Source organism: Pseudomonas sp. WS 5051 (assembly GCF_012985715.1).
Taxonomy (GTDB): Bacteria; Pseudomonadota; Gammaproteobacteria; order Pseudomonadales; family Pseudomonadaceae; genus Aquipseudomonas; species Aquipseudomonas bubulae.
The window spans coordinates 286,635-342,724 of the sequence record NZ_JAAQWV010000005.1 but is presented as its reverse complement, the minus strand read 5'-3'; the positions used below and the strand labels follow the sequence as shown (position 1 = coordinate 342,724).

Genomic DNA, 56,090 nt, shown 5'->3' with positions numbered 1-56,090 from the left:
CAAGGCGCCGCAATGGTTTCGGGCGCTCATAGCGCAGGTGTCTAAACTGACTGCCGGGTCGTTTTGTCATCATTGTTTTGGACAATTGACAATCGATCGCTTTTCCGTGAAGGTGTCGACACCCAAATCAAACGGGCGTATGAATTGAGTGTTTGTCGTGTCGGACGATGCTTGTTCAATCCCGATTATCGCGTTGGCGGGTGTGCCTGGCGGATTGGCAACAGCATTGACGCAAAGGTCAGTGACAGCCAGGCGCTAGCTTCTGACGTGTACTGTTCAGCTTCCATATCCTGGAGATCAGTTGATGATTTACGAAGGTAAAGCCATCACGGTTACGGCTCTTGAAAGTGGCATCGTCGAACTCAAGTTCGACCTCAAGGGTGAGTCCGTCAACAAGTTCAACCGTCTAACCCTGAACGAATTGCGTCAGGCAGTAGATGCGATCAAGGCAGATGCTTCGGTCAAGGGTGTCATCGTTTCCAGCGGTAAAGACGTGTTTATCGTCGGCGCCGACATCACCGAATTCGTTGAAAACTTCAAATTGCCGGATGCCGAGCTGATTGCCGGCAACCTGGAAGCCAACAGAATCTTCAGCGATTTCGAAGACCTCAACGTACCTACCGTCGCTGCCATCAATGGCATCGCGTTGGGCGGCGGTCTGGAAATGTGCCTGGCAGCCGACTTCCGGGTCATGGCTGACAGCGCCAAGATCGGCCTGCCGGAAGTCAAGCTGGGTATCTACCCGGGCTTTGGCGGCACCGTGCGTCTGCCACGCCTGATCGGCGTTGATAACGCGGTTGAATGGATTGCCTCCGGCAAGGAAAACCGCGCAGAAGACGCTCTGAAAGTAGGTGCCGTTGATGCTGCGGTCACCGCTGACAAGCTGGGCGCAGCTGCCCTGGACCTGATCAAGCGCGCCATCAGTGGTGAGCTGGACTACAAGGCCAAGCGTCAGCCGAAGCTGGAAAAGCTCAAGCTCAACGCAATCGAACAAATGATGGCGTTCGAAACCGCCAAAGGTTTCGTGGCTGGCCAGGCCGGCCCGAACTACCCGGCCCCGGTTGAAGCGATCAAGACCATCCAGAAAGCCGCGAACTTCGGTCGTGACAAGGCGCTGGAAGTGGAAGCTGCAGGTTTTGCCAAACTGGCCAAGACCTCCGCTTCAAACTGTCTGATCGGCCTGTTCCTGAACGATCAGGAACTGAAGAAAAAAGCCAAGATCTACGACAAAATCGCCAAAGACGTGAAGCAGGCCGCCGTTCTGGGTGCAGGCATCATGGGTGGCGGTATTGCCTATCAGTCGGCCTCCAAAGGCACGCCGATCCTGATGAAGGACATCAACGAACACGGCATCGAGCAAGGGCTGGCTGAAGCCGCCAAGTTGCTGGTGGGTCGCGTTGATAAAGGTCGCATGACTCCGGCGAAAATGGCCGAAGTACTGAACGGTATTCGTCCTACTTTGTCCTACGGCGATTTCGGCAACGTCGACCTGGTGGTCGAAGCGGTAGTCGAGAACCCGAAGGTCAAGCAAGCGGTACTGGCGGAAGTGGAAAACCACGTTCGCGAAGACGCCATCCTGGCTTCTAACACTTCGACCATTTCCATCAGCCTGCTGGCCAAGGCCCTCAAGCGTCCGGAAAATTTCGTCGGCATGCACTTCTTCAACCCGGTGCACATGATGCCGCTGGTTGAAGTGATTCGTGGCGAGAAGTCCAGCGACCTGGCTGTTGCCACCACCGTTGCCTACGCCAAGAAAATGGGCAAGAACCCGATCGTGGTCAACGACTGCCCGGGCTTTTTGGTCAACCGCGTATTGTTCCCGTACTTCGGCGGTTTTGCCCGTCTGGTCAGTGCCGGTGTCGACTTTGTGCGCATCGACAAAGTAATGGAAAAATTCGGCTGGCCAATGGGCCCGGCGTACCTGATGGACGTGGTCGGCATCGACACCGGCCACCACGGTCGCGACGTGATGGCTGAAGGCTTCCCGGACCGCATGAAAGACGACCGCCGCTCAGCGATCGACGCCCTGTACGAGGCCAAGCGCCTGGGTCAGAAAAACGGCAAGGGCTTCTATGCCTACGAGGCTGACAAAAAGGGCAAGCAGAAGAAAGTCGTTGATTCCAGCGTACTTGAAGTGCTCAAGCCAATTGTTTACGAGCAGCGCGACGTGACCGACGAGGACATCATCAACTGGATGATGATTCCGTTGTGTCTGGAAACCGTACGCTGCCTGGAAGACGGCATCGTTGAAACCGCAGCCGAGGCCGATATGGGTCTGGTCTACGGTATTGGCTTCCCGCTGTTCCGTGGCGGCGCACTGCGCTACATCGATTCGATCGGTGTTGCAGAGTTCGTGGCCCTGGCCGATCAGTACGCTGAACTGGGCGCGCTGTACCACCCGACTGCGAAGCTGCGTGAGATGGCCAAGAACGGCCAGAGCTTCTTCGGTTAAGCGCCCCATTAGAGTGAGAGTGAAATTATGAGCTTGAATCCTAGAGACGTGGTGATTGTAGACTTCGGTCGCACCCCGATGGGCCGCTCCAAGGGTGGCATGCACCGCAACACCCGTGCTGAAGACATGTCTGCGCACCTGATCAGCAAAGTGCTGGAGCGCAACAACAAGGTTGACCCGAGCGAAGTGGAAGACGTGATCTGGGGCTGTGTGAACCAGACCCTGGAGCAGGGCTGGAACATCGCGCGCATGGCGTCGCTGATGACCCAGATCCCGCACACCAGCGCTGCACAGACCGTAAGCCGCCTGTGCGGCTCGTCCATGAGCGCTCTGCACACGGCTGCGCAAGCGATCATGACCGGCAACGGTGACGTTTTCGTGGTTGGCGGCGTCGAGCATATGGGCCACGTGAGCATGATGCACGGCGTTGACCCTAACCCGCACATGTCGCTGTACGCAGCGAAAGCCTCGGGCATGATGGGTTTGACCGCTGAAATGCTGGGCAAGATGCACGGCATCACCCGCGAACAGCAGGACGCATTTGCAGTGCGCTCGCACCAGTTGGCGCACAAGGCGACGATTGAAGGCAAGTTCAAAGACGAAATCATCCCGATGCAGGGATATGACGAAAACGGCTTCCTGAAGATTTTCGACTACGATGAAACTATTCGTCCAGATACCACCCTGGAAAGCCTGGCGGCGTTGAAACCTGCTTTCAACCCTAAAGGCGGTACAGTGACTGCGGGCACGTCGTCGCAGATCACCGATGGTGCTTCGTGCATGATCGTGATGTCGGCTCAGCGTGCAAAAGACCTGGGCCTGGAGCCTTTGGCCGTTATCCGCTCCATGGCCGTTGCCGGTGTGGATCCTGCGATCATGGGCTATGGTCCAGTACCGGCTACGCAAAAAGCGTTGAAGCGTGCGGGCTTGAATATGGCTGATATCGACTTCATCGAGCTTAACGAAGCTTTCGCTGCACAGGCCCTGCCAGTGCTGAAAGATTTGAAAGTGCTCGACAAGATGAATGAGAAGGTTAACCTGCACGGCGGTGCCATCGCTCTGGGTCACCCGTTTGGATGTTCGGGCGCTCGTATCTCTGGCACTTTGCTCAATGTAATGAAGCAAAATGGCGGCACCTTCGGGTTGTCCACCATGTGCATTGGTCTTGGCCAGGGCATTTCCACCGTCTTCGAACGCGTCTAAGCGTTGCGATGATGGAAGCCGGGGCCTTGTGCCCCGGTTTTTGTTTTTAAGCGTTTTTATTTTTTTATTTTGCAGAGGGGCCGCAACATGCCGCTACAACCCGGGCTCTATCAACATTACAAAGGCCCTCAATATCGGGTATTCAGTGTGGCTCGCCACTCCGAAACCGAAGAGGATGTAGTGTTCTACCAAGCCCTGTATGGCGATTACGGCTTTTGGGTGCGCCCGCTGAGCATGTTCCTGGAGTCAGTCATTGTCGAGGGCGAACAGGTCCCGCGCTTTGCCCTGATTCAGGCCGAACCCAGCGTTTTTTCCCGGCCATAAGGCATGGTCGCGCAGAACCCTGTGCTTGACCTCACCTTGTAGCCACTATATATAGCGGTGCCGCGTCAGGCGCGAACCGCCTTTCACTTCTAGAATTCAGGAATTTTCTGATCCATGGGCAAATCGCTGGTCATTGTGGAATCCCCGGCTAAGGCCAAGACCATCAACAAGTACTTGGGTAACGAGTACGTGGTGAAGTCGAGTATCGGCCATATCCGAGACCTGCCCACCAGCGGTTCGGCTAGCGCCAGCAAAGAACCTGCTGCCAAGCGTGGTAAGGCTGCGGCCGGCGAGGCGCCGGCCCTGTCGCCAAAAGAGAAAGCTCAAAAGCAGCTGATCTCGCGCATGGGCGTCGATCCGGAACATGGCTGGAAAGCCAAGTACGAGATCCTCCCGGGCAAGGAAAAGGTCATCGAAGAGCTGCGCCGGCTCGCCAAGGATGCTGACACCATCTATCTCGCAACCGACTTGGATCGCGAGGGGGAAGCCATTGCCTGGCACCTGCGCGAAGCCATCGGGGGTGATGACAGCCGCTACAAGCGCGTGGTGTTCAACGAAATCACCAAAAAGGCGATTCAGGAAGCTTTTTCCAAGCCGGGTGAACTGGATATCAACCGGGTCAACGCCCAGCAGGCACGCCGTTTTCTCGACCGTGTAGTGGGTTACATGGTTTCGCCGCTGCTGTGGGCCAAGGTTGCCCGTGGCCTGTCGGCAGGCCGTGTGCAATCGGTGGCGGTGAAGCTGGTGGTGGAGCGTGAGCGCGAAATTCGTGCGTTCAACCCCGAAGAATACTGGGAAATTCACGCTGACCTTGGCACCGCCAAGGGTGCCAAGGTGCGCTTCGACGTTGCCCGCGAAAAAGGCGAGGCGTTCAAGCCGCTGAACGAAACCCAGGCCATGGCTGCCCTGGAGAAGCTCAAGGCTTCCAGCTACAGCATCGTCAAGCGTGAAGACAAACCGACCAGCAGCAAGCCGTCGGCGCCGTTTATCACGTCCACCCTGCAGCAGGCAGCGAGCAATCGCCTGGGCTACGGGGTGAAGAAAACCATGATGATGGCCCAGCGCTTGTATGAAGCGGGCTACATCACGTACATGCGTACCGACTCCACCAACCTGTCGGCCGATGCGGTCGAAATGGCACGCACCTACATTGAAGGCGAGTTCGGCGCGGACTACCTGCCGCCGGCAGCCAACGTGTACAGCAGCAAGGAAGGCGCACAGGAGGCTCACGAAGCGATTCGTCCTTCCGACGTCAACATGCACCCGAGCAAGCTGACGGGCATGGAGCGCGACGCTGAGCGCCTTTACGAGCTGATCTGGCGCCAATTCGTGGCATGCCAGATGCTGCCGGCCAAATACCTGTCGACCACCGTCACTGTGGCGGCCGGTGATTTTGAGCTGCGTGCTAAAGGTCGCATCCTCAAATTCGACGGTTACACCCGTGTGATGCCGCAAATTGCCAAGCCGGGCGACGACGATGTGCTGCCGGACATGGCCCAGGGCGATAAGCTCAAGTTGATCGAGCTTGATCCGAGCCAGCACTTCACCAAGCCACCTGCGCGTTACTCCGAGGCCAGCCTGGTAAAAGAGATGGAAAAGCGTGGCATCGGTCGTCCTTCGACCTATGCAGCGATCATCTCGACCATTCAGGATCGGGGGTACGTGGCGTTGCACAACCGCCGTTTCTACTCCGAAAAAATGGGCGATATCGTTACCGAGCGCCTGTCTGAAAGCTTCTCCGACCTGATGGACTACGGTTTTACCGCCGGCATGGAAGAGAACCTCGATGACGTTGCGCAAGGTGAGCGCGACTGGAAAAACGTCCTGGACGAGTTCTACGGCGACTTCAAGAAGAAGCTTGAAGTTGCTGCTGCGCCGGAAGGTGGTATGCGCGCCAACCAGCCAGTCATGACAGATATTCCGTGCAAGGAATGTGGTCGTCCGATGCAGATTCGTACGGCATCGACCGGCGTATTCCTGGGTTGCTCGGGCTACAGTCTGCCGCCGAAAGAACGCTGCAAGGCCACGGTCAACCTGGTGCCGGGCGATGAAATTGCCGCCGACGACGAAGGTGAATCCGAGTCGCTGGTACTGTTGGGCAAGCACCGTTGCCCGATTTGCAGCACGGCCATGGACGCTTACCTGCTGGACGAGAAGCACAAACTGCATATCTGCGGTAACAACCCGGATTGCGTTGGCTACGAGATCGAGGAAGGCAACTACCGGATCAAGGGCTACGAAGGGCCGAGCCTTGAATGCGACAAGTGCGGCAGCGAGATGCAGCTCAAAACCGGTCGTTTCGGCAAGTTCTTTGGCTGTACCAATGCCGAATGCAAAAACACCCGCAAACTGCTGAAAAGCGGTGAAGCGGCGCCGCCGAAAATGGATCCGGTGAAGATGCCGGAGCTCAAGTGCGAGAAGGTCAACGACACGTATATCCTGCGTGACGGCGCTTCGGGGTTGTTCCTGGCGGCCAGCCAGTTCCCCAAGAACCGCGAGACCCGAGCGCCGCTGGTGATTGAAATCATTCCACACAAGGACGAGATCGATCCCAAGTACCATTTCCTGTGTGAAGCACCGAAGAAAGACCCGGATGGTCGCCCGGCGGTGATTCGCTACAGTCGCAAAACCAAAGAGCAGTACGTACAGACCGAAGTGGATGGCAAGCCGACTGGCTGGCGTGCGTTCTACGATGGCAAGAGCTGGAAGGTTGAAGACAAGCGTAAAGACAAAGACGCCTGACCCGAGCTGATAGCTGAATAAAAAACCGCGCAAGGGCTGCATGCCTTGCGCGGTTTTTTTTGCCGGTTCCGGGCGTGGTTGTCGCCGCTGGAGCACTTTTTGTGGGAGCGGGCTTGCTCGCGATGGCATCGACACGGTATGACTGGAACACCTCAGCGCCTGCATCGCGAGCAAGCCCGCTCCCACACGTGACGCTAGGGAACGTGGGCCTTGCGCCAGCACGCCCTGATCCCTGAGACTGCACGACCTGCCTTTACCCATCCGCTGTGGAGCGCCCGCATGGCTCACGAACTCTATACCCGCACCAATCAGAAGATCTATTTCGCCGGTCTGGCCCTGGAGGCCATGAACAAGGCGAGCGAAGGTCGGGCCATGAATGCCCAGGCGCTGGTTCAGGCCGAGCGCGAGGCGGCGGTATTCCATTTATATGGTGCCTTGCTAGGCCTGTGTCATGAAATTGCAGGCTTTTATCGCCTGTCACAAGCCAGCGCACCACGGGTTGAGTTGTTGCTCACCCGGCAGGTGCTGGACGAGAAAGCCATCCCTGAACTGGCAGAGCTGGTCGAGCTGGCTTGCGCGCCGCAAACCTGGCTGGCGCAGCTGATGGCCACCCATGCAGCGCTGTATCAGCCGCTGCAGGCGCCGAAAAAGGTCAAGGCAGATGTATTCCAGCCTTTGATCGATACGGTCAGCCTGGAGGACGAGGCGCCACATGAGCTAAGCCGCGAAACCATGGAAGAGTGGCGCCAAAATCTCAAGGCGCTGGCCATTCGGTTCCGTGATGGACTCAATGAGTGCTGAGGGTCATAAGTGAAACGGTACAGTCATTCATCAGTCTGTAGTACAAAGCGCACAGATCCTGGGAATTTCCCATAGGATGGCTGATATACTCCCACGCTTTCGTGGAGAACAAATTTATATGCCAACGTCCTTTCTAGAAATTGTCGAGTTGCCAGACGGCCGCATCGAGTTGCGCCGTGCTGAGGACGAAGGGTCTTTGGTCACGCTGAATTTTTCTGAAGATGCCAAGGCTTTTCTTCAGGGTCAGCACGTAGAGGTGGCCAAGGCCATGCTCAGCGTCGGCGTGCAAATGGCGGGTCGGCTGGCAGAAGGCGAGCTGGAAAAAGACGACGGGCCGCGCATTCTTCATTAATCGCCCCGCAACCCTGTGCCGCAGCCAGGCAAGTGCATTCTGCACTGGCCCTGTGGCAGCGTTGCTTGTTTAGCCCAGGCGAATATTCAGGCTTTGCCCGTGACCGGTGCGGGCTGCGCTGATCAACTGTTGGCGTGCAGCGCTGTTCAGCGGGTTGATCCAGCTGACAACGGTGTGGCTGCGGCCCAGGCGTAGCGCTTCGCAGGTGAGCTGCAACGCGCTTTTATTGCCGTTGGGCTGCAGCAGCAAAATTCGCTCGCGGTTCAGCCCTGCATCGCGCAGCCAGCTTTGGGTCAGGCTGGCCGGTGGTGCGATAAGGGTCAACCAGCGGGCGTTTTGCTGCTCGCTCAGTTCGCGCAGCATGGGGGCAAGCAGGTTCAGGCAGTTTCCGGCAGCACCGCGTAGCGACAGCTCACTGAAGACTTCAGGTTCGGCGCTCCAGGGTGATTCGAGCACGTCCTTGATCGCAGGGGCCATGGGCTGTGCCATGAACGCCTCGAACAGGGTCAGTTGTGCGGGCAGCGGTGTGTGGGGGAACTGCATGACGCCTCCTATTAGCGGCGAATAACGCCGACGCTCAGGCCTTCAATAACCAGTTCCTGCTCCTTGAGATTGACTTCAATAGGGGCAAAATCCGGATTTTCAGCGATAAGCCAGACTTTGCTGCCTTCACGCTTGAAGCGTTTTACGGTCACTTCGTCGTCGATGCGGGCTACCACGATCTGGCCGTTACGCGCTTCGCGGCAGGTATGCACAGCCAGCAGGTCGCCATCGAAGATGCCGACGTCCTTCATGCTCATGCCCTGTACGCGCAGCAAGTAATCAGCTCGCGGATGGAAGAAGGTCGGGTTGATGTTGCAGGACTCTTCAACGTGTTCCTGCGCCAGGATCGGCGCACCGGCAGCAACCCGGCCGATGATGGGCAGGGTGGATTCGTCAGCCTTGGCTTCGAAGCCGGGAATGCGAATGCCTCGTGAAGCGCCAGGGGTCATCTCGATGGCCCCCTTGCGGGCCAGGGCCTTGAGGTGCTCTTCGGCAGCGTTGGGTGACTTGAAGCCCAATTCCTGTGCGATCTCGGCACGGGTGGGCGGGTATCCGTTGTCATCCAGGCATCGCTTGATGAAAGCCAGGATCTCAGCTTGGCGTGGCGTCAGTTTTAACATGATGATCGCTCTGTCTTTTTATACAGTGACTGGGATTATATACAGTGAAGGCGTATTGGCAATCATCCATTTCCGGCAGTCCGCTGGACGGTCGTCGATAAGCGCTGTGGCCCGTACCTTATCAGTTGGGGCCGGGCTGGCCGAGGCTGTGGTTAAATGCGAAACCGACCGGTCGCAAAACGAATAGGTCATCTTGACTTTTGACTGGCTGAAACGTATGTTTCAAACAAGTGTTTAAATGTTTGTCAGGCGGAGTAGTCATGGCCCAGTCGGAAACCGTTGAACGTATCCTTGATGCTGCCGAGCAGCTGTTCGCGGAAAAAGGGTTTGCTGAAACTTCATTGCGGCTGATTACCAGCAAGGCCGGGGTCAATCTGGCGGCGGTCAATTACCATTTTGGTTCAAAGAAAGCGCTGATCCAGGCGGTGTTCTCACGCTTCCTGGGGCCTTTCTGCGCCAACCTGGACCGTGAGCTGGAGCGCCGTCAGGGCAAGCCGGAGAATCGCCCGACTCTTGAGGAGTTGCTGGAGATGCTGGTCGAGCAGGCGCTGGTGATTCAGCCACGCAGTGGCAACGACCTGTCGATCTTCATGCGTTTGCTGGGTCTGGCCTTCAGCCAGAGCCAGGGCCACTTGCGCCGCTATCTTGAAGACATGTACGGCAAGGTGTTCCGCCGCTATATGCTGCTGGTCAATGAAGCGGCTCCGCAGATCCCGCCCATCGAGCTGTTCTGGCGCGTGCATTTCATGCTCGGCGCGGCGGCCTTCAGCATGTCGGGGATCAAGGCGCTGCGTGCCATTGCCGAGACCGATTTTGGCGTTAACACCTCGATCGAGCAGGTGATGCGCCTGATGGTGCCGTTTCTCGCCGCCGGCATGCGTGCCCAGAGCGGCGTCAGCGATCCGGCCATGGCCAGTGCGCAGATGCGTCCTCGCAGTAAAACTGCACCGGTCAGCGTCAAGGTTTGACCCGCTGCGGGTGGGCGCGGCAGCTTTGATCCGCTAAGCTAGCTGTCATGCCCAGCCCTGTCTTGTTCCCGTCTGCCAATTCGCCGCCGCCTCTCTGGAGTGCGGTGCGCAGGCCCGTGCCTGCGTATCCGGACCGGTTAACAAGCGCTCTCTCTTTCTAAAGGATTTCCCATGAGTTCTGCCTTGCAAGGCTCCTTGATGGTGGACGTCGCCGGTACCTGGCTGACGGCTGAAGACCGGCAATTGCTGCGCCAGCCTGAAGTGGGCGGATTGATCATATTTGCACGCAATATCGAGCACCCGCGCCAGGTGCGTGAGTTGAGTGCTTCTATTCGGGCCATACGACCGGACCTGCTGCTGGCGGTCGATCAGGAAGGCGGCCGCGTGCAGCGCCTGCGTCAGGGCTTTGTGCGCCTGCCTGCCATGCGCGCCATTGCCGACAACCCCAATGCCGAGTACCTGGCCGAGCAATGTGGCTGGATCATGGCCACTGAAGTGCTGGCGGTGGGGCTGGACTTGAGCTTTGCCCCGGTTCTGGACCTGGACTATCAGCGCAGTGCTGTGGTCGGCAGCCGCTCGTTCGAGGGTGACCCCGAGCGCGCCGCTGTATTGGCCGGGGCATTCATTCGCGGGATGAACGACGCGGGCATGGCTGCCACCGGTAAGCACTTTCCGGGGCACGGGTGGGCTGAAGCTGACTCTCATGTAGCCATCCCTACGGATGAGCGCAGCCTGGAGCAGATCCGTGCCCATGACCTGGTGCCGTTTGCCCGTTTGAGCAAGCAACTGGCGGCGGTCATGCCGGCCCATGTGATCTATCCGCAAGTCGACAGCCAACCCGCAGGTTTTTCCCGGCGCTGGCTGCAGGACATCCTGCGCGGTGAACTGCAATTTGATGGTGTTATTTTCAGTGACGACCTGTCGATGGCTGGTGCTCATGTGGTGGGTGATGCCGCCAGTCGTATCGAGGCCGCCTTGTCGGCCGGTTGCGACATGGGCCTGGTATGCAACGACCGCGCCGCGGCAGAGCTGGCACTCAGTGCTGCGCAGCGCTTGAAAGTTACGCCATCGCCACGGATTGCGCGCATGCGTGGCCAGGCCTGGGCCAGTACCGATTATCGCCAGAGCCCGCGCTGGCTGGTGGCGATGGGCGCACTCAAAGATGCTCAATTAATTGATTAAGGGATCTGCCTCAATGACGGTTTACGCAATTATCGGCGGTACGGGCCTTACCCAGCTGGAAGGGCTGACCATCAGCCGCGCGCTGGCGCTGGACACGCCCTACGGGCCGACCTCGGCAGATATCCAGATCGGTGAGTTTGGCGGCCGCGAAGTGTTGTTCCTGGCCCGTCACGGCCATCCGCACCGGGTGCCTCCGCATCAGGTCAACTACCGCGCCAACCTGTGGGCGCTGAAGCAGGCCGGGGCCGAAGCGATTCTCGCGGTAAATGCCGTGGGCGGGATTCATATGGCGATGGGCACCGGGCATTTTTGTGTGCCTCATCAGTTGATCGACTACACCAGTGGCCGCGAGCATACTTTTTTTGCCGGTGATCTGGAGCAGGTGACCCATATCGACTTCAGCTATCCCTACACCGAATCGTTGCGCGAGCAATTGATTGGCGCATTGGCGGCCGAGGGCTGCTCCTACAGCAGTCATGGTGTTTATGCCGCTACTCAGGGCCCGCGTCTTGAGACAGTGGCAGAAATCGCCCGTCTTGAACGTGACGGTTGCGACATCGTGGGCATGACCGGCATGCCGGAAGCGGCACTGGCCCGCGAGCTGGAACTGGATTACGCGTGCCTGGCGCTGGTGGTCAACCCGGCAGCGGGCAAGTCGACAGCGATTATCACCATGGCCGAAATCGAGCAGGCGCTGCATGAGGGTATGGGCAAGGTAAAAGCGACGTTGGCGCGGGTGCTGGCGGGCTAATCAAGTCCGTAGCAGCCGCCGAACGCAGCCTCGCGGAGCTCGGCAGCTGCTACAGAATCAAGCCGCAAGTTGCGTCAATTTTCAGCGCTTTTCAGTTTTAGGCGGCAACGGCGCAAACAATGCGTCGATGTCGTCATCCTGCAGTTTCCAGTCCCCAGCGACGCGTCCGTCCAGTACGCCTGCCGCCAAATCTGACTTTTCCTGCTGCAAATGCTGGATTTTTTCTTCCACAGTGCCGCGGGCAATCATTTTGTACACAAACACCGGTTTTTCCTGGCCTATACGATAGGCGCGGTCAGTGGCCTGGTTTTCTGCCGCCGGGTTCCACCAAGGGTCGTAGTGAATCACCGTGTCGGCCTCGGTAAGGTTCAGGCCTACACCACCCGCCTTGAGGCTAATCAGAAAAATCTGCAGCTTGCCGCTCTGGAAGTCCTTGACCGGTGTACGTCGGTCCCGGGTTTGCCCGGTGAGGATGGCGTAGGGCACCTTGCGCTTTTTCAGCTCGGCCTCGATCAGCCCCAGCATCGAAGTGAACTGGGAAAACAGCAGGATGCGTCGGCCTTCGGCAAACAGCTCTTCGAGCATCAGCATCAGGCTGTCGAGCTTGCCCGAGGTGCTGCCTTTTTTCGGCGGGGTGTCGCTGACCAAGCGCAGGTCGCAACATACCTGGCGCAGTTTGAGCAGCGCTTCGAGGATAATTATCTGGCTGCGTCCCACGCCCTTGCGGGTGATTTCGTCGCGGACTTTTTTGTCCATCGCCAGGCGCATGGCTTCGTATACGTCGCGTTGGGCTTCGTTGAGGTCCACCCAGTGGATGATTTCGGTCTTGGGCGGCAGTTCGGTAGCGACCTGCTCCTTGGTGCGGCGCAGCAAGAACGGTTTGATCCGCGCATTGAGATGCTGCAGGCGCTCGTTGCTGCCCTGGCGTTCAATGGGCACCCGGTAGTCGCGATTGAAAGTCTTGACGTCGCCCAGCCAGCCGGGCAGCAGGAAGTGGAACAGTGACCACAGCTCACCCAGGTGGTTCTCCAGCGGGGTACCACTCAGGCACAGGCGCTGGCGGGCAACCAGCTCGCAGGCGGCCTGGGTGGCCTTGCTGCCGGGGTTCTTGATGTACTGTGCTTCGTCCAGCACCAGCAGGTGCAGCGGCAGTTTTGCCAGATGCTCGATGTCCTTGGGCAGCAAGGCGTAGGTGGTCAGGATCACGTCGTAGTCGTTGAGGTGCGCGAAATATTTTTTGCGCGTGGCACCATACAGCGCCAGCACCTTGAGCTGCGGCGTAAAGTGCGCCGCTTCGTCGAGCCAGTTGGGGATCAGGCTGGTGGGCATCACAATCATGGCTGGGCGATCAAGGCGGCCGGCATTTTTTTCGCACAAGATATGCGCCAGGGTCTGCAGGGTTTTGCCCAGGCCCATGTCATCGGCCAGCACGCCGCCCACTTCCAGCTGACGCAATGACTGCATCCAGCTCAGGCCTTCGAGCTGATAGGGGCGCAGGTTGGCATTGAGCCCTTCGGGGGCTTCGACGCTGAAGTTCTTGATATCTCGCAGGCGCTGGGCGAAGCCGCGAATCTGCTCGCCACCTTCCCAGCGCAGGGGGAGTGCATCCAGGGCGTTGAGCCGCGGTGCGTCAGCACTTTTGATCCGCAGAGAAGTGGCGTCCGGCTCGCCCAGATAAAACTCGTCCAGAGTGGCCAGTACCGGTTTCAGCCGCCCGTACGGCAGCGCAACCTGCAGCGGACCATGGCCGCTGGCAGGGTTGGCCGGAATATTCACCAGGATCAGTTCGTCGTCCCTGCGCCGGGCGAGTTTTTCCGGGTTGAGGATGTCGCTGTGGGAGCGCATCAGGTTGAGCAGTATCGGCAGCAGGCTCAGGTGCTGGCCGTTGACGATAATCCCCAGCTCCAGGTCAAACCAGTCGCGCTCCGGGGCTTCGTCGACAGTGGCATACCAGTCTTCTACCGGGGTCAGGTCAAAGCCGAAACCTTCATCGATCTGCAACTCCCAGCCCTTTTCGGCCAGGCCTTGCAACTGGTTGAGGGTGAAATTCAGCCAGGCACTGTCATTGACCAGCTCAAACAGCTCGCCGGCGCTTTCCGGTAGTGCCTTGCTCTGGCGCGTGGCAATTTTAAAGCCCAGGCTGCGCAGTTGCTCGCGGTAAAGGTTTTCGACCTCGGGCTTGCGCTTGATGCGCAGGGTTTGCTGTTCCTGGCGCAGCAGAATGTCAGCGTTTTTTTGCCCGCTCACGTACTGGTCCAGGTAGTTGAACGACAGGGCGGCGCGGTGCTGGATATAGCGCTGCATTTTGCCGTTGCGCGGCTCGAAAGCGCTGAATTCGGCACTGGCCAGCCATAGTCGCGGTACTGGCTGGACGTCCTCGACCAGCTGTTCTGGCAGATTGTTGGGGCGACGTGAGTCGAGTACGGCCTGGAGTTTTTCCAGAAGCTCGGCATCCTGAGCAGCGGCGGGGTAGTTCAAGGTTTCTTCAATCTTCAGTAAGACGGCTGCGGTGTGCTTGCAATTAACCCGCACCGGGCAGGTACAGTGGGCGCTGACCAGCAGCAAGGTGCTTTTGGCCGACTCACGCAACTGAATGGTCTGTCGGTAGATGTTTTCGCCAGAGCCCTGACAGCTGGCAGTAATCAGCTTGTCGCCGATCTGGTCGATCCTGACCCGATTTTCCTTGGCGTAGCGGCGGCCACGCTCAAGGCTTTGTTCCTTGAAGCGACTGACCCAGCTTGGTGCCAGCGGCTGGGTCAGTCGGTCGGTGGGGTTCAGGGGCATGGGTTTTTCATTCAGGAAGACTTCGGCGTCAGGCGCTCGAACAGCGCTTCAATGGTATTGAAGCGTTCTTCCGGGCGCTCCATGGGTACCATGAATTTGAACAGGGTCGCGCCTTCGAATTTGTAGCGGTTGGGTTGGCCCTGGATCAATTTGATCAGCACCATCGGGTCAACCGGGGTGTCGGCGGCAAACTCGATGCGTCCGCCCTGCGGGCCGGCGTCGACTTTTTTGATGCCTAGTTGCTCGGCCTGCAATTTGAGCAGGGTGATGCGTACCAGGTTCTTGGTCGGCTCGGGGGGCAGGCCGAAGCGGTCGATCATCTCGACCTGCAAGTCCTTGAGGCCCTCTTCATCGGTTGCCGAGGCAATACGCTTGTAGAGGATCAGTCGCGCATGCACATCCGGCAGATACGACTCGGGAATCAGCGCAGGTACCCGCAGGTTGATTTCCGGGCCGCCACCCAGCGGCTGGTCGAGGTTGGGTTGCTCGCCCTTGCGGATCGACTTGACCGCACGTTCGAGCATTTCCATGTACAGGGTAAAACCAACCGCCTGAATCTGGCCGCTTTGACCATCCCCCAGTAACTCGCCCGCGCCACGGATTTCAAGGTCGTTGGTGGCCAGGACAAAGCCGGCACCCAGGTCCTGGGTGTTGGCGATGGCTTCCAGGCGTTTTTGCGCGTCCCCGGTAATCTGCTGGCGCGGTGGCGTCAGCAGGTAGGCATAGGCCTGGTGGTGACTGCGTCCGACGCGGCCGCGCAACTGGTGCAACTGTGCCAGGCCGAACTTGTCGGCGCGCTCGATGATGATGGTGTTGGCGCTCGGCACGTCGATCCCGGTCTCGATGATGGTCGAGGCGATCAGCACGTTGAAGCGCTTGTGATAGAAGTCACTCATCACCTGTTCGAGTTCGCGTTCGCGCATTTGCCCGTGACCAATGCCGATCCGTGCTTCAGGCACCAGCTCGGCCAGTTCGGCCGCACATTTCTCGATGGTTTTAACGTCGTTGTGCAGGTAGTAGACCTGCCCGCCGCGCAGCAACTCACGCAGCAACGCCTCTTTGACGGTGCTTTTGTTCTGTTCCATGACGAAGGTGCGCACCGACAGCCGGCGCGCCGGCGGCGTGGCGATGATCGACAGGTCGCGCATGCCTGACACGGCCATGTTCAGCGTACGCGGGATCGGCGTGGCGGTGAGGGTCAGGATGTCGACTTCACTGCGCAAGGCCTTGAGCTGTTCTTTCTGGCGCACGCCGAAGCGGTGTTCTTCGTCGATGATCACCAGGCCCAGGTTTTTGATTTTGACATCGTCCTGCAGCAGCTTGTGGGTGCCGATGACGATATCGATCTTGCCTTCGGCCAGGTCGGCGACTGCCTGGTTGATCTCTTTGGCCGACTTGAAGCGGCTCATCACCTCGACCGTTACCGGCCAGTCGGCAAAACGGTCGCGGAAGCTGTTGTAGTGCTGCTGGGCGAGCAGGGTGGTGGGTACCAAAATGGCCACCTGACGGCCGCCATGCACAGCAATAAAGGCCGCGCGCATGGCCACTTCGGTCTTGCCGAAGCCCACGTCGCCACACACCAGACGATCCATGGGCTTGGGCGACAGCATGTCGGCGCGTACGGCTTCGATGGTGGTTTGCTGGTCCGGGGTTTCTTCAAACGGGAAGCCGGCACTGAAGGTTGCGTAATCCGCTTTCGGATCGGCAAATGCATAGCCTTCGCGGGCTGCTCGGCGGGCGTAGATGTCGAGCAGTTCGGCGGCCACGTCCCGCACTTGTTCGGCGGCCTTGCGCTTGGCCTTTTGCCAGGTTTCCGAGCCCAGGCGGTGCAGCGGCGCCAGTTCATCATCGCTGCCGGTATAGCGGGCGATCAGGTGCAGGTTGGCCACCGGCACATAGAGCTTGGCGCCTTCGGCGTATTCCAGGGTCAGGAACTCGGCCACCTGATTATCGACTTCAAGTGTGGCCAGGCCCTGATAGCGACCTACGCCGTGGTCGATATGCACAACGGGTGCGCCTTCGCGCAACTCGGTGAGGTTCTTGATCACCGCATCGTTGTTGGCATCGGCGCGTTTTTCCCGGCGCCGGCGCTGCATCACGCGCTGGCCGAACAATGGGCTTTCGGCGATCAGCGCCAGCGCCGGATCCTCCAGCAGCAGGCCTTCATCCAGCGGGGCGATAGTAATCGCCAGGCGGTGCTTGCTGGCGACGAAGTCCGGCCAGCTGTCGACTGTTTTGGGTCGCAGCTTCAAGCGTTCCAGCAGTTCGAGCAGCACTTCGCGGCGCCCGGCCGATTCGGCGGTAAACAGCACGCGGCCATCAAACTGCTCAAGGAAACCGGACAAAGCCGCCAATGGCTGGTTGGCCTTGGCTTCGATGGCCAGGTTGGGCAGCGGTTGCGCCGGGAAGCGTTCACGGCTGCTGCCGGTGTCGATGTCATCCTGGCTGGCGACCACCCGCGGCCAGTTTTTCAGGCGGGCGAAGCAGTCTTCAACCGGCAGGAACAGCTCGGCAGGCGGTAACAGTGGCCGCGACGGATCGATACGGCGCTCTTCGTAGCGGTTGCGTACGTCAGACCAGAAATTCTCGGCGGCCTGCTCGATGCCTGGCAGCGAGAACACTTGCGTGTCAGCCGGCAAATAGTCGAACAGGGTCGAGGTTTCATCGAAAAACAGCGGCAGGTAGTACTCGATACCCGCAGGGGTGATGCCGCTGCTCAAGTCCTGAAAGATCGGGCAGCGACGGAAGTCGACATCAAAACGCTCGCGAAAGCGCGCCTTGAACCGGGTCACCGCGTCTTTTTGCAGCGGGAACTCACGTGCCGGCAGCAGGCGCACCGACTCAACCTTGTCGATCGAGCGCTGGGTCTCGGGGTCGAAGGTGCGCAGGGTCTCGATTTCGTCGTCGAACAGGTCGATCCGGTAAGGCAGTTTGCTGCCCATCGGGAACAGGTCGATCAACGCGCCGCGCACGGCGAACTCGCCATGCTCATACACCGTATCGACGCAGCGATAGCCACTGGCCTCAAGCCGGGTACGCATTTGCTCCACATCCAGCTTCTGGCCGATGTCCAGCACCAGGCTGCTGCCGAGCAGGAACTTGGTCGGGGCCAGGCGATGTAGGGCGGTGGTCACCGGCACTACCAAAACACCATGACTCAGTTCCGGCAGCCGGTACAGGCTGGCGATACGCTGGGAGATGATGTCCTGGTGCGGCGAGAACAGATCGTAAGGTAGGGTTTCCCAGTCGGGAAAATGCAGCACCGGCAAGTCAGGGGCAAAGAATCTCAGTTCCTGCTCAAGACGCTCGGCGCTTTGGCTGTCAGCGGTCAGGAGCAGGGTGAAGCGCCTGGCGGCGCTGGCAGCCTCGGCAATCGCGAGGCTCAGGGCGGCACCGGGCAGATTGCTCCAGTGCTGTTTACCTGCCGTGGCAGGGAGTTTCGGTAGACGCAGGACGGGCACGGAAGGTTGAGCTCCAAGCGTTGCGACAAAGTTGGCGATTGTAACGGGCCAAGGGGCTGGCTGTCAGTTGCAGCCTTTAACAGCGGCGCAAATCAGCGCATAACACTGACATGGGGGTGCCAAAGGGGCTGTGCAAGGGCAGCAGACTGATGAAATGGCAGTTGTTATAAAATTTTTCGCCTATATTTGTTGATGCTTAATCGTTTCAGTAACGGCGTATGACAGGCGTGCATTGCCCCTGCATGGGCGCAGCGGCATAATGTAGCCCCTTTTTTCAGCCCCTACATGTGGAAGGTTCCCGTGACTCAGAAGCCCGACCAGTGTCTTGGTGAATGGATCGACCGTGAAGCACTCGCAGAAGCGATGATTCCGCTTATCGGTCAGCTTTACCGCAATAACAATGTGGTTAGCTCGATCTATGGCCGCAGCCTGATCAACCGTTCAGTCATTGCGATTCTCAAGGCTCACCGCTTTGCTCGCCATCGTCAGTCCGATGATATCGAATTGTCCGTGCACGAAACTTTCCCGTTGCTCAAGGCAATGAGCGAGCTCAAGCTCGGCGCTGCTTCGGTAGACCTGGGCAAGCTGGCCGTGAAGTTCAAGGCCGAAGGCAATGGCCGCACGGCTGAGCAGTTTGTGCGCGAAGAACTGGCCGATGTTGTGGGTCAGCAAAACGCTTCTGCACGTAAAGGTACTGACGTTGTGCTGTACGGCTTCGGTCGTATCGGCCGTCTGCTGGCGCGCATCCTGATTGAAAAAACCGGTGGTGGCGACGGTCTGCGTCTGCGTGCCATCGTTGTGCGCAAAGGCGCCGACAACGATCTGGTCAAGCGTGCCAGCCTGCTGCGTCGTGACTCGGTGCATGGCCCGTTCGATGGCACCATCGTGGTCGATGAAGCCAACAACACCATCACCGCCAACGGCAACCTGATTCAGGTTATCTACGCGAAAAACCCTACCGAAGTGGACTACACCCAGTACGGTATCCAGAACGCCCTGCTGGTGGACAACACCGGTGTATGGCGTGATGCCGATGGCCTGGGCCAGCACTTGCAGTGCCCTGGTATCGATCGCGTGGTCCTGACCGCTCCGGGCAAGGGCAAGCTGAAGAACATTGTTCACGGCATCAACCACGGCGAAATCACCGCAGACGACAAGATCGTTTCGGCGGCATCCTGCACCACCAACGCCATCGTGCCGGTGCTCAAGGCTGTCAACGACAAGTTCGGCATCGTCAATGGTCACGTTGAAACGGTTCACTCGTACACCAACGACCAGAACCTGATCGACAACTTCCACAAGGGCGACCGCCGTGGTCGTAGCGCCGCGCTGAACATGGTTATCACCGAGACCGGTGCTGCTACCGCTGCTGCCAAGGCATTGCCTGAGCTGGCCGGCAAGCTGACCGGTAACGCGATCCGTGTGCCGACGCCGAACGTGTCGATGGCCATCCTCAACCTGAACCTTGAGAAGCCGGCTACCCGTGAAGAAATGAACGAGTACCTGCGTCACATGGCGCTGCACTCCGATCTGCACAAGCAAATCGACTTCGTCAGCTCCCAGGAAGTGGTGTCCACTGACTTCGTGGGTTCGCGTCACGCCGGTGTGGTGGATGCTGAAGCGACGATCTGCAATGACAACCGCGTTGTGCTGTACGTGTGGTACGACAACGAATTCGGTTACAGCTGCCAGGTAGTACGCGTGATGGAAGACATGGCCGGGGTCAACCCGCCAGCGTTCCCGCGCTAAGCAACCGCCGCAACTGAATACGCCCCGACTTGTCGGGGCGTTTTTGTTTGTGCGGGAAACCTGTGGGAGCGGGCTTGCTCGCGATGGGATCGGCGCGGTTGTTCAGTCAGACCGCGTTGCTGGCATCGCGGGCAAGCCCGCTCCCACAGGGGTCAGGCATTACCCGCCACCGCCGATTGCGCCGTACGCAACTGATGCTGATTGCCACGGAACAACACCACGGTCGCAATCAGGCCCAGTATCGCCGCCCCGGTCAGCCACAGACCGGGGGCGGCCTTGTTGTCCAGGGCATGAATCAGGTAAGTGCAAGCCGCCGGAGTAAAGCCACCAAAAGTGGCGGTCGCCAGGCTGTAGGCCAGGGAGAAACCGGTGGTGCGCACTTCAACTGGCATGATTTCGGTCAGGGCAACCACCATCGCGCCGTTGTACGAGCCATACAGGAACGACAGCCACAGTTCGACAATCAGCAGATGACTGAAGCTCGGGTTGGCCACCAGCCAGGACAACGCCGGGTAGGCGGTCAGGATCGCCAGGATGGTCGCACCCAGCAGCAGCGGTTTACGCCCGATCTTGTCCGACAGCGAGCCCATGACCGGCAGCCAGAAAAAGTTCGACAGGCCAATGCACACTGTGACCAGCAAGGCATCGAAGTCCGACAGATGCAGCTCGGCCTTGCCGAAGGTCGGGGTATAGGCAGTGATCAGATAGAACGACACGGTAGTCATCACCACCAGGGCCATGCCACCCAGCACCAAGCCAAAGTTCTGACCGACTGAGCGAAGGATTTCACGCAGGGTAGGGTGATGTTTGCGGGCTTCGAACTCAGGAGTTTCTTCCATCGAGCGGCGGATCACAAAGATCACCGGCACGATCATGCAACCCAGCAGAAACGGAATCCGCCAGCCCCATTCACCCATTTCTTCAGGGCTTAGCCAATGGTTGAGACCAACCCCCAGCAACCCTGCGAACACCACGGCAGCCTGCTGGCTAGCCGACTGCCAGCTGACGAAGAAACCCTTGCGGCCCGGTGTGGCGATTTCTGCCAGGTACACCGACACCCCGCCCAGTTCCACGCCTGCCGAAAAACCTTGCAGCAAGCGCCCGAGCAACACCAGCAGGGGTGCGGCAACACCCAGGGTGGCGTAGCCCGGCACGCAGGCGATGAGTACGGTACCCATGGCCATCAGGGCCAGGGTAATGATCAGGCCCTTGCGACGGCCGTGGCGGTCAATATAGGCACCGAGAAAAATCGCACCCAGCGGGCGCGCGAGAAAACCGGCACCGAAGGTGGCCAGGGCGAGCATCAGTGAGGCAAAAGCGCTATCGGTTGGGAAGAAGGTTTTGGCAATGGCCGTGGCGTAAAAGCCAAAGACCATAAAGTCGAACATCTCTAGGAAGTTACCGCTGACAACGCGAAAAATCGCCTTGCCTTTGCCCGTACTGGAGGCCATCAGAAATCACCCGCTCTTATCTGTTTTTATGCGTTATCCGTGTTTTTACTCGTCCACACTGCCAGGCAATGACCTGCGCCATTGCGCAAAACAGTTTTGTAACCATATGTGTAACAAAGTGTGTAGGCAACATTTGTTGGCGCTACACAGCCGGGCTAGGGCCTTTGCGCAAGCAGGCTCAGGCGCAGTGGGTCGGGCAGACCTTCGGGTGCGAGCCAGATGCCCAGGTAGATTTTGGCCAGTTGATGATTCTGGCTGGTGAAAATGACCTGACCATTGCGCTCCAGCTTCAGCCCGCGTTGCGGGTTGTAGTCCAGGGCGTAGCGATCGCCGCGTTTGATATCGCCAAAACTGGTCTGAAGTTGTTTTAGCGGGGCGTCGAGGCGAGCCAGGGTGGCTGCCGGTTGCTGACGCTTGAGGATGGTGGCCGAGGCCCGGGTGATATCGCTGTGCTCCAGATCGCGCAGATAGAACAGCTCAAGGCGCAGCTCGCGCTGTTCGTCAAAGGCCTGTTGCGGTTGGATGCCTGGCTGGGTGAAAAGGGCTGCGGCATAGATATCGGCCCAGAGGTAGGTCAGCACGATCTGGCCTTTGCGTTCCATGAGTTGCGTGCCATCGCGCCGTTGGGCGGGAAAGTTGGCTTCTTTTAGCCGAGCGGACTCATCGGCCAGGCTGGTGGTGGAGTAAAGCAGCAACAATACGATCAACAACTGGCGCATGGTGGATGGCTCTGATCGATGGGTTGTTAGAGGTTATGCCAGTTTTGCTAAGTGTGCGGCAGCTGCTAGGCAGGCTCTCGCGCGCGATGAGATGTAGTGAACACAAAAATAGCCAACGACCAGACCAAGGGTTAATGTTCGCGGCGTTCAGGCTTCTATAGACTGTGCCCCACGTTTTGATCCTTCATGGCGCTGGCCGCGACATGATTTAGCCGTAGGTGCCCAAAGCGGTGCCACGGCCTGTTCTGAGGAGTACGCATGGCTGTCTACAACTACGACGTAGTGGTACTGGGTTCCGGCCCGGCAGGAGAAGGTGCGGCAATGAACGCCGCAAAAGCAGGGCGCAAGGTGGCAATGGTGGATAGCCGGCGTCAGGTTGGCGGCAACTGCACGCACTTGGGCACGATCCCGTCCAAAGCCTTGCGTCACTCGGTTCGCCAGATCATGCAGTTCAACACCAATCCGATGTTTCGGGCCATTGGTGAGCCGCGCTGGTTCTCGTTCCCGGACGTACTGAAAAGTGCCGAGAAGGTTATTTCCAAGCAAGTGGCTTCGCGCACCGGTTACTACGCACGTAATCGCGTCGACCTGTTCTTCGGCACCGGCAGCTTCACCGACGAGCAAACCATCGAAGTGGTGTGCACCAACGGCGTTGTCGAAACCCTGATGGCCAAGCAAATCATTATCGCCACCGGCTCGCGCCCGTATCGCCCGGCTGATATCGATTTCACTCACTCGCGTATCTACGATAGCGACACCATCCTCAGTCTGGGCCACACCCCGCGTAAGCTGATTGTTTACGGAGCAGGCGTGATCGGCTGCGAATACGCGTCGATCTTCAGTGGTCTGGGGGTGTTGATTGAGCTGGTGGATAACCGCGAGCAACTGTTGAGCTTCCTCGATTCCGAGATCTCGCAAGCGCTGAGCTACCACTTCAGCAACAACAACATCACCGTACGCCACAACGAAGAGTACGAGCGGGTAGAAGGCGTCGAAAACGGCGTGATCCTGCATCTCAAGTCCGGCAAGAAGATCAAGGCCGACGCCTTGCTCTGGTGCAATGGCCGTACCGGCAACACCGATCTGCTGGGTCTGGAAAACATCGGCATCAAGGCCAATGGCCGTGGCCAGATCACGGTTGATGAAAACTACCGCACCACCGTGCCGAACATTTTTGCCGCAGGTGATGTAATCGGCTGGCCAAGCCTGGCCAGTGCCGCCCACGACCAGGGGCGTTCGGCAGCGGGCAGCATCGTTGATAACGGCAGCTGGCGCTTCGTCAATGACGTGCCGACCGGCATCTACACCATTCCGGAGATCAGCTCGATCGGCAAGAACGAGCAGGAGCTGACCCAGGCCAAGGTGCCGTACGAAGTGGGCAAGGCGTTTTTCAAGAGCATGGCGCGTGCACAGATTGCCGGCGAGCCCCAGGGCATGCTGAAAATCCTGTTCCACCGTGAAACCCTGGAAGTGCTGGGCGTTCACTGCTTCGGTTATCAGGCATCAGAGATCGTGCACATCGGCCAGGCGATCATGAACCAGCCGGGCGAGCTCAATACCCTGAAATACTTCGTCAACACCACGTTCAACTACCCGACCATGGCCGAAGCCTATCGGGTAGCGGCCTACGATGGCCTCAACCGGCTTTTTTGAGCGGCTCCGGCCGGTGGCCTGAGCCGGCCGGGGAGACCGATTTCAGCTATTCCCGAGGGTGGCAGTGGCCAAACCGGGAAAGTCTGTAATCAGGCTATCTACGCCGAAGTCGGCGAGCCTGCGCATCAGCGCAGGTTCGTTGACTGTCCATACCGACACATGCAAACCCTGACGCTGGGCCTTCTCCAGGCGTTCAGGCGTGCACAGTGTCCAGTTCAATGCCAGCATCTCGCAGCCATAACTCTGGGCGACCTTGATCGGGTCGAGCCAGGCGTATTCGGCCACCAGGCCGCGGGACAGGTCTGGCGTCAACTCCAGCGCAGCCTTGAGCACCTCACGCGAGCTTGACGTGACCGTGACCTTGTCCATCAGCCCGTGACGTACCGCCATTTCGCGGATTGCCAGCACGGTGGTTGCTGCGCGGGTGCGCGAGGCGCTCTTGACCTCCAGCTGCCAGTGCTCGAAGTTGCACTTTTCAAACAGCTCCTCAAGGCGCGGGATCGGGCACGGCTGCATCCAGCCCGGGCCACCCTTGCGCGCGTCATAGGTCACCAGGTCGGCAGCCGTGTGCTCGATAACCTTGCCGCGCCGGTCCGTGGTGCGCTTGAGGGTCGGGTCGTGGATGACCATCAGCTCACCGTCCTTCGACAGGTGCAGGTCGAGCTCACAGCGCCGTACGCCATGCTTGAGGCATTGCTCAAAGCTGGCAAGGGTGTTTTCCGGTGCTTCGCCTTTGGCGCCGCGATGGCCATAAATCAGGGTCACATTTGCTCCTTGTACAGAGTGATCACGGCCCGGTGCTTACTCGGGCGCGGATGTTTGTTGTTCGCGGGCCAGGCGGCGCGCCTGTGCCTGTTCTTGCAAAATGTAGCGCGCCAGCAACTGGCGTTGCGTATCGGTGAGGGATTCAAATTCGGTATTGACGCGGTAACCGGCATCCTGTGCCTGGCAATCGATGACGCGGGCGCGTAACAACAAGCCCAGCGCCTGGGGCATCAATACCAGCTTGATTGCAAGATGGCTGTCAGGCAGGCAGGGGTGCGGGTGCTGAAATTCGATACCGCCCTCGGACAGCTGCACCGGCTGTAACTCACCGATCTGACCCAGCACCGTTTGCGCAACGATCTGGCTCAGCAGTTCGACACGTTTGTTCAGGGTTTTAAGGTAGCTGGAAAGGGTGCGGTCGCGTTCGCTGATCTGGCGCAGCAAGTGCTGGGACTCGAATTCGCTCAGGTGCAATTCGCTAAGCAAATTGAACAGCGGTGACTCATCCTGCAACACTTCACTGCTCGCGGCTTCGAGGGCCGACAGCGGGGTTATTTCCAGTGCGATCATATCCTCGATACGGTAGTATTCGCGGCGATCTGCTTCATCTAATGTCGACATGGCGAACCCATGATGGCGGCTGTGGTCTGAGTGTAAAGCTGCTTATCAGGCCCCGCCACAAGGACGTCTTCTTTTCCCTCGAACAAGCCCCGACATGTTCAGACCTCTCTCTTTATTTATCGGCACGCGTTATACCCGTGCAAAGCGTCGCAATCATTTTGTGTCGTTTATTTCCCTGACCTCGATGATCGGGCTCGCCCTTGGCGTGGTCGTGATGATTGTCGTGTTATCGGTGATGAACGGCTTCGATCATGAGATGCGCACCCGCGTGCTGGGCATGGTGCCCCACGCGACCATCGTCGGCGACCAGCCGATCAGTGACTGGCAAAGCCTGGCGGCCAAGGTCAAGCAGAACCCGAAGGTGGAGGCGGTTGCGCCGTTTACCCAGATGCAGGGCTTGCTGACCAACGATGGCAACGTGCAGAAAGTCCTGCTCAATGCCATTGACCCGGCGCAGGAACGCAATGTCTCGATCATTGACCGGTTCATGCAGCAGGGCCAGCTCGACTCGCTGACCCCGGGCAGCTTCGGCATCATCATTGGCGACAAGGCCGCGAAAAAGCTGGGTGTGAGCGTCGGCGACAAGCTGACCTTCGTTGCGCCGGAAGTCACGGTGACACCGGCCGGCATGTTCCCGCGCATGAAGCGTTTTACCGTGCAGGGCATTTTTCATGTCGGTGCCGGTGAGATCGACGGCTACCTGGGCATCACCAACCTGCAGGACCTGGCGCGTTTGCAGCGCTGGAAACCTGACCAGGTACAGGGCCTGCGGCTGAAGTTCGATGACCTGTTCGAAGCGCCGCGCACTGCCTGGGAAATCGCCCAGCAGCTGGGCGAGAGCCAGTATTACGCCCGTGACTGGACCCGTACCCACGGCAACCTGTACCAGGCCATCCGCATGGAAAAAGCCATGATTGGCCTGCTGTTGCTGCTGATTGTGGCCGTGGCCGCGTTCAACATCATTTCCACGCTGGTAATGGTGGTCAATGACAAGAAAGGCGACATCGCCATCCTGCGTACCCTGGGGGCGACGCCGGGCACCATCATGGCCACCTTTATGGTTCAGGGCACCGTTATCGGTGTGGTCGGGACGGCCATCGGCGCGGTGGTCGGGATGCTTGCTGCGCTCAATGTCAGCGCTGCGATCTCGGCCCTTGAAGGCCTGATCGGGCACAAGTTTCTCAATGCCGACGTGTATTTCATCGACTACCTGCCCTCGCAGTTGCAGGCACAGGACGTGTTGATGGTGTGCGGTGCGGCATTGGTTCTGAGTTTCCTCGCGACCTTGTACCCGGCCTGGCGTGCTGCGCGCACCCAGCCTGCGCAGGCGCTTCGTTATGAGTGAGTTGGGCATGAAAGAACAAGCAGTGTTGAGTTGCCGCGACCTGGGCAAGTCCTACGAGGAAGGCCCGGAATCCGTGGTGGTGCTGTCGGGGCTGCAGCTTGAGTTGCACCCTGGTGAGCGGGTGGCGATCGTCGGGACTTCGGGTTCGGGCAAAAGTACCTTGCTCAACCTGCTCGGCGGGCTTGATACCCCGACCAGTGGCAGTGTCTGGCTGGCGGGTGAAGAGCTATCGGCCCTGGGCGAAAAGGCCCGTGGCCTGTTGCGCAACCGCTCGCTGGGTTTCGTGTATCAATTTCACCACTTGTTGCCCGAGTTCACCGCGCTGGAAAACGTTTGCATGCCGTTGCTGATCGGCAAGACGGCGATCCCCGAAGCCCGTGAACGGGCCACGGCCCTGCTGACGCGGGTGGGCCTGGGTCATCGCCTGGAGCACAAGCCGGCCGAGCTGTCGGGTGGTGAGCGCCAGCGTGTGGCGATTGCCCGGGCGCTGGTCAACAAGCCGGGGCTGGTGATGCTCGATGAGCCCACCGGCAACCTCGACTCGCACACGGCCCAGGGCATTCAGGACCTGATGCTGGAGCTCAGCACGTCAATGCGCACTGCGTTCCTGGTGGTAACCCACGACATGAACCTGGCCCGCCAGATGGATCGCGTGTTGCACCTTCAGGAAGGTCGCCTGACCACGATCTGACTGGCCAGCATCTGACGCCTGCAAGCGGGCGTCAGGTCTTCAATTTTTATACGGTGCCCGCGAATGTTCAGACCGTTATCGATTTTTATCGGCACGCGCTATACCCGCGCCAAGCGCCGCAATCGTTTTGTTTCGTTTATCTCCATGACCTCGATGATCGGCCTCGCCCTCGGCGTGCTGGCGATGATCGTGGTGTTGTCGGTGATGAACGGCTTCCAGCGTGAAATGAGTAACCGCATCCTCGGCATGGTGCCCCACGCGACCATCGTGGGCGTCAAGCCCATCGATGACTGGCGCCCGGTGGCTGACGCGGCGATGAAAAACCCCGAGGTCACGGCAGCCGTGCCGTTCACCGAGCTGGACGGCATGCTGTCCTATAAAGGCTCGATGCAGCCGATCCAGATCAGCGGCATCGATCCGGAGCAGGAAGGTAAGGTCTCGATCGTGACCCAGCACATCGTGCAGGGCAGCCTCCAGGACTTGAAACCCGACGAATACGGTGTGGTGCTGGGCGATATTGTTGCGCGGCGCTTCCGTCTGGGCGTGGGTGACAAGATCACCCTGATCGTCCCCGAGGCCAGCACCGCGCCTGGTGGCATTACTCCGCGCCTGCAGCGGTTGAATGTGGTGGGTATCTTCAAGGTTGGTGCTGAACTGGATGGCACCATGGGCCTGATCCATATGGCCGATGCTGCAGCCATTCAACACTGGGAGCCGAACCAGGTGCAAAGCGTGCGCCTGGCGGTCAAGGATCTGTACGCGGCACCGCAGGTTTCACAGCAAGTGGCGGCCGGCCTGGGGGATGGTTACAAGGCTGACGACTGGACTCACACCCAGGGCAGCCTGTTCAGCGCCATGAAAATGGAAAAAACCATGATCGGTCTGTTGTTGCTGATGATCGTGGCCGTGGCGGCGTTCAACATCATCGCCACGCTGATCATGGTGGTGAACGACAAGGGCGCCGACATCGCGATCTTGCGCACCATTGGTGCCACGCCGCGGCAGATCATGGCCATCTTTATGGTGCAGGGCACGGTGATCGGTATTGTCGGCACCTTGATCGGTGGCGTGCTGGGGGTGATTGCGGCGTTGAATGTCAGTGAGCTGGTGGGCTGGATGGAGCGGGTGACCGGGCAGCATATCTTCAGTTCCGACGTGTATTTTGTCAGCAACCTGCCATCCGAGCTGCAGGGCGGCGATGTGGCGCTGATCTGCGGTGCGGGCTTTGTACTGAGCTTTCTGGCTACGCTGTATCCGGCGTATCGGGCAGCGAAGATTCAACCGGCCCATGCGTTGCGGTATTCCTGATAGTTGAAGAGCAAAAGCCCCTCACCCTAACCCTCTCCCGGAGGGAGAGGGGACTAAAGGCAAAAGCAGTTCTGCGCAGTGCCACAAATCAGCGCCCTCTCCCTCCGGGAGAGGGCTGGGGTGAGGGCAGCTTTGCTGGCAGCTCCACGACAAACCGCGTTACCCCCTCTTTCGACTCACAGCAGATCTGCCCGCCATGGGCACGAATGATCGACTGGGTGATCGCCAGCCCCAGCCCCGCATGCTCACTGCTGCCTTCACGGCGTGCCGAATCTGCCCGGTAAAACCGGTCAAACAGGCGTGGCAGCAGTTCTGCAGGGATTCCCGTGCCCGTGTTCTCGATGCTGATGCGCGCAGTGGCCGGCAAAGCCTCAATCAGCACTTTGATCGCGCCACCCGACGGCGTATAGCGCAAGGCGTTATCCAGCAGGTTGGAAAGGGCGCGGCGCAGCATGCTGCGGTCGCCTGCAAGAAGTGCATTGCCTTCGCGGGTCAGTTCAATGTGCGAGTCTTCGGCCAGCAGCGCATAAAACTCCAGTAATGCCTCCACTTCCTGACCCAGATCCAGGGCTTCGCGCCGAGGCGTAAGCAAGCCGTGATCGGCCTTGGCCAAATAGAGCATGTCGTTGACCAGTTGCGCCATCCATTGCAGCTCTTCAAGGTTGCTATGCAGTGCCTCGCGGTACTCTTCAATGCCCCGGGGGCGGGTCAGGGTGACCTGGGTGTGGGTCAGCAGGTTGGACAATGGCGTACGCAGTTCATGTGCGATGTCGGCGGAGAATGCCGACAATCGCTGGAATGAATCGTCCAGTCGCGCAAGCATGGCGTTAAAAGCCGTGGCCAGCTCTGCCAGTTCAGCGGGCATTTGTTCCTGGGGCAGGCGGGCGTTAAGCGAGTCGGCCGAAACGCTGGCTGCGATCGCGCTCATGCGGCGCAGAGGGCGCAAGCCGCTGCGGGCTGCCCACGCTCCGAGAATCGCCGTGGCCAGTGCCGACAGGCCTACAGTCATCCAGATCAATCTCTGCATGCGCTGCAGGAAGTGCTGGTGGTGGGTGATATCCAGCAACAGGGTCAGATGCGGCGCATCGGGGCTGTCGGTCTGCGGTACCAGAACACGGTAATCGGTGCCGTTTATTTGCAGGCTGCCCAAGCCCGGGCGGGTCTCAAGCTCCAGTGGCAGGCGCGGTGAGCTGTCAAACCATAGATGCCCGTCCGGGCCGCGCACCCGTATCGCCAGGTCCGGCTGGTGGGCCAGATCCTGCATCAGGGCGGGCAGGCGCAGGGTGAAGCGTTCAAGGGTGTCAGCCCCTTGCAGCGTACTGCGTAGTATGGCGAGGCGACTTTCCATCAGTTGCTGGTCGAGCTCGACAAAATGCACCTCGCTGGCGCGCCCGAACAGCACCCCGGCAAACAGCGATACCACGGCGGTACAACCGGCAAACAGCAGCGCCAGGCGGCTGCTCAACGACAGGCGGCGCATCAACTGCTGCGCTCTTCAAGCACATAACCCATGCCGCGCACGGTGTGGATCAGCTTCTGCTCATGGTTGTCGTCGATTTTCAGGCGCAGGCGGCGAATCGCCACTTCGATGACGTTGGTGTCGCTGTCAAAGTTCATGTCCCATACCTGTGAAGCAATCAAGGACTTGGGCAGCACTTCTCCCTGACGGCGTAGCAGCAGCTCCAGCAGGGCGAATTCCTTGGCGGTAAGGTCGATGCGCTGGCCGTTGCGCTCAACACGGCGGCGGATCAGATCCAGGCGCAGGTCGGCCAGTTGCAGGCTGGTCTCCTGGGGAGTGTTGCTGCCGCGGCGCAACAGGCTGCGAACCCGTGCCAGCAGCTCGGAAAAGGCGAACGGCTTGACCAGATAATCATCGGCCCCCAGCTCCAGGCCGTGGACGCGGTCAGCGACCGCATCCCGTGCGGTCAAAAACAGCACCGGCATGCTCAGTCCGGCGCTACGCACCGCTTGCAGGATTTGCCAGCCATCACGGCCGGGCAGCATGACGTCGAGAATCAGCAGCGAGTAATCGCCGGTCAGGGCCAGGTGTTGCCCGGTAATACCGTCGGCCGCCAGTTCGGTGGTGAACCCGGCCTCGCTCAGGCCCTGGCGCAAGTACTGTCCGGTTTTGACCTGGTCTTCGACTATCAGCAGTTTCATGGTCGACTCATCATAAAAATTAACCTCAGCCTTATACCTTGGTGCAGGTTATGCAGGGTCAAGCTGACAAAGTTGTAATCTTGCAGTCAGTTGAATGCCAGTGCCGAGACTTTAAAGTAGCGCCAAGCCTGACATTTTGTTTCTGGGAGTAAGTATGACCGCACGTATCCGTTTGTCGCTTGCTGGCTGTTTTTTGGCCTTGAGCCTGCCGGTAATGGCATCGCCTGCCGGGCATTTTGATTTTGGTCAGCCCGCACCTGCCGCCAGCGCCACGCGCACGGTTGAAATCGACATGACTGATATTGCCTTCACCCCAAAGTCGCTGGATGTGAAAGCCGGTGAAACGGTGCGTTTTGTCCTGGTCAACAAAGGGCAGTTATTGCACGAGTTCAACCTGGGCAATGCCGCGATGCACGCGGCACATCAGAAAGAAATGCTCGAAATGCAGCAAAGCGGCATGCTTACCCCGACCGGTATGGGGCATGACGGCATGGATCACTCGGCAATGGGCCATGGTGGCATGAGCATGCCTGGCATGAAACACGATGACCCCAACAGCGTGCTGGTCGAGCCGGGTAAAACTGAGGAGTTGACCTGGACCTTCACCCGCGCCGACAACCTGGAATTTGCCTGCAATGTGCCGGGTCACTATCAGGCTGGCATGGTCGGCAAGGTGAAAGTTGCGCCTTAAAACGTCCTGATTGTCGGTGAACGCTGAAAGCCTGGCTTAAACCCGATAGAATTACCGGGTTTTTCTAGCCAGGTTTTTGTCATGCATCCCGCCGCCGAACATTCCCCGCTGGGCAAGTCCAGTGAATACATCAGCACTTATACCCCGTCCTTGCTGTTCCCGATCCCGCGCGCGGCGAAATGGGCCGAGCTGGGGCTGAGCGCCGAAACGCTGCCTTATGTCGGCGTGGATTTCTGGACCTGCTTCGAGCTGTCCTGGTTGTTGCCATCGGGCAAACCGGTGGTGGCCATTGGCGAGTTTTGCTTTGCCGCCGATTCGCCGAATATCGTCGAGTCCAAGTCGTTCAAGCTGTATCTCAACTCGCTGAACCAGACGGTATTTGCCGATACCCCGAGCCTTGAGGCTACATTGCGTGCAGATTTGTCGGCCGCATCCGGCAAGCCTGTCAGCGTGCGCGTACGCAGTCTGGATGAAGTTCAGGCTGATGGCGTAGCCGTATTGCCGGGTGTGTGCATTGATGACCTGGATATCACGGTCAGTGATTACGCGCAGCCGCGTCCTGAATTGCTCAAGTGCGACGATTCCCAGGTGGTTGAAGAAAGCGTCTACAGCCACTTGCTCAAATCCAACTGCCCGGTCACCAGTCAGCCGGACTGGGGCACGGTGGTGGTCGAGTACCGTGGGGCGGCGCTGGATCACGCCAGTTTGCTGGCGTACCTGGTGAGCTTTCGCCAGCATTCGGATTTTCATGAGCAGTGTGTGGAGCGGATCTTTCTCGACCTGCAGCGTTTGCTCAAGCCCGAGAAGTTGACCGTGTATGCGCGCTATGTGCGCCGTGGTGGGCTGGATATCAACCCGTACCGCAGCACCGAAGCGGTCGAGTTCCAGAATGTGCGGTTGGTGCGTCAGTAATACGCTGTGACTCATGTGGGAGCGGGCTTGCTCGCGATAGGTCTATGCGGTTTGCCTGACAAACCGCGTCGCCTGAATCGCGAGCAAGCCCGCTCCCACAGAGTTTTGCTTAGCCGTTATTCAGCGCCTTGGCCTGCTCCAGCACTGCCTCGACATGGCCTGGCACTTTCACGCCGCGCCATTGGTGACGCAACACGCCGTCCTTGTCGATCAGGAAGGTGCTGCGATCCACGCCAAGGTACTCCTTGCCGTACAGCTTTTTCAGCTTGATCACGTCAAACAGCTGGCAAAGGGCTTCGTCCTTGTCGCTCAGCAACTCAAACGGAAAACCCTGCTTGGCCTTGAAGTTCTCATGGGACTTGAGGCTGTCGCGGGACACACCAAACACTTCGGTATTGGCCGCCTGGAACTCGGCGTAATGGTCGCGAAAACCCTGGCCCTCAGTGGTGCAGCCCGGCGTGCTGTCCTTGGGATAGAAGTAGATCACTACCTGCTTGCCCTTGAGCTGCGACAGGCTGACGGTTTTTTCACTCGTCGCCGGGATCTGGAAATCGTCTACGGGTTGGTCAATTGCAACAGCCATTGAGTCGGTTTCCTTACATCGGGTTCTGTGGGCGCCAAGGTTCGATCAGTGCGTCCAGGTTCAGCGCGTCGGCGAAGTCGAGGAACTGATCACGCAGCCAGCTGATTTGCACGCCGGCCGGCAAGGTCACGGTGAAGGTGGCGTTGAGCATGGTGCCGCCGGTTTGTGGCGCCTGATAGGTATCGCACGTCAGGTTTTCCAGCTCGACGTTGTGGTCCATGAAGAACTGGCACAGCTCGTTGATGATGTCCGAGCGGTAGGCCGAGCTGACATAGGCCACGTACGGCAGCGCCTGCGGGCGGGTTTCAAGGGCCGCACTGCGTACTACATTGACGCTGAACGCGTGCTTTTTGGCCAGCGCAGGCAAGCCAGCTTCAAGGCGTGCCAGGGCGTCCCAGCTACCGGTAACTTCCAGGACCAGGGCACTGCATTCGCCGTGGCGAGTCAGGCGCGAGGTCACGACAGCGCAGCGATTTTCATGGCTGGCGCGGCACAGCACGTTAGTCAGCTCCATTGGGTTGGCGCCAAGGGCACTGATGACAAGGAATTGTTCGCGAACTGTGGGGGTGGACATTCAACCTTCCTAAAACGATGAGCGGTCAGTACGGTCGATGGGAGGCAAGTTGAGTATCAGGTAACACTTGAGCGTCAGAAGCCCGTCAATACTGCGTTCCAGGCGGTTTGCAGGCTCTGCAAAACGTGCTCGGTGGCGTTTGGGCGGGGCTTTTGGCGCTTGCTGAGGGCCTGTGAAACAGACTTGCGCACACATCAGTACCAATCAAAGGCTGAAGGGTAGCGAAAAGCAACGCGAAGGGGAATGCTCATCGGGCGCGCTGTTGCTTGTGCAAGGGTCATGGCGCCAGTACCATTACGGCTCTCTTTTTCCGGCAGGAGCGGTTGCATGATTGCGGGCAGTATGGTGGCACTGGTCACACCTATGGATGCACAAGGTCGTCTTGATTGGGACGCTCTGAGCAAACTGGTGGACTTTCACCTGCAAGAGGGCACCAACGCCATTGTTGCCGTTGGCACTACAGGTGAATCGGCAACTCTGGATGTGAACGAACACATTGAAGTGATTCGTCATGTCGTCAAGCAGGTTGCAGGGCGCATTCCGGTGATTGCCGGCACGGGCGCCAACTCGACGCGTGAAGCGATCGAACTCACCACCAATGCAAAGGCCGCTGGCGCCGATGCATGTCTGCTGGTGACACCGTATTACAACAAGCCGACCCAGGAAGGCCTGTACCAGCACTTCAAGGCGATCGCCGAAGCGGTCGATATCCCGCAGATCCTGTACAACGTTCCGGGCCGTACCGCCTGCGACATGCTGCCGGCTACCGTCATTCGTCTTTCCACCGTGCCGAACATCATCGGCATCAAGGAAGCCACCGGCGACCTGACGCGCGTACCGGCCATTCTGGCAGGGGTGAGCAGCGACTTCCTGGTGTACTCCGGCGACGACGCCACCGCAGTCGAGCTGATCCTGCTCGGCGGCAAGGGCAATATCTCGGTAACCGCCAACGTTGCTCCGCGTGACATGAGCGACCTGTGCGCTGCTGCGATGCGTGGCGATGCCGACACTGCCCGTGCGCTGCACGAAAAGCTGATGCCGCTCAATAAAACCCTGTTTATCGAATCCAACCCTATCCCCGTGAAATGGGCGCTGCATGAGATGGGCATGATGTCGGACGGTATCCGTCTGCCACTCACCTGGCTCAGCGAGCCTTGCCACGAACCACTGCGTCAGGCAATGCGCCAGTCCGGTGTCTTGGTTTAATTGAGGAAGCACTACGCATGAAGCGATTGGCCGGACTTTCCGCACTAGCCGTGATTATTTCCAGCACCAGCGGCTGCGGTTGGCTGTGGGGTCAAGAGGGTTACTTCCGCGACCGTGGCAGCGACTACCTGGAGGCGCGTCAAACCGCTCCAATGCAGTTGCCGCCAGGTGTCCAGACTGACAAGCGCCTTGTGCCGCTGTTGCCGATCCCCAGCAATGTGCCCGACGACAACGTCAAGGGCGAGTTTGAAGTACCGCGTCCACAGCCGTTGGCTGTAGCCGCCAGTGCCAGCGATTTCAGCCTGCAGAAAAGTGGCGACAGCCGCTGGGTCATGGCGCAGCGTTCGCCGTCAGAAGTCTGGCCGGTAGCGATGCAGTTCTTCCAGGACAATGGCTTCCGCATCGACGAACAGCGCCCGCAAACCGGCGAGTTCACCACGAGCTGGCAGCGTGCTGACGAGCTTTCCGCTCCGATCGCCCGTCATGTGGGCAGCAGCGGCCTGGCCTCCGACAGCGAAACCCGCCTGCGGGTACGCATCGAGCCGGGTGTGCAGCGCAATACCAGCGAAATCTACGTGGTCAGTGCCAACCGCCCGGCCGGTAGCAGTGCCAACGTCGACTTTGGCAACCGCTCGGTCAACACCGGTCTGGATGCAGCCCTGGTTGATGAAATGCTGATCAGCATGAGCCGCAACGCCGAGAAGGGCGGTTCGGTTTCGCTGCTGGCTGCCCGTGATTTCGACACCCCTGCACGTGTGAGCCTGAACGAAGACGGCAGCGGCAACCCGGTGCTGACCCTGACCGAAGACCTCGACCGTGCCTGGTCCAGCGTAGGTCGTGCACTTGAACAGGGCGAATGGCGCGTTGAAGACATCAACCGCACGTTGGGCCTGTACTACATCAACCTCGCCGAAAAAGCCGAGAAGAAGGACGAGAAACCTGGTTTCTTCTCCGGTCTCTTTGGCAGCAAGCCGGACAAGGAAGAAGTTGAAGCCCGTGCCCAGCGCTATCAGGTTCGCCTGAGCAAGGTGGGTGAAAGCGTGCAAGTGACCGTCGAAGAAAACATCAACACCGTTGCCTCGCCAGAAGTGGCGCGCAAGGTGCTGGGCGTTATCCAAGACAACCTGGGCTGATTGTATGCGTTTTGCCGTTCTCGGCAGTGGTAGCCAAGGGAATGGCACGCTGATAGCCAGCGACAGCACCTATGTACTGGTCGATTGCGGTTTCTCGTTGCGAGAAACCGAGCGTCGTCTCGCCAGGCTGGGCATCAGCGCTCACCAGCTGAGCGCGATTCTGGTCACCCACGAACATGCCGACCATGTGCATGGCGTGGGTTTGCTGTCGCGGCGCTACAATTTGCCGGTGTACATGAGTCGTGGTACCCAGCGCGGGATGCGCAAGCCTCTGGAGGCCGCCGGTTACGTGGCGGGTGGCCAGACGCTGCAAATCGGAGCCTTGAATATCAGTGTGACCCTGGTCGCCCATGATGCCCAGGAGCCCACCCAGTATGTATTCAGTGACGGCAAGCGGCGGTTCGGCTTGCTGACCGACCTGGGTTCGTATTGTGCTGGCGTGCTGGACAGCTATCGCGACCTGGATGCGCTGATGATTGAAGCCAACCACTGTCGGGACCTGCTTGCCCGTGGTCACTACCCTGCGTTTCTCAAGCGCCGGGTAGGGGGCCAGGAAGGACATTTGAACAACCACCAGGCCGCAAGCCTGGTGGCCGAGTTGGGCTGGCAAGACCTGCAACACCTGGTACTGGCCCACCTCAGCAGCAAGAACAACCTGCCGCAGCTGGCCCGGCAATGTTTTGTCGACACCCTAGGGTGCGACCCGGACTGGCTGCAACTGGCCGATCAAGATTCAGGGCTCGACTGGCGCACAATCGCCTAGCCCACCTACTTAGCATGCGGAGCCCATCATGGAAAAACGTGAAGAACTCTATCGCGGTAAAGCGAAATCGGTTTACAAGACCGACGACGAAAACCGCTTGATCCTGCTGTTTCGCAACGACACTTCGGCGTTCGACGGCAAGCGTATCGAACAACTTGATCGCAAGGGCATGGTGAACAACAAGTTCAACGCCTTCATCATGCAGAAACTCGAAGAAGCCGGCGTGCCGACCCAATTCGACAAACTGCTGGGTGACAACGAGTGCCTGGTGAAGAAACTCGACATGATCCCGGTCGAGTGCGTTGTGCGTAACTACGCAGCGGGCAGCCTGGTCAAGCGTCTGGGTGTGGAAGAGGGCATGAAGCTCAACCCGTACACCTTCGAACTGTTCCTCAAGGACGACGCCAAGGGCGACCCGTTCATCAACGAATCCCACGTCGTGGCTTTCGGTTGGGGCACGGCCGAGCAACTGGTTCGCATGAAAGAACTGTCGCTCAAGGTCAACGACGTACTGAACAAGCTGTTCGATGACGCTGGCTTGCTGCTGGTCGACTTCAAACTTGAGTTCGGCGTATTCCACGACGGCTCCATCGTCCTGGGTGACGAATTCAGCCCGGACGGCTGCCGTCTGTGGGACAAGGCTACCGGCAAGAAAATGGACAAGGACCGCTTCCGTCAGGGTCTGGGCGACGTAATCGAAGCCTACGAAGAAGTTGCAAACCGCCTCGGCGTCCCGCTTTAAGCAGTAAAGGCGCGCAAGCAACTGATACAGCGCGGTTTTTTTGAAAAAAGGCTTTGCCATAATCAAAAACCGCGCTATTATTCGCGCCGTTGGAGAGATGCCAGAGTGGCCGAATGGGACGGATTCGAAATCCGTTGTACTGGCGACAGTACCTAGGGTTCGAATCCCTATCTCTCCGCCATTATTGAACAAGACAAAGCCCCTGAAATGGTTAAACATTTCAGGGGCTTTTTCGTGGGCGTCGATAAATGCGGTGCCCATTTCCCCTCAGGCAGACACCACCCGGTTGCGCCCGCTTTCCTTGGCACGGTAAAGGCGTTCGTCGGCCAGTTTTAGTACTTGCTGCGGTGTCATTGGCGCGCCGGCCTTGCTGGCAACACCTATGGAGATTGTCAGGTTGCCGACTTGCGGTATGCGAGCGTCTGCGATGCTTTGGCGTATGCGTTCGGCGATGGCTCTGGCCGTTTCTTGCGTGGTATCCGGTAGCAGCAGCGAAAATTCCTCCCCACCGCTGCGACATGCCAGGTCGTTTGCCCGTGAGTTCTGCTTGAGGATTTCGGCAACCTGCTTGAGTGCAACGTCGCCAGCGTCATGCCCGAATGTGTCATTGACCCGCTTGAAATGATCAATATCCAGCGCCAGTACCGTGTAGGGCTGCTGGGTCTGCTCCAGCACGCTCAGTAGTTCTTCCATGGCCCGGCGATTGGCCAGGCCGGTGAGAGGGTCACTTTGCGCCTCGTGGCTGAGGCGGCCAAGCTTTTGCTGCAGCAGTTGCACGCCCGCCAGCATGGCCTGGCGGATGGCCGAAGCATCGTGGTACCAGGCGTTGATACGTTGCAGCAGCTCCGTAGTCTGCGGCGCGGACAACTGTTGCGCCGCGGCAGACAGCAGGCGCAGGGGCCGGGCGATCAGCGTTGTGCCGACGAATACCAGTACCATCCCCAGAAGCCCGGCCGGAATCATGCCCATGATCATGTCGTGCATAAGCCGGCGCAAGGTCGCCTGACTATGCTCCCTGGGTTGTTGCACTACTACCGCCCAATTGGAGTCCGGGACCTGGCTGTAACCTGCCAGCATTTCGACGCCTTCGGAATTCCTTATTTCCATCGAACCGCGTTCGCCGCCCAGGGCCGCATCAACCGCAAGGTTTTCACCAAGCACTTCAGAGATACGCGCAGGATTGGGGTGGTAGAGCAGTCGACGATTGCTGTCGGCCACAAACGCAAAAGTGCCTTCGTGATGAAAGTGGCTGCTGATGACGGTGTGCAAGGCACTTTGATCAAGCAGGTAAATAGACCCGACCACGGCGCCGAGAAACACACCGGCCTTGCTGAAAACAGGTTCTGATACGAATACGATCAAGTTGCCCTGGCGGGATACATAGGTCGAGCTGACCAGTGCCCGGCGCTCTTGGAGTGCTTGCCTGATACCGCTGGCCGGGACGTTGGAACCGACAATCTGCGCCTGTGGCGGATTCGAGGCCAGGACTTTGCCGTTGGCATCGAGGATTTCGACGGAGTTGAAATACTGATCCTGTGCCTCCAGCCTCAAGGCTTCTTCATGCAGCACCTGGGGATCGTCCCAGTGCTTGCCGAGGATTTTGGCGCTGTAGTTCAGGTTGTTGTGGGCTGCGCGCAAGAACTCACCAATGCTGGAGGCAACTTTTGCCGCATAGGCAGCATTGGACTCCAGGGTCGAATGGATCAGGGCGTCGCGTTGTACGCGATAGGCCACCACAAGGCTGTTGCACAGGGTCGCCAGGACTGACGCCAGAACAATGCAGAGGATCAGGCCGCGCAGGTTTACGGGCAATGGGCGTGATGGTTTAAAGCTGTCGGTCATGGGCATGTTCGATAAGCGCAAAAAAGCTTGAATAGAGGTTTGGACTCCAGAACCTGGCGGTGCGCAGGTCACTAGCAGAGTAGGTAGGGGTGAGCGCTCTGTCACACCCGTAAACAAGAATAATTGCTGAACTGCGGCTATCGCCCGCTTGCGGCCGACGGCGGGTGCCAATCACCAGTCGGTGGATTTATGCGTCATTGGTATAAGTGCTATCAATAAAGCCGCGTTTATCAATGAATTCCTACGCGCTAAGTTACTTCTGTATTGAATACGCGCACACCTCTGGTGGCCGTTTCCTACAGAAGTTTTAACTTGAAAGGGAGATTTCTGTGACGTTTACGGTGCTTAAAGCCACGTTTATGGCCGCAATGGTCGGCATGTCCGCCGCGGAGGCGGGGGACTACAAGACCAACCCGTTCACCCTGACCTACGCGGGTGCGATCACTCGCAACGAGCCAGGCAAAGTCAATATCCACCCGGTCACCTACCAGCTCAATGGCCTGGACATCGCCGCCAATGTGTACACCCCCGCCAATTACGATGCGGGCAAGAAATACCCTGCCATTGTCGTCGCGCACCCCAACGGCGGGGTCAAGGAGCAGGTGGCGGGCCTGTATGCCCAGCGCCTGGCGGACAGGGGCTATATCACCATCACCGCCGACGCCGCCTACCAGGGCGCCAGCGGCGGCCAGCCGCGCAATGTCGACAAACCTGCCAACCGTGTTGAAGACATCCACGGCATGGCCGATTTTATTGCCAGTTACCCCGGTGTTGACCCCCAACGTCTGGGCTTGCTGGGTATCTGCGGCGGCGGTGGCTATGCCTTGAAAGCCGGGCAGAGCGACAAGCGTTTCCAGTCGATTGCCACTGTGAGCATGTTCAATTCAGGTCTGGTACGCCGTAATGGCTTTATGGATTCGCAACTGGACACCCTCCAGGAGCGTCTGCAGCAGGCCTCCGCTGCCCGTGCCCAGGAAGCGGCAGGTGGCGAAGTAATCTACACCGGCGATGTCAAACTCACCGACGAGCAGATCGCCAAGCTGCCCTTTGATCTGTATCGCGAAGGTTTCGAGTATTACGGCAAAACCCACTCCCACCCCAACTCGACCTTCAAATACACCCTCAGCAGCCTGATGGACCTGATGAGTTTCGACGCCACCAACCAGCTCGAATTGCTCAACAAACCGTTGCTGATGATTGCCGGCAGCAAGGCCGACACCCTGTATATGACCGAGCAGGCGTTCGCCAGGGCCACGGGCACCCAGGACAAGACACTGTTCAAGATCGATGGTGCGACCCATATCCAGACCTACTGGGTGCCTGAATATGTGGACACTGCCATTAACCAGCTGGCTGATTTCTATGCCAGAACACTCTGATTCCGGGAGGTTTGCATGAAGCGGACACTGTGGACACTTGCCATGTGTGTTGCGGCCCCCCTGGCGGGTGCCGCCGGATCGTCAGCCGTTGACGACAAGGCCCGGGCGCAGCAGATCACCCGCAGCGCCGACCAGGCCTCGACAGCGGGTCCCGAGGACTACTTTACCGGGCAGGTACGGGTCGATCCGCTGTTTGCCGCCAGCGAGGAAATCAACGCTTCGGGCGCCTACGTCACCTTTGCGCCGGGCTCCCGCTCCGCCTGGCACACTCACCCGGCTGGACAGCGGCTGGTGGTGGTGTCCGGCGTGGGACTGACCCAGGAGTGGGGCAAGCCGGTGCAGCAGATTCACCCCGGCGATGTGGTGGTTTGCCCACCGGGCGTCAAACACTGGCACGGCGCCGCAGCGGATGGTGCCATGACTCATCTGGCCGTCACCGGCAGCGTGGACGGTAAAAGCGTGACCTGGATGGAGAAAGTGACGGATGAGCAATACCAGAACCGTTAAGTTACAGAGCCCTGCCATGCTGGCTGCGGAGTGGACGGGCAAAGCCGTGAGCTGGCACCTCCTCAGCCTGGGTAGCGCAAGGCTTCACGCAGCAGGGTGAAGGCCGGGGAGGACTGGCGTCGGCTCGGGTAGTAGAGGTGGTAGCCGGAGTAGGGTTCGCACCAGTCCTCCAGCACTCGGATCAGGCGGCCCTGCTCGATATAGGGCCGCACCACGTCTTCCGGCATATAGGCCAGGCCCAGCCCCTGCAGGACTGATTCCAGGCGCATGGCAATGTTGTTGAACACCAGTTGGCCTTCGATCCGCACGTTGAGTGCCTGGCCGTTTTTTTCGAATTCCCACATAAACAGGCCGCCGTGGGTAGGCATGCGCAGGGTGATGCAGTTGTGCGCCATGAGATCGGCCGGGATCACCGGCTTGGGGTAGTGGCTGAAGTAAGCGGGGGAGCCGATCACCGCCATGCGCATATCGGGCCCGATGCGCATGGCAATCATGTCCTTGGCCACCTGTTCGCCCAGGCGCACGCCAGCATCGAAGCCCTCGGCGACGATATCGGTCAGGCCGTAGTCGACGATAATCTCGATGCTCAAGTCCGGGTGGTCGGGCAGCAGCCGCGCCAGCACCGGCTGCAGCACCGCAATCGCCGCATGCTCCCCTGCGGTGATGCGCAATTTGCCCGCTGGCCGGTCACGGAACTTGCTGAGCAGCGCCAGCTCGCTGTTGATCTCGTCGAAGCGTGGGGCGATCACCTGCAGCAGGTGCTCGCCCGCCTGGGTCGGGGCAACGCTGCGGGTAGTGCGCGCCAGCAGGCGCACCCCCAGACGTTCCTCGAGCTGGCGCATGGCCCGGCTCAGGGCCGGTTGCGACATGCCCAGGCGGGCGGCGGCGCGGGTAAAGCTGCGCTCCTGGGCAACTACCGAAAAGATCGCGAGCTGGTCGTAGCTTTCAACCGTCATGGCGCCGTCCCTGTGCAGTGGCCCGTCAAACGATGGCGGGGTACTCGGCCAGGGTGTCCGGCCACGGGCTCAGCACCTCAAAGCCGTCGTCAGTCACGGCCACCATATGCTCCCACTGGGCCGACAGCGAGCCATCCCTGGTCACGACAGTCCAGTGGTCAGGCAGCGTCTTTACATGGCGCTTGCCAGCGTTAAGCATCGGTTCGATGGTGAAAATCATGCCGGTCTTGAGCTTCATGCCCTGGCCTGGATAACCGTAGTGCAGCACCTGCGGTTCGTCGTGATAGACCTTGCCGATGCCGTGGCCGCAATACTCGCGTACCACACTGAAGCCTTCTTTCTCGGCCAGGGTCTGGATGGCGTGGCCGATATCGCCTAGGGTTGCGCCCGGGCGGACCATGCGGATCCCGGCACACATGGCGTCGTAGGTGGTTTTCACCAGATGCCGGGCTGCGGGGCTTGGCTCGCCGACAAAGTACATGCGGCTGGTATCGCCGAACCAGCCATCCTTGACCACGGCGATATCGATATTGACGATATCGCCGTCGCGCAGCACGCGGTTGGACGGGATGCCGTGACATACCACTTCATTGACCGAAGCACATACGGTTTTGGGGAAACCGTGATAGCCCACGTTGCCGGGGATGGCCTTTTGCACGTTGACGATGTAATCGTGGCAGATCCGGTCGAGCTGGTCGGTGGTGACCCCGGCCTTGACGTGCTCGCCGATCATGGCCAGCACTTCGGCGGCCAGCTTGCCCGCGACCTTGGACTGGGCGATTTGCGCCGGGGTGTTGATAACGACGCTGGCCTTCATGAATGTGCTCCGGTTGCGAGGGGGGTGTCTTGCAGTGCCACATTCAAGTCCAGGCCGCCAGCCTGCTCGGCCCGCACCAGCAGGCGGCAGATCTGGTTGTGATCAAGGTTGGGGTGCAGTTCGGACAGCATGCCGATCCGCATCCAGTGCTCGGCTTGTGCATTGATCGAGCGGCTCAGCGCGTTGCTGGCGACCCGCAGGTTTTCGTGCATCTGCTCGGATATCTTGACGATGCCCATCAGCGTTCCAATATGAAATGTATATGGAACGTATATTAGGCGAGAGCTGCTCGTGTTCGCAAGCTGTAGCGGTTTTCAATCGTGTAGAAACTCTGTTTCCGGTCAAGGTCTCCCTGTGGGAGCGGGCTTGCTCGCGATGCATGCGGCGCGGTCTGTCAGGTAAACCGCGTCAATTTCATCGCGAGCAAGCCCGCTCCCACAAAGTACTGCGGTTATTGGAGAGTTAATCAGCGCCACAAGTTGACTTTGGCCAGGTCGATCAGCTCCCGGGCGCGGCCGTCCATCACGGTCTTGAGCATAAACAGGCTGAAGCCCTTGGCCTGTTCGAACGTCTTGGTCGGCGGCATGACCAGCTCCTGACGGGCGCTGACCACATCCACCAGCACCGGGCCGTCATGGGCGAAGGCTTCGCGCAGCGCCGCTTCCAGTTCGGATGGATGCTCCACGCGAATCCCTTTAACCCCCATGGCCTGGGCCATTGCCGCAAAGTCCGGATTTTTCAGGTCGCAACCCACATCCGGGAAGCCCGCTGCCTTCATTTCCATTTCGACAAAACCCAGGGTGCCGTTGTTGAGCACGATGACCTTGACCGGCAAGCCCACCTGGCTGAGGGTGAGGAAGTCACCCATCATCATGGTGAAACCACCGTCGCCGGACATTGAGATAACCTGGCGATCCGGGTATGTCGCCTGTGCGCCGATGGCCTGCAGCATGGCATTGGCCATCGAGCCGTGGTTGAACGAGCCGATCAGGCGCCGTTTGCCGTTCATTTTCAAATAGCGGGCTGCCCACGCAGTGGGGGTGCCAACGTCGCAGGTAAAAATCGCATCCTCTGCCGCCAGCTCACTGACCAGCCGGTTGAGGTACTGGGGGTGGATGATAGAGCTGCCAGGGCCACTTTCCGCCAGGGCGTCGAGGTCTTCCCGGGCTTTTTTGTAATCGTCCAGCGCCTGGTCGAGGTGGTCGCGGTCGGGGTTTTGCATCACCTTGGGCAATACTGCCTCAAGTGTCAGCTTCACATTACCGAGCAGCCCCAGTTGCAGCGGGCAGCGATTGCCCAGGGCTTCGGGGCGCAGGTCGATCTGTGCGATATAACTGTGCTCGGGATAGAACTGGCGATAAGGAAAGTTGGTGCCCAGCATCAGCAGGGTGTCGCAGTTCATCATCGCCTTGTAACCCGAGGCGAAGCCGATCAGGCCGGTCATGCCGACGTCATAGGGGTTGTCGTATTCGACATGTTCCTTGCCGCGCAGGGCATGCACGATGGGCGCGTTCAACCGCTCGGCCAGGGCCAGGATTTCGCTATGGGCACCGGCGCAGCCTGCGCCGCACAGCAGTGTGACTTTCTTGCCGTCATTGAGAAACGACGCCAGCCGGTCGATATCGGGCGGGGCGGGACAGACCAGCGGCTGGGCAGGCTTGAGCCATTGCGCCACCTTGGCCTCGGTCGCTTGCAGCGCCACATCCCCCGGAATCACTACCACCGCCACTCCGCGTTTGGCGATGGCTGTGCGCATGGCCCGATGCAAAATCTGCGGCAGCTGCTCAGGGCGGGACACCAGTTCAACGTAGTGGCTGCATTCCTTGAACAGGCTTTCGGGGTGGGTGGCCTGAAAATAGTCGATACCGATTTCGCTGCCGGGGATGTGAGCGGCCAGTGCCAGCACCGGTACTCCGCTGCGATGGGCGTCGAACAGGCCATTGATCAAGTGCAGGTTGCCGGGGCCACAGCTGCCGGCGCAAACCGCCAGCTCGCCGGTCAAATGGGCTTCGGCCCCGGCGGCGAATGCGGCGGACTCCTCGTTGCGCATATGGATCCACTCAATCTGCTCCTGGCGACGCAAGGCGTCGGTAAAGCCATTGAGGGAATCACCCACCACGCCAAATACACGCTTTACGCCGGCTTGCTGCAGGGTTTCGGTGATGAAATCGGCAACCGTTCTGGTCATGGTGCGGGCTCCTCGAAGCAGTAGGGTGGATCAAGCAGGATAGACACTGCATGCGACCTTGCCGGGGATTGAAACGTTCACAGAGCCCGCTTCCACAGAGGCTTGATTGTTTAGCGCCGATGTAACCAAAGGTATAAATCCCTGCATTTAAACAACCCACCCGGGCGTGTGAGGCTGGGTTCCCTTTTTGGCAACGGTTGCAGGTATGAGCAGCATTCAGTGCCCCTGGCAGGCCTTCTGGGCCCTGTTTCACTGCCGTCATGCCCGCCCGCCGGATCTTCATCGTGCCGTCAAATCCTGAATATGTGCGCCCCGGCGCCTGTCTGATACGAACCGATGAGTATTGCCATGAGTGCTACAACCGCGTTTGCCCCGCTGCAACAAGCCCTGGATTTTCTGGAATTACATCCCCACATCGAGATGTTCGAACTGTTCATCATCGACAATAACGGCGTGCCTCGCGGCAAGTTGCTGCACCGCGACGAGTTGCTGGCGGTCTACGAGAGCGGTCGGCCGCTGCCGAGCACGATTCTGGGCTTGAGCATTAACGGCGATGATGTGGAAAACACCGGCCTGGTGTGGGATGTGGGCGATATCGACTGCCGTGCCTATCCCGTCAGTGGCAGTTTGCAGCCCATGCCGTGGCGCCTGATTCCCACGGCGGCAGTACAGGTCAGCATGCATCCCCAACAGGGCATGCCCGCCACAGTGGCCGACCCCCGGCACTTGCTGGCCAAGGTTATCGATGGCCTCAAGGCCGATGGCTATTACCCGGTGATGGCGGCGGAGCTGGAGTTTTATCTGCTCGATCAGCAGCGCGACAGCAACGGTCGCCCGCAACCGGCCCGTGATGCTGATGGCCAGCGCCCGCGGGCGACCCAGGTTTACGGCTTGCGCGAGCTGGAACAGATCGAGCCGTTTCTGGCCGACTTGTACAGCGCTTGCAAGCTCCAGGGGATACCTGCACGCACGGCGATTTCCGAATATGCGCCGGGGCAGGTGGAAATTACCCTGGAGCATCGCAGTGACGCGCTGCAGGCAATGGACGAAGCGGTGCGCTACAAGCGCCTGGTCAAAGGCGTGGCGCACAAGCACGGGATGGTTGCCTGCTTTATGGCCAAGCCTTTCGATGATCTGGCCGGTACCGGCATGCACATGCATGTGAGCCTGGCCGACAAGGACGGCAACAACCTGTTTGCCAGCGAGGCAGCGGACGGTACGCCGTTACTCAGGCAGGCGGTGGGCGGAATGCTCAGCACTTTGCTCGATTCACTGTTGATGTTTTGCCCCAATGCCAACTCCTACCGCCGATTCCAGAGCAACAGTTATGCGCCGCTGGCCGCTACCTGGGGCGTGGACAACCGTACGGTGAGCCTGCGGGTGCCCGGTGGTCCGGCGTTTTCACGGCATATCGAACACCGCATATGTGGTGCCGATGCCAATCCGTACCTGGCCGCGGCAGCTATTCTGGCAGGAATCCATCGTGGCATTCGCGAGCAACTCGACCCGGGTGCGCCGGTCGAAGGCAATGGCTATGCCCAGGCCAGCGAGCGGTTGCCGACCGACTGGCTGACCACCTTGCGGGCGTTGCAGGCTTCGGAGTGGGCAAAAGAAGCCTTCGGTCCGGAGTTTCTCAAGGTCTACCTGGCCGTGAAAAACGCGGAATACCGTCAATTCATGGGCGAAGTGGGCGAGCAGGACTGGCGCTGGTATTTGCAGCAGGCGTGACCCGCCTGTTTTCATGGTTTTGTGACAATTTTTTCACTGGTGCCCCGATAATCTCTGCGTTGATCATCATCAAACACAAGAGTTCGCGGGCCCATGTCATCGCAGCCACCTTCCACCCCTATAGAGCATGAGCTCGCCGAGCAGTTTGACCGCGAGCATGCGAAGGTTTGCCTGCAAGTACAGCCCCAAGGGCTTGCCCGCAGGTTCGTGTTGTGGCGCGAGCGGCGCCTGGTGCGCCGGGCGCTCAAGGTTGCGGGCGAGCCTGGACTGATCCTGGATCTGGCTTGCGGAGCCGGGCGTTTCTGGCCGATTTTGGCCGAGCATGGCAATCGGGTGATCCTGGCCTGCGACTCGTCGCAGGCCATGCTCGATCACGCACAAACCCACCATCCCGCCGGCCTGCTGGCGCGCATCAAACTGTTTCAAAGCTCGGTGTTTTCCATCGATATTTCGGAAAACGCCGTGGACTGCATTTTTTGCATGCAGTTGTTCCACCATGTGCGCGACAGCGATCATCGCCAGGCCATTTTGCGCGAGCTGCACAGGGTCAGTCGTGACGGCCTGATCCTTTCTGTGCCCCTTGGTCGTGCGGCGGAGCAGGGCTGTGACCCGCTCCGTATCGTGGTGAACAAGGATGAAATTGAAGGTCAATTTGAGCGGGCAGGCTTCAGTATCCTCAAACAGTACGAAGTGCTGCCCGGTTGTGGCATGGGCAGCATCTACATCTTGCGCAAGGACATTTAGTCCAGAGCCTTGAGCACCTCGTATGCCAACTTGACCCGTGCGTCGTTGGGGTAGTTCTTGTTGGCCAGAATGACGATCGATTTTTGCTTGGCAGGCACAAACACTGCGTAGGCACCAAAGCCGCCGGTTGAGCCGGTCTTGTTGACCCATACCGCCTGTTGTGGGGCCAGAGGCGGATTCAGGGCGATGGCGTCATTGTTTTCATAGGCCATGTTGTTCGAGTTGCCTTCCAACAGCGATTTGAGCTCGACAGGGTAAGGGTACTGTTCCCAGATCAGATCCTGCGTCATGGGGCCCACGCGGAAATAACCGATGTGCGTGTCAGCCAGAGCCTTGCGAATCTGCGGGCTGGTTTCGCCCTGGCCCAGGTTGAGCTCGGTAAAGTGGATCAGGTCGCGGGCGCTGGTTTTCACGCCATAGGCTTCATTGCCGAGCACGCCGGAGTTAAGCCTGACCGGTGCATCCTGCTTGTCGTAGCCCTGGGCATACAACGTCATTTTGCTGGCGGGCACGGTGTAGTAGGTGTTGTGCAGCCCCAGTGCCGGGAACAGTTGTTGCTCCATTGCCTGGGTGAACGGCAGGTTCAGGCTTTTGGCGGCAATCACGCCGAGCATGCCGATGCTTGGATTGGCGTAGCTGCGCTGGGTGCCCATCGGGTAGGCGGGTTTCCAGCGTTTGAGGTAATCCATCAACTGGCGCTCGTCCTGCACGCTGTCCGGCAGCTGCAAAGGGAAGCCGCCTGCAGTATGGGTGGCCAGATGGGCCAGGGTTACCTTGCCAAAGGGTGTGCCTTCAAGTTCCGGCTCGTATTTGCCGACGGTATCGGACAGCGAAAGCTTGCCCTGGGCCTGAGCATAAGTGGCCAGGGTGGCGGTAAACAGTTTGCTGACCGAGCCAACCTCGAACAGTGTGTCGGGGGTCACTGGCTCTTTACTGGCCTTGGACGCGACACCGAAGCTGTAAAAGTGTTGCTTGCCGTTAGCGCTCACGGCGATGACCAGGCCGGGCACGGCGTATTCTTGCATTACGTGCCTGGCGCCGTTTTGCACCACTGCATCCAGGTCAGAACCCTTTGCCAGTGCACTACTGGCAAAAGAGCAAAGGCCTATCAGCGAAAGTGCCAGTGCTGACAGTTTGCAGGTCATTTTCATGGGGTATCCTCGGTTTTTAGTGCGCAAATCTACTCGTGCCCGCTCACAGTGGCCCGACTGGCTTGTCACATAATGTGTTGTAACAAATCTTCAATGGCGTTGAGCCAGGCAATTTATAGAGGAAATCACTCTAGGGATGCGGGTTTTATATGGAAGTTTCGTAGGTTTTTTCGCGCACAACATGACGAGGCAATGTCCGGTAATCCCTGGCGGCGATATATACTGCGCGCCATTCTTCAAGGGAGAGCCGTGTGGCCATCGATATTCACTGGATTCGCGACAACGATAGCCTCGGCCAGCATTGCGCCGAATGGCAACAATTGCCGTTCGTAGCCCTCGACACCGAATTTATGCGGGTCGACACCTTTTACCCGATTGCCGGCCTGATCCAGATTGGCGACGGCACGCGGGCGTACCTGATCGACCCGTTGACCATCGACAACTGGCAGCCCCTGGCCGACCTGCTGGAAAACCAGACGGTGGTCAAAGTGCTGCATGCCTGCAGTGAAGACCTTGAGGTTTTACTGCGCCTGACCGGCAGCCTGCCGGTGCCACTGTTCGACACCCAACTGGCAGCCGCCTATCTGAACCTGGGCTTCTCCATGGGCTATTCGCGCCTGGTCAAGGAAGTCCTGGATATCGATCTGCCCAAGGGCGAGACCCGCTCCGACTGGTTGCAGCGTCCGTTGTCGGAAACCCAGATCAGCTACGCCGCCGAAGATGCCGTGCACCTGGCTGAAGTCTACAAGTTGCTGCATCCGCGCCTGTCGGCGGAAAAGTACCGCTGGGTGCTGGAAGATGGCGCCGAACTGGTCGCCAACCTGCGCCGCGAAACAGATCCTTACGAGGTGTACCGCGAAGCCAAGCTGGCGTGGAAGCTGTCACGGGCCCAACTGGCGGTATTGCGTGAAATCTGCGCCTGGCGCGAGCACGAAGCCCGTGCCCGGGACCTGCCGCGCAACCGCGTGATACGCGAGCATGCATTGTGGCCTCTGGCCAAAACCCAGCCTGATAACCTGGTGGCACTGGCGCGCATTGAAGACATGCACCCGCGCACCGTGCGTCAGGACGGTGAGTTTTTGCTTGATCTGATCAAGCGTGCTGGCAGTCTGCCGCCGGAACAATGGCCGCCCGCCGTGCCCGAGCCGTTGCCGGTTGAAGCCGCGTTGCTGATCAAGCGTCTGCGTGCCATTGGCCAGGCTGAAGCTGAGCGCCTGAACATTGCGCCGGAACTGATGCTGCGTAAGAAAACCCTGGAAGCCCTGCTTAAAAGCGGCTTCCCCAATGGCCCTTATCAATTGCCGGAATCACTGCGCGGCTGGCGCCGTGAGTTGATGGGCCAGGCCTTGCTCGATTGCCTGGCCACCGCTGGAGAACTGTCTTGAAACGTATTTGCTCGATCTACCGCAGCACCAAACGCAACGAAATGTACCTGTATGTACTCAAGGCCGATGCCCTGGAGCGCGTGCCGGAACCGCTGATGCTGGCTTTTGGCAAGCCGATCCACGCCTTTGATCTGGTGCTGACGCCCGAGCGCAAGCTGTCGCGCGAAGACATCACCAAGGTTCTGGAAAACCTCGAGAGCCAGGGCTATCACCTGCAAATGCCGCCGGCCGAAGACGAATACATCGAGCACTTGCCTGAAGAGCTGTTGCGTCGCAACGACCCGATGTAAGTGCGGCGCCAGGTGCCCGGTTCCGGGCGCCTGTCTGAAACGGACTCATTTTGATTGGCGCTGGCCGAACGCGACGGGGCAAACCTCGGCGACGGGCGCTGGCAGTGTTTTGGAAAGGTTAGAAACATGCGCGTCCTGATTGCCGAGCACGATTACCCGCTGTACACCCAACTGCTGCAGCGCCTCGCCCCGGATCTGCAACTGCAGTCCAGCGGCGATTCCGAGGAACTGTCGCGCATGGCCGGTGAATGCCCGGTGTGGCTGGGCCAGCCGGACCTGCTGGCGACCCTGCTGCGCCAGGGCCACAAGCCTGCTTGGTTGCAGTCGACCTGGGCGGGCATCACACCGTTGTTGGCCGAAGGTCTCAAGCGTGACTATCGACTGACCCGCGCCGTGGGTATTTTTGGTCAGGTGATGGCTGAATACGTGCTGACCTACATGCTCGGCCACGAGCGTGAAGTCATGGCCCGGCTGGTCAGCCAGGTCGAGCGCAAGTGGGATAACCGCATGGGCCAGAGCCTGGTCGGGCGTAAGGTGCTGATCGTCGGGGCCGGGGATATTGGCCAGACCGTGGCGCAGTTTCTGCTGCCTTTTGGCGTTGAGTTGCATGCCATCGCCACAACCGCCCGCGAGCTGGCACCGTTCAAGGAAGTGGGTGTGCTCAGCGACTTGCCGCGCCTGGTGGGGCAGGTGGATTACGTGATCAACCTGTTGCCCAACACCCCTGACACCCATGATGTGTACGATGCCGAGCTGTTTGCGCAGTTCAATCCCAATGCCGTATTCATCAATGCCGGGCGCGGTGTGTCCGTGGTTGATGCCGATCTGGTCGAGGCTTTGCGCGTGGGGCATCTGGCGGGCGCGGTGATTGACGTCTGTCGTCAGGAGCCGCTGCCGGCCAAGCATCCGTTCTGGACGGCCTGGGGCTTGCTGTTGACCGGGCACAGCTCGGCGCCGACCTCGCCACCGATGATGGCCCAGCTGTTTGTCGACAATTTGCGTGCGTATCAGGCGGGTGAGGCATTGCGTGGCGAAGTGGATTTCGACCGCGGTTACTGATCCTGTAGATACTCTGTTGCCGGTCAAACCACTCCTGTGGGAGCGAGCCTGCTCGCGAAGGCCATTCGCGAGCAGGCTCGCTCCCACAGATGAAGTATTCCTGTAGCCGGGTTACAGGCTGAAATCGCCTTCAGCCACCAGCTTGCTCAGCGGTTCGCGCTGGCTTGGCACTTCCTTGGCTTGCAGGTAATCCACCAAGCTCGACTTGTCACCGATCTTGCCGATCGCAACCATTGCCTGAACTTGGTAGCCCTCAGGGATTTTCAGCTCCTGGCGCGCCCGTTCAAAATCCAGCCCGCTCATGCCGTGGGTATGCCAGCCGCTCAGGTGGGCCTGCAGGGCCAGGTGGCCCCAGGCGGCGCCAGTGTCGAAGGCGTGGGTCGGTGCGGGTTTTTCTTCGGTGGTGCCCGGTGCCGCGAAGGTGGTCTTGGACACAATCACCACCAGTGCTGCTGCATGCTTGGCCCAACCCTGGTTGAACTCCACCAGCAGGCTCAGGTAACGGTCGAACTCCGGGGTGCCGCGCAGGGCGAACAGAAAGCGCCAGGGTTGTGCGTTGTAGGCCGACGGTGCCCAGCGTGCCGCCTCAAAAAAGCTCAGCAGGGTGGCTTTGTCGATGGTCGCATCGGTAAAGGCGCGGGGCGACCAGCGCTGGGTAAATTGCTCGTGAATGCTGTGATCGGCTTTACGGCTGCTAGCAGGCATGGCGGTTTCCTGAGGTAAATGTAACGGCTCAATTCAGGGGCTAAAACTACTGGGATGCCGTCAAGCTGACAAGTCTGACGACAAGCCCTTGGCCCGCGGGGTCTTGGGCACTAGACTGGCGGCCTTTTCCACTCCCTGATGTTGATGTTTGAACCATGGCCGCAATCGTTGAACCGTTCTGGATCCGCAAAACCCTCGATCAACTTGATCAGGAGGAATGGGAGTCGCTGTGCGACGGCTGCGGATTGTGCTGCTTGCAAAAGCTCGAAGATGAAGACGACAACAGCGTCTACTACACGCGCATCGCCTGCAAACTGCTCGATCTGAAAACCTGCCAGTGCACCGACTACCCTAATCGTCGTGATTCAGTCCCTGACTGCATTCAGCTGTCGCCGGGCAAGGCCGAAGAGTTCAAGTGGCTGCCGCCGACTTGCGGCTACCGGCTGGTGAGCGAGCGCAAGGACTTGCCGCTGTGGCATCACCTGGTGTGTGGCGACCCGGACGCTGTCCACCATGAGCGCATTTCACAGTCCGGGCGCATGCTGGCCGAAGGCAGCGTGCCTGAAGATGACTGGGAAGATCATTTGATTTTCCGCGCCGGTTAAGTGCCGGAGCGGTTTGCAAGGAGTGTGTATGCCGCTGCGTTATCGATTGCCCCTGGGTTTGCTGCTGTTGCTAGCGGCGGGCCCGCTGTGGGCTGGGCAAAAAGTGGCGCTCGATTACCACGTACAGTTGTTGCCCAAAAGCGATCAGGCCGAGGTGCGGATCACCCTGGCCGAGGGTTCTGCTGTGCGCAGCCTGGATTTCGACCTGGGCGCGCCGGGCAGTTACAGCGACTTCAAGGCCGACGGGCAATGGCAACTGAGCCCCGACCCGGTCCATAGCCGGGGCCTGTGGCATCCGCCAGCGGGCAGTGCCAGCCTGAGTTACCGCGTCCGCCTGAACCAGCCGCGCAAGAACGGCACGTACGACACCCGGATCACGCCTGACTGGGCGTTGTTTCGCGGTGAGCAACTGATCCCGCCTGCCAGCCTCGATCAGCAGGATGGGGTCGAGCTGGTGTCGCGGCTTGAATTCGAACTGCCCAAAGGCTGGAAAAGCGTTGAAACCGCTTGGCCGCGTATCGGTAAAAACCGCTTTCGTATCGATGATGTGTCGCGTCTGTTTGATCGCCCCACCGGCTGGATGCTCGCGGGTAACCTGGGCAGCCGCCGCACCACCCTGGGCGAAACCGAGGTCACGGTGAGCGCACCCAAGGGGCAGGGCATGCACCGCATGGATGTGCTGACCCTGTTGACCTTTGTGTGGCCGCAGGTGCAGGCGGTGTTCCCGCGCAACCCGCCCAAGCTGCTGATCGTCGGCGCGGGCAGCCCGATGTGGAAAGGCAGTGCAGCGGGGCGCAACTCGATCTACCTCTATAGCGGTTTGCCGCTGGTCAGCGAGAGCGGTTCAAGTCCGTTGTTGCGCGAAGTGGTGCAGTTGTTCAGCGGCATCAACGATGAGCCGGGGCATGACTGGATCGGCGAGGGCCTTGGCGAGTACTACGCCATCGAACTGCTGCGCCGCGCCGGCGGCATGAGTGATGAGCGTTACCAGACCCTGCAGCACAAGCTCAACGCTGCCGGTAAAAACGTGACCCGCCTGCGCGGTGAACAGGCAAACGCGGCCATGGTTGCGCGGGCAGTCACGCTGTTGCAGGCACTGGACCGTGAAATCCGTTTGCAGACCCACAGCAAGCGTTCGCTGGATGATGTCAGCCAGGCGCTGATGCGCATGGACAAGGTCAATACCGCGAGCTTTATCCAGCTGAGCGAAAGCGTGCTGGGCGGCGCCTCCGAGGTACTGGACAGCCCGCTGTTGCGCTGATCCTAACCCACGTGTAGCAGCTGCCGAGGGGCGAAGGCTGCGTCCGGCGGCGTAGCCGTCGTCAATTTGGCCAATGCGGTTTGTCAGTTACACCGCATCCAGATGATTTACGACCACTTCGCGCTCGAACGCAGCCGCGTTCCTTCGCCAGCTGCTACGGCAGGCATCGCTGCTTTTTTACACCTTCTTTACGCCCCCGCATCCCTCTCGATCTCGATCCTTTACGCCCTGATTCCCCACACTCTCTTCCTACGCGGCAGGTGCCGCCTGGGGAGAGTTGTCATGGGCATTCTGGATGGGGTGTCGCTGCTGCTGGCAGTGGCGCTGTTCGTTTATCTGCTGGTTGCGCTGTTGCGCGCAGACCGGAACTAGGAGCGGGTATGCACAGTTATGACTATGGGCTGATGCTTGCCTTTTTTGCCCTGGTGCTGTTGCCCGCACCCTGGCTGGGGCGTTTTTACTACAAGGTGATGGAGGGCCGGCGGACCTGGCTGAGTCCGGTATTGGGGCCCGTCGAAAAGGTCTGCTACCGCATCGCCGGGGTTGACCCGGGCAGTGAGCAAAGCTGGCAGAAGTACACCCTGGCCCTGCTGGTTTTCAACCTGACAGGCTTTGTGTTGTTGTTCGCCATTTTGCTGTTTCAGTCGTACTTGCCACTCAACCCCCAGCAGTTGCCGGGGCAGGAGTGGACGCAAGCGTTCAATACCGCGGTGAGTTTTGTCACCAACACCAACTGGCAGAGCTACAGCGGTGAAGCCAGCCTGAGCTACTTCAGCCAGATGGCCGGGCTGACCGTGCAGAATTTTGTCAGCGCCGCCACCGGCCTGGCCGTGCTGGTCGCCTTGTGCCGTGGTATCAGCCGCCGCTCGGCGCACACGCTGGGCAACTTCTGGGTCGACATGACCCGGGCCACGCTCTATGGCCTGCTGCCGTTGTGCCTGGTGCTGGCGTTGCTGCTGGTGTGGCAGGGCGTGCCGCAAACCTTTGCCCATTACGTCAATGCCGTAACCCTGCAAGGTGCCGATCAAGTAATCCCGCTGGGTCCGGCTGCCAGCCAGATTGCGATCAAGCAACTGGGCACCAACGGCGGCGGCTTTTTCGGCGTGAACTCGGCGCACCCGTTCGAAAACCCGAGCGCCTGGAGCAACTTGTTCGAAATGGCCTCGATTATTCTGATCCCGGTGGCGTTGGTGTTCACCTTCGGCCATTACGTCAAGGACCTGCGTCAGAGCCGCGCAATCATCGCCTGCATGCTGGCCTTGTTCCTGATCGGCGGCGGCACGGCGCTGTATGCCGAGTACCAGCCGAACCCGGCGCTCAACAGCCCGCTGGTCGAGCAGAGCGCACCGCTGGAAGGCAAGGAAACCCGCTTTGGCACCACCGGCAGTGTGCTGTGGACCGAAACCACGACCTCGGCCTCCAACGGCTCGGTCAATGCCATGCACGACAGCCTCAACCCGCTGACCGGGATGGTGGCACTGCTCAACATGATGGTCGGCGAAGTGATCTTCGGTGGCGTCGGTGCCGGGCTCTACGGGATGTTGCTCAACGTGTTGATCGCGGTGTTCCTCGCCGGCCTGATGATCGGCCGCACCCCTGAATACCTCGGTAAAAAACTCCAGGCCAGGGAAGTCCAGCTGCTGGTGGTGACCTTGCTGGTGATGCCGGTGGGGGTGCTGGTGCTGGGCGCGATTGCCGCCGTACTGCCCAGTGCTGTGGCCTCGGTCAGCAACCCCGGGCCCCATGGTTTCAGCCAGATCCTGTATGCCTTCACCTCGGCCAGTGCCAACAACGGCTCAGCTTTTGCCGCGCTTAACGCCAACACGCCGTTCTACAACCTGATGCTGGGCCTGGGCATGTTGATCGGACGCTTCGGTTACATCCTGCCGGTGCTGGCATTGGCCGGCAGCCTCGCGATCAAGAAAAGCGCGCCGATTGGCCAGGACAGTTTTCCGACCCACGGCCCGCTGTTTGTCGCTCTGCTGACCGTGACCATCTTGCTGGTGGGCGGCCTGACCTTCCTGCCGACCTTGGCCCTTGGCCCCATCGCTGAACAACTGACCCAGGGCTTCTGAGGAGACGAAGATGACTATGCCTGCTCCTGTTTCAAAGTTGACGCCAACGCCTGAAGCCAGGGCCCCTGAGTCGCCGAAGACTTCGTTCGCCGATATCTGGCGTCCGGCGCTGTTGCAAGCATTCGTCAAACTCGACCCGCGCCAGCTGA

The 56,090-nt window shown here is 59.5% G+C and carries 50 protein-coding genes, 1 tRNA gene and 1 pseudogene (1 of these 52 only partly in view); 33 read left to right on the top strand and 19 right to left on the bottom strand.

The genetic code is table 11. The features are described 5' to 3' along the window. Positions 1-304 precede the first annotated feature (304 nt). The 6 genes from fadB (at position 305) to HBN79_RS10865 (ending at position 7,874) form a co-directional block, all read left to right on the top strand. Positions 305-2,452, top strand: a complete 2,148-nt coding sequence (gene fadB, locus HBN79_RS10890) for a fatty acid oxidation complex subunit alpha FadB (protein ID WP_169916715.1) — start codon at positions 305-307, stop codon at positions 2,450-2,452. A 27-nt stretch (positions 2,453-2,479) separates the two neighbouring features. Beyond that, positions 2,480-3,655, top strand: coding sequence for an acetyl-CoA C-acyltransferase FadA (gene fadA, locus HBN79_RS10885; protein WP_095002214.1), 1,176 nt, complete (start codon positions 2,480-2,482; stop codon positions 3,653-3,655). Positions 3,656-3,742: 87 nt separating this feature from the next. Next, positions 3,743-3,979 (top strand): DUF1653 domain-containing protein, encoded by a 237-nt coding sequence (locus tag HBN79_RS10880; RefSeq protein WP_095002213.1) that lies wholly within the window; start codon positions 3,743-3,745, stop codon positions 3,977-3,979. A 114-nt stretch (positions 3,980-4,093) separates the two neighbouring features. Then, the gene (topA, locus tag HBN79_RS10875; protein WP_095019369.1) at positions 4,094-6,721 is read left to right on the top strand and encodes a type I DNA topoisomerase; all 2,628 of its coding nucleotides are present in this window, start codon (positions 4,094-4,096) and stop codon (positions 6,719-6,721) included. 279 nt (positions 6,722-7,000) lie between these two features. Beyond that, positions 7,001-7,522 carry a DUF6586 family protein gene (locus HBN79_RS10870; protein WP_095023994.1) on the top strand — a complete coding sequence of 174 codons (522 nt, stop codon included), beginning with the start codon at positions 7,001-7,003 and terminating at the stop codon, positions 7,520-7,522. 118 nt (positions 7,523-7,640) lie between these two features. After that, positions 7,641-7,874, top strand: coding sequence for a hypothetical protein (locus HBN79_RS10865; RefSeq protein ID WP_003446620.1), 234 nt, complete (start codon positions 7,641-7,643; stop codon positions 7,872-7,874). A gap of 69 nt (positions 7,875-7,943) precedes the next feature. On the opposite strand, the gene sulA is transcribed toward HBN79_RS10865, so the two are convergent. Continuing rightward, positions 7,944-8,417 carry an SOS-induced cell division inhibitor SulA gene (sulA, locus tag HBN79_RS10860; protein ID WP_095002210.1) on the bottom strand — a complete coding sequence of 158 codons (474 nt, stop codon included), beginning with the start codon at positions 8,415-8,417 and terminating at the stop codon, positions 7,944-7,946. An 11-nt stretch (positions 8,418-8,428) separates the two neighbouring features. Continuing rightward, on the bottom strand, positions 8,429-9,037 hold the full coding sequence (gene lexA / locus HBN79_RS10855) for a transcriptional repressor LexA (RefSeq protein WP_029611310.1): 609 nt from the start codon (positions 9,035-9,037) through the stop codon (positions 8,429-8,431). Positions 9,038-9,297: 260 nt separating this feature from the next. Between lexA and HBN79_RS10850 the strand changes: the two genes are divergently transcribed. From HBN79_RS10850 to HBN79_RS10840, 3 genes are all read left to right on the top strand, one after another. After that, positions 9,298-10,005 carry a TetR/AcrR family transcriptional regulator gene (locus HBN79_RS10850; RefSeq protein WP_095002208.1) on the top strand — a complete coding sequence of 236 codons (708 nt, stop codon included), beginning with the start codon at positions 9,298-9,300 and terminating at the stop codon, positions 10,003-10,005. A 183-nt stretch (positions 10,006-10,188) separates the two neighbouring features. Then, on the top strand, positions 10,189-11,187 hold the full coding sequence (gene nagZ / locus HBN79_RS10845) for a beta-N-acetylhexosaminidase (protein WP_169916728.1): 999 nt from the start codon (positions 10,189-10,191) through the stop codon (positions 11,185-11,187). A gap of 13 nt (positions 11,188-11,200) precedes the next feature. Beyond that, positions 11,201-11,938, top strand: a complete 738-nt coding sequence (locus HBN79_RS10840) for an S-methyl-5'-thioinosine phosphorylase (RefSeq protein ID WP_095002206.1) — start codon at positions 11,201-11,203, stop codon at positions 11,936-11,938. Between the two features lie 81 nt (positions 11,939-12,019). Here HBN79_RS10840 and HBN79_RS10835 read toward each other — a convergent pair whose 3' ends face one another. Both HBN79_RS10835 and mfd read right to left on the bottom strand, forming a co-directional pair. Further along, positions 12,020-14,722, bottom strand: coding sequence for a DEAD/DEAH box helicase (locus HBN79_RS10835; protein WP_169916714.1), 2,703 nt, complete (start codon positions 14,720-14,722; stop codon positions 12,020-12,022). Between the two features lie 11 nt (positions 14,723-14,733). Next, positions 14,734-18,183, bottom strand: coding sequence for a transcription-repair coupling factor (gene mfd / locus HBN79_RS10830; protein WP_169916713.1), 3,450 nt, complete (start codon positions 18,181-18,183; stop codon positions 14,734-14,736). A 285-nt stretch (positions 18,184-18,468) separates the two neighbouring features. Between mfd and HBN79_RS10825 the strand changes: the two genes are divergently transcribed. Continuing rightward, positions 18,469-19,932 (top strand): glyceraldehyde-3-phosphate dehydrogenase, encoded by a 1,464-nt coding sequence (locus HBN79_RS10825; RefSeq protein WP_083369829.1) that lies wholly within the window; start codon positions 18,469-18,471, stop codon positions 19,930-19,932. A 152-nt stretch (positions 19,933-20,084) separates the two neighbouring features. Here HBN79_RS10825 and HBN79_RS10820 read toward each other — a convergent pair whose 3' ends face one another. Both HBN79_RS10820 and HBN79_RS10815 read right to left on the bottom strand, forming a co-directional pair. Continuing rightward, positions 20,085-21,383 carry an MFS transporter gene (locus HBN79_RS10820; protein ID WP_095002202.1) on the bottom strand — a complete coding sequence of 433 codons (1,299 nt, stop codon included), beginning with the start codon at positions 21,381-21,383 and terminating at the stop codon, positions 20,085-20,087. Between the two features lie 155 nt (positions 21,384-21,538). After that, entirely contained in the window at positions 21,539-22,102 is a 564-nt protein-coding gene (locus tag HBN79_RS10815; RefSeq protein WP_169916712.1) for a chalcone isomerase family protein, read from the bottom strand. Positions 22,103-22,360: 258 nt separating this feature from the next. Here HBN79_RS10815 and sthA point away from each other — a divergent pair, with 258 nt between their 5' ends. Beyond that, positions 22,361-23,755 (top strand): Si-specific NAD(P)(+) transhydrogenase, encoded by a 1,395-nt coding sequence (gene sthA / locus HBN79_RS10810; RefSeq protein WP_095002200.1) that lies wholly within the window; start codon positions 22,361-22,363, stop codon positions 23,753-23,755. Positions 23,756-23,797: 42 nt separating this feature from the next. Here sthA and HBN79_RS10805 read toward each other — a convergent pair whose 3' ends face one another. Both HBN79_RS10805 and HBN79_RS10800 read right to left on the bottom strand, forming a co-directional pair. Then, positions 23,798-24,520: a glycerophosphodiester phosphodiesterase gene (locus HBN79_RS10805; RefSeq protein WP_095026088.1), complete on the bottom strand. Its 723-nt coding sequence runs from the start codon at positions 24,518-24,520 to the stop codon at positions 23,798-23,800. A gap of 36 nt (positions 24,521-24,556) precedes the next feature. After that, the gene (locus tag HBN79_RS10800; RefSeq protein ID WP_169916711.1) at positions 24,557-25,141 is read right to left on the bottom strand and encodes a PilZ domain-containing protein; all 585 of its coding nucleotides are present in this window, start codon (positions 25,139-25,141) and stop codon (positions 24,557-24,559) included. A gap of 94 nt (positions 25,142-25,235) precedes the next feature. On the opposite strand from HBN79_RS10800, the gene HBN79_RS10795 reads away from it, so the two are divergent. The 3 genes from HBN79_RS10795 to HBN79_RS10785 all read left to right on the top strand — a co-directional run bounded on the left by HBN79_RS10795 (position 25,236) and on the right by HBN79_RS10785 (position 28,485). After that, complete coding sequence (locus HBN79_RS10795; RefSeq protein ID WP_095002197.1) at positions 25,236-26,486, top strand: lipoprotein-releasing ABC transporter permease subunit; 1,251 nt, start codon at positions 25,236-25,238, stop codon at positions 26,484-26,486. Between the two features lie 7 nt (positions 26,487-26,493). Continuing rightward, entirely contained in the window at positions 26,494-27,177 is a 684-nt protein-coding gene (gene lolD, locus HBN79_RS10790; RefSeq protein WP_165446489.1) for a lipoprotein-releasing ABC transporter ATP-binding protein LolD, read from the top strand. A 63-nt stretch (positions 27,178-27,240) separates the two neighbouring features. After that, positions 27,241-28,485, top strand: coding sequence for a lipoprotein-releasing ABC transporter permease subunit (locus HBN79_RS10785; protein WP_095002195.1), 1,245 nt, complete (start codon positions 27,241-27,243; stop codon positions 28,483-28,485). Between the two features lie 88 nt (positions 28,486-28,573). Here HBN79_RS10785 and HBN79_RS10780 read toward each other — a convergent pair whose 3' ends face one another. Both HBN79_RS10780 and HBN79_RS10775 read right to left on the bottom strand, forming a co-directional pair. Further along, positions 28,574-29,965: a heavy metal sensor histidine kinase gene (locus HBN79_RS10780; protein WP_169916710.1), complete on the bottom strand. Its 1,392-nt coding sequence runs from the start codon at positions 29,963-29,965 to the stop codon at positions 28,574-28,576. Beyond that, complete coding sequence (locus tag HBN79_RS10775; RefSeq protein ID WP_095002193.1) at positions 29,965-30,645, bottom strand: heavy metal response regulator transcription factor; 681 nt, start codon at positions 30,643-30,645, stop codon at positions 29,965-29,967. Before HBN79_RS10775 ends, HBN79_RS10780 begins: the two co-directional genes overlap by 1 nt. 154 nt (positions 30,646-30,799) lie before the next feature. Between HBN79_RS10775 and HBN79_RS10770 the strand changes: the two genes are divergently transcribed. Together HBN79_RS10770 and queF are read left to right on the top strand one after the other, a co-directional pair. Then, positions 30,800-31,336, top strand: coding sequence for a cupredoxin family protein (locus HBN79_RS10770; protein ID WP_095025142.1), 537 nt, complete (start codon positions 30,800-30,802; stop codon positions 31,334-31,336). An 81-nt stretch (positions 31,337-31,417) separates the two neighbouring features. Then, complete coding sequence (gene queF / locus HBN79_RS10765) at positions 31,418-32,248, top strand: NADPH-dependent 7-cyano-7-deazaguanine reductase QueF (protein ID WP_095019361.1); 831 nt, start codon at positions 31,418-31,420, stop codon at positions 32,246-32,248. Between the two features lie 109 nt (positions 32,249-32,357). Here queF and HBN79_RS10760 read toward each other — a convergent pair whose 3' ends face one another. Next, the gene (locus tag HBN79_RS10760) at positions 32,358-32,831 is read right to left on the bottom strand and encodes a peroxiredoxin (protein WP_095002190.1); all 474 of its coding nucleotides are present in this window, start codon (positions 32,829-32,831) and stop codon (positions 32,358-32,360) included. Between the two features lie 13 nt (positions 32,832-32,844). Then, positions 32,845-33,405, bottom strand: a complete 561-nt coding sequence (locus HBN79_RS10755; protein WP_016780071.1) for a glycine cleavage system protein R — start codon at positions 33,403-33,405, stop codon at positions 32,845-32,847. Positions 33,406-33,732: 327 nt separating this feature from the next. Here HBN79_RS10755 and dapA point away from each other — a divergent pair, with 327 nt between their 5' ends. From dapA to HBN79_RS10730, 5 genes are all read left to right on the top strand, one after another. Further along, positions 33,733-34,611 carry a 4-hydroxy-tetrahydrodipicolinate synthase gene (gene dapA, locus HBN79_RS10750; protein WP_095002189.1) on the top strand — a complete coding sequence of 293 codons (879 nt, stop codon included), beginning with the start codon at positions 33,733-33,735 and terminating at the stop codon, positions 34,609-34,611. A gap of 17 nt (positions 34,612-34,628) precedes the next feature. Continuing rightward, complete coding sequence (gene bamC, locus HBN79_RS10745; RefSeq protein ID WP_095002188.1) at positions 34,629-35,744, top strand: outer membrane protein assembly factor BamC; 1,116 nt, start codon at positions 34,629-34,631, stop codon at positions 35,742-35,744. A gap of 4 nt (positions 35,745-35,748) precedes the next feature. Further along, positions 35,749-36,507 carry an MBL fold metallo-hydrolase gene (locus tag HBN79_RS10740; RefSeq protein WP_095002187.1) on the top strand — a complete coding sequence of 253 codons (759 nt, stop codon included), beginning with the start codon at positions 35,749-35,751 and terminating at the stop codon, positions 36,505-36,507. Positions 36,508-36,535: 28 nt separating this feature from the next. Then, complete coding sequence (purC, locus tag HBN79_RS10735) at positions 36,536-37,249, top strand: phosphoribosylaminoimidazolesuccinocarboxamide synthase (RefSeq protein ID WP_019410660.1); 714 nt, start codon at positions 36,536-36,538, stop codon at positions 37,247-37,249. Positions 37,250-37,340: 91 nt separating this feature from the next. Next, positions 37,341-37,430, top strand: a tRNA-Ser gene (locus HBN79_RS10730). 86 nt (positions 37,431-37,516) lie between these two features. Here HBN79_RS10730 and HBN79_RS10725 read toward each other — a convergent pair. Next, the gene (locus tag HBN79_RS10725) at positions 37,517-39,091 is read right to left on the bottom strand and encodes a sensor domain-containing diguanylate cyclase (protein ID WP_095002184.1); all 1,575 of its coding nucleotides are present in this window, start codon (positions 39,089-39,091) and stop codon (positions 37,517-37,519) included. Positions 39,092-39,420: 329 nt separating this feature from the next. On the opposite strand from HBN79_RS10725, the gene HBN79_RS10720 reads away from it, so the two are divergent. Together HBN79_RS10720 and HBN79_RS10715 are read left to right on the top strand one after the other, a co-directional pair. Next, the gene (locus tag HBN79_RS10720) at positions 39,421-40,470 is read left to right on the top strand and encodes an alpha/beta hydrolase (RefSeq protein WP_095038521.1); all 1,050 of its coding nucleotides are present in this window, start codon (positions 39,421-39,423) and stop codon (positions 40,468-40,470) included. A 15-nt stretch (positions 40,471-40,485) separates the two neighbouring features. Then, a pseudogene (locus tag HBN79_RS10715) lies at positions 40,486-40,965 on the top strand (cupin domain-containing protein); the annotation flags it as partial. Positions 40,966-41,039: 74 nt separating this feature from the next. Here HBN79_RS10715 and HBN79_RS10710 read toward each other — a convergent pair. The 4 genes from HBN79_RS10710 to poxB all read right to left on the bottom strand — a co-directional run bounded on the left by HBN79_RS10710 (position 41,040) and on the right by poxB (position 44,938). Further along, complete coding sequence (locus HBN79_RS10710) at positions 41,040-41,933, bottom strand: LysR family transcriptional regulator (protein WP_169916709.1); 894 nt, start codon at positions 41,931-41,933, stop codon at positions 41,040-41,042. Between the two features lie 25 nt (positions 41,934-41,958). Then, a complete protein-coding gene (map, locus tag HBN79_RS10705; protein WP_095019350.1) occupies positions 41,959-42,750 on the bottom strand; it encodes a type I methionyl aminopeptidase in 792 nt (263 codons plus the stop codon). Then, positions 42,747-42,989: a ParD-like family protein gene (locus tag HBN79_RS10700; RefSeq protein ID WP_016780087.1), complete on the bottom strand. Its 243-nt coding sequence runs from the start codon at positions 42,987-42,989 to the stop codon at positions 42,747-42,749. The genes map and HBN79_RS10700 overlap by 4 nt, the downstream gene beginning before the upstream one ends. Positions 42,990-43,216: 227 nt before the next feature. After that, positions 43,217-44,938: a ubiquinone-dependent pyruvate dehydrogenase gene (poxB, locus tag HBN79_RS10695; RefSeq protein ID WP_169916708.1), complete on the bottom strand. Its 1,722-nt coding sequence runs from the start codon at positions 44,936-44,938 to the stop codon at positions 43,217-43,219. A 348-nt stretch (positions 44,939-45,286) separates the two neighbouring features. Here poxB and HBN79_RS10690 point away from each other — a divergent pair, with 348 nt between their 5' ends. Then, positions 45,287-46,666, top strand: coding sequence for a glutamine synthetase family protein (locus HBN79_RS10690; RefSeq protein ID WP_169916707.1), 1,380 nt, complete (start codon positions 45,287-45,289; stop codon positions 46,664-46,666). Positions 46,667-46,759: 93 nt separating this feature from the next. Beyond that, on the top strand, positions 46,760-47,410 hold the full coding sequence (locus HBN79_RS10685; protein ID WP_095019348.1) for a class I SAM-dependent methyltransferase: 651 nt from the start codon (positions 46,760-46,762) through the stop codon (positions 47,408-47,410). Here HBN79_RS10685 and ampC read toward each other — a convergent pair. Then, the gene (ampC, locus tag HBN79_RS10680; protein WP_095031712.1) at positions 47,407-48,561 is read right to left on the bottom strand and encodes a class C beta-lactamase; all 1,155 of its coding nucleotides are present in this window, start codon (positions 48,559-48,561) and stop codon (positions 47,407-47,409) included. The genes HBN79_RS10685 and ampC overlap by 4 nt on opposite strands. A gap of 251 nt (positions 48,562-48,812) precedes the next feature. Between ampC and rnd the strand changes: the two genes are divergently transcribed. The 3 genes from rnd (at position 48,813) to HBN79_RS10665 (ending at position 51,295) form a co-directional block, all read left to right on the top strand. Next, positions 48,813-49,946, top strand: a complete 1,134-nt coding sequence (rnd, locus tag HBN79_RS10675; RefSeq protein WP_095019346.1) for a ribonuclease D — start codon at positions 48,813-48,815, stop codon at positions 49,944-49,946. Further along, complete coding sequence (locus tag HBN79_RS10670; RefSeq protein WP_095002174.1) at positions 49,943-50,236, top strand: YcgL domain-containing protein; 294 nt, start codon at positions 49,943-49,945, stop codon at positions 50,234-50,236. The genes rnd and HBN79_RS10670 overlap by 4 nt, the downstream gene beginning before the upstream one ends. A gap of 126 nt (positions 50,237-50,362) precedes the next feature. Further along, positions 50,363-51,295 carry a D-2-hydroxyacid dehydrogenase gene (locus HBN79_RS10665; protein ID WP_095002173.1) on the top strand — a complete coding sequence of 311 codons (933 nt, stop codon included), beginning with the start codon at positions 50,363-50,365 and terminating at the stop codon, positions 51,293-51,295. A 111-nt stretch (positions 51,296-51,406) separates the two neighbouring features. Here HBN79_RS10665 and HBN79_RS10660 read toward each other — a convergent pair whose 3' ends face one another. Continuing rightward, positions 51,407-52,000 (bottom strand): nitroreductase family protein, encoded by a 594-nt coding sequence (locus tag HBN79_RS10660; RefSeq protein WP_016780095.1) that lies wholly within the window; start codon positions 51,998-52,000, stop codon positions 51,407-51,409. Between the two features lie 155 nt (positions 52,001-52,155). Here HBN79_RS10660 and HBN79_RS10655 point away from each other — a divergent pair, with 155 nt between their 5' ends. The 5 genes from HBN79_RS10655 to kdpB all read left to right on the top strand — a co-directional run. After that, complete coding sequence (locus tag HBN79_RS10655) at positions 52,156-52,605, top strand: YcgN family cysteine cluster protein (protein WP_016780096.1); 450 nt, start codon at positions 52,156-52,158, stop codon at positions 52,603-52,605. Between the two features lie 28 nt (positions 52,606-52,633). Continuing rightward, positions 52,634-53,866, top strand: a complete 1,233-nt coding sequence (locus HBN79_RS10650; RefSeq protein ID WP_095019345.1) for a hypothetical protein — start codon at positions 52,634-52,636, stop codon at positions 53,864-53,866. A 282-nt stretch (positions 53,867-54,148) separates the two neighbouring features. Next, positions 54,149-54,238 carry a K(+)-transporting ATPase subunit F gene (gene kdpF, locus HBN79_RS10645; protein ID WP_016780098.1) on the top strand — a complete coding sequence of 30 codons (90 nt, stop codon included), beginning with the start codon at positions 54,149-54,151 and terminating at the stop codon, positions 54,236-54,238. 8 nt (positions 54,239-54,246) lie between these two features. Continuing rightward, positions 54,247-55,941 (top strand): potassium-transporting ATPase subunit KdpA, encoded by a 1,695-nt coding sequence (kdpA, locus tag HBN79_RS10640; protein WP_169916706.1) that lies wholly within the window; start codon positions 54,247-54,249, stop codon positions 55,939-55,941. Positions 55,942-55,951: 10 nt separating this feature from the next. Then, on the top strand, positions 55,952-56,090 hold the beginning of the coding sequence (gene kdpB / locus HBN79_RS10635) for a potassium-transporting ATPase subunit KdpB (RefSeq protein WP_169916705.1). Its footprint extends 1,934 nt past the window's final position; 139 of the gene's 2,073 nt are visible here — the first part of the coding sequence; it begins with the start codon at positions 55,952-55,954; the stop codon falls past the right edge of the window.

Bases quoted from the DNA above. Each gene is read 5' to 3' on its own strand.
- HBN79_RS10755 (WP_016780071.1), bottom strand. From the start codon at position 33,405: ATGTCCACCCCCACAGTTCGCGAACAATTCCTTGTCATCAGTGCCCTT.
- HBN79_RS10740 (WP_095002187.1), top strand. From the start codon at position 35,749: ATGCGTTTTGCCGTTCTCGGCAGTGGTAGCCAAGGGAATGGCACGCTG.
- HBN79_RS10775 (WP_095002193.1), bottom strand. From the start codon at position 30,645: ATGAAACTGCTGATAGTCGAAGACCAGGTCAAAACCGGACAGTACTTG.
- HBN79_RS10785 (WP_095002195.1), top strand. From the start codon at position 27,241: ATGTTCAGACCGTTATCGATTTTTATCGGCACGCGCTATACCCGCGCC.
- poxB (WP_169916708.1), bottom strand. From the start codon at position 44,938: ATGACCAGAACGGTTGCCGATTTCATCACCGAAACCCTGCAGCAAGCC.
- HBN79_RS10800 (WP_169916711.1), bottom strand. From the start codon at position 25,141: ATGTCGACATTAGATGAAGCAGATCGCCGCGAATACTACCGTATCGAG.
- HBN79_RS10710 (WP_169916709.1), bottom strand. From the start codon at position 41,933: ATGACGGTTGAAAGCTACGACCAGCTCGCGATCTTTTCGGTAGTTGCC.
- sthA (WP_095002200.1), top strand. From the start codon at position 22,361: ATGGCTGTCTACAACTACGACGTAGTGGTACTGGGTTCCGGCCCGGCA.
- HBN79_RS10725 (WP_095002184.1), bottom strand. From the start codon at position 39,091: ATGACCGACAGCTTTAAACCATCACGCCCATTGCCCGTAAACCTGCGC.
- bamC (WP_095002188.1), top strand. From the start codon at position 34,629: ATGAAGCGATTGGCCGGACTTTCCGCACTAGCCGTGATTATTTCCAGC.
- HBN79_RS10795 (WP_095002197.1), top strand. From the start codon at position 25,236: ATGTTCAGACCTCTCTCTTTATTTATCGGCACGCGTTATACCCGTGCA.
- sulA (WP_095002210.1), bottom strand. From the start codon at position 8,417: ATGCAGTTCCCCCACACACCGCTGCCCGCACAACTGACCCTGTTCGAG.
- purC (WP_019410660.1), top strand. From the start codon at position 36,536: ATGGAAAAACGTGAAGAACTCTATCGCGGTAAAGCGAAATCGGTTTAC.
- dapA (WP_095002189.1), top strand. From the start codon at position 33,733: ATGATTGCGGGCAGTATGGTGGCACTGGTCACACCTATGGATGCACAA.
- HBN79_RS10655 (WP_016780096.1), top strand. From the start codon at position 52,156: ATGGCCGCAATCGTTGAACCGTTCTGGATCCGCAAAACCCTCGATCAA.
- topA (WP_095019369.1), top strand. From the start codon at position 4,094: ATGGGCAAATCGCTGGTCATTGTGGAATCCCCGGCTAAGGCCAAGACC.
- HBN79_RS10815 (WP_169916712.1), bottom strand. From the start codon at position 22,102: ATGCGCCAGTTGTTGATCGTATTGTTGCTGCTTTACTCCACCACCAGC.
- HBN79_RS10665 (WP_095002173.1), top strand. From the start codon at position 50,363: ATGCGCGTCCTGATTGCCGAGCACGATTACCCGCTGTACACCCAACTG.
- HBN79_RS10650 (WP_095019345.1), top strand. From the start codon at position 52,634: ATGCCGCTGCGTTATCGATTGCCCCTGGGTTTGCTGCTGTTGCTAGCG.
- HBN79_RS10685 (WP_095019348.1), top strand. From the start codon at position 46,760: ATGTCATCGCAGCCACCTTCCACCCCTATAGAGCATGAGCTCGCCGAG.
- HBN79_RS10700 (WP_016780087.1), bottom strand. From the start codon at position 42,989: ATGGGCATCGTCAAGATATCCGAGCAGATGCACGAAAACCTGCGGGTC.
- HBN79_RS10870 (WP_095023994.1), top strand. From the start codon at position 7,001: ATGGCTCACGAACTCTATACCCGCACCAATCAGAAGATCTATTTCGCC.
- HBN79_RS10840 (WP_095002206.1), top strand. From the start codon at position 11,201: ATGACGGTTTACGCAATTATCGGCGGTACGGGCCTTACCCAGCTGGAA.
- HBN79_RS10660 (WP_016780095.1), bottom strand. From the start codon at position 52,000: ATGCCTGCTAGCAGCCGTAAAGCCGATCACAGCATTCACGAGCAATTT.
- HBN79_RS10825 (WP_083369829.1), top strand. From the start codon at position 18,469: ATGTGGAAGGTTCCCGTGACTCAGAAGCCCGACCAGTGTCTTGGTGAA.
- HBN79_RS10880 (WP_095002213.1), top strand. From the start codon at position 3,743: ATGCCGCTACAACCCGGGCTCTATCAACATTACAAAGGCCCTCAATAT.
- kdpA (WP_169916706.1), top strand. From the start codon at position 54,247: ATGCACAGTTATGACTATGGGCTGATGCTTGCCTTTTTTGCCCTGGTG.
- HBN79_RS10850 (WP_095002208.1), top strand. From the start codon at position 9,298: ATGGCCCAGTCGGAAACCGTTGAACGTATCCTTGATGCTGCCGAGCAG.
- HBN79_RS10770 (WP_095025142.1), top strand. From the start codon at position 30,800: ATGACCGCACGTATCCGTTTGTCGCTTGCTGGCTGTTTTTTGGCCTTG.
- queF (WP_095019361.1), top strand. From the start codon at position 31,418: ATGCATCCCGCCGCCGAACATTCCCCGCTGGGCAAGTCCAGTGAATAC.
- lolD (WP_165446489.1), top strand. From the start codon at position 26,494: ATGAAAGAACAAGCAGTGTTGAGTTGCCGCGACCTGGGCAAGTCCTAC.
- map (WP_095019350.1), bottom strand. From the start codon at position 42,750: ATGAAGGCCAGCGTCGTTATCAACACCCCGGCGCAAATCGCCCAGTCC.
- lexA (WP_029611310.1), bottom strand. From the start codon at position 9,037: ATGTTAAAACTGACGCCACGCCAAGCTGAGATCCTGGCTTTCATCAAG.
- fadB (WP_169916715.1), top strand. From the start codon at position 305: ATGATTTACGAAGGTAAAGCCATCACGGTTACGGCTCTTGAAAGTGGC.
- HBN79_RS10865 (WP_003446620.1), top strand. From the start codon at position 7,641: ATGCCAACGTCCTTTCTAGAAATTGTCGAGTTGCCAGACGGCCGCATC.
- kdpF (WP_016780098.1), top strand. From the start codon at position 54,149: ATGGGCATTCTGGATGGGGTGTCGCTGCTGCTGGCAGTGGCGCTGTTC.
- HBN79_RS10820 (WP_095002202.1), bottom strand. From the start codon at position 21,383: ATGGCCTCCAGTACGGGCAAAGGCAAGGCGATTTTTCGCGTTGTCAGC.
- HBN79_RS10690 (WP_169916707.1), top strand. From the start codon at position 45,287: ATGAGTGCTACAACCGCGTTTGCCCCGCTGCAACAAGCCCTGGATTTT.
- ampC (WP_095031712.1), bottom strand. From the start codon at position 48,561: ATGAAAATGACCTGCAAACTGTCAGCACTGGCACTTTCGCTGATAGGC.
- HBN79_RS10835 (WP_169916714.1), bottom strand. From the start codon at position 14,722: ATGCCCCTGAACCCCACCGACCGACTGACCCAGCCGCTGGCACCAAGC.
- fadA (WP_095002214.1), top strand. From the start codon at position 2,480: ATGAGCTTGAATCCTAGAGACGTGGTGATTGTAGACTTCGGTCGCACC.
- HBN79_RS10760 (WP_095002190.1), bottom strand. From the start codon at position 32,831: ATGGCTGTTGCAATTGACCAACCCGTAGACGATTTCCAGATCCCGGCG.
- HBN79_RS10780 (WP_169916710.1), bottom strand. From the start codon at position 29,965: ATGCGCCGCCTGTCGTTGAGCAGCCGCCTGGCGCTGCTGTTTGCCGGT.